Annotated in this window: 48 protein-coding genes and 4 tRNA genes (2 of these 52 cut by a window edge); 15 read left to right on the top strand and 37 right to left on the bottom strand. The window is 69.5% G+C overall.

Annotation, left to right across the window (positions count from 1 at the left end; genetic code table 11):
- From ndk to ENE75_RS04725, 4 genes are all read right to left on the bottom strand, one after another.
- Positions 1-151, bottom strand: partial view of a nucleoside-diphosphate kinase gene (gene ndk, locus ENE75_RS04740; RefSeq protein ID WP_128196092.1) — the start only. 275 nt of this gene lie to the left of the window's left edge; only the first 151 of its 426 coding nucleotides appear in the window; the start codon lies at positions 149-151; its stop codon lies off the left edge, out of view.
- 116 nt (positions 152-267) lie between these two features.
- The gene (locus tag ENE75_RS04735) at positions 268-2,250 is read right to left on the bottom strand and encodes a pseudouridine synthase (protein WP_128196090.1); all 1,983 of its coding nucleotides are present in this window, start codon (positions 2,248-2,250) and stop codon (positions 268-270) included.
- Positions 2,247-3,035, bottom strand: a complete 789-nt coding sequence (gene scpB, locus ENE75_RS04730) for an SMC-Scp complex subunit ScpB (RefSeq protein ID WP_128196088.1) — start codon at positions 3,033-3,035, stop codon at positions 2,247-2,249. The genes ENE75_RS04735 and scpB overlap by 4 nt, the downstream gene beginning before the upstream one ends.
- 181 nt (positions 3,036-3,216) lie before the next feature.
- Entirely contained in the window at positions 3,217-4,209 is a 993-nt protein-coding gene (locus ENE75_RS04725; protein WP_128196086.1) for an RluA family pseudouridine synthase, read from the bottom strand.
- Positions 4,210-4,252: 43 nt separating this feature from the next.
- Between ENE75_RS04725 and ENE75_RS04720 the strand changes: the two genes are divergently transcribed.
- The gene (locus tag ENE75_RS04720) at positions 4,253-5,059 is read left to right on the top strand and encodes an outer membrane protein assembly factor BamD (RefSeq protein ID WP_128196084.1); all 807 of its coding nucleotides are present in this window, start codon (positions 4,253-4,255) and stop codon (positions 5,057-5,059) included.
- A gap of 36 nt (positions 5,060-5,095) precedes the next feature.
- Here ENE75_RS04720 and yoaA read toward each other — a convergent pair whose 3' ends face one another.
- Positions 5,096-7,081 carry a DNA repair helicase YoaA gene (gene yoaA, locus ENE75_RS04715; protein WP_128196082.1) on the bottom strand — a complete coding sequence of 662 codons (1,986 nt, stop codon included), beginning with the start codon at positions 7,079-7,081 and terminating at the stop codon, positions 5,096-5,098.
- A 2-nt stretch (positions 7,082-7,083) separates the two neighbouring features.
- Complete coding sequence (locus ENE75_RS04710) at positions 7,084-7,287, bottom strand: YdcH family protein (RefSeq protein ID WP_128196080.1); 204 nt, start codon at positions 7,285-7,287, stop codon at positions 7,084-7,086.
- A 39-nt stretch (positions 7,288-7,326) separates the two neighbouring features.
- Here ENE75_RS04710 and ENE75_RS04705 point away from each other — a divergent pair, with 39 nt between their 5' ends.
- Positions 7,327-8,091, top strand: a complete 765-nt coding sequence (locus ENE75_RS04705; protein WP_128196078.1) for a PP2C family protein-serine/threonine phosphatase — start codon at positions 7,327-7,329, stop codon at positions 8,089-8,091.
- On the opposite strand, the gene zapE is transcribed toward ENE75_RS04705, so the two are convergent.
- From zapE to ENE75_RS04680, 5 genes are read right to left on the bottom strand one after another with little or no spacing between them, the layout of a single operon-like run.
- Positions 8,092-9,189: a cell division protein ZapE gene (gene zapE, locus ENE75_RS04700; RefSeq protein ID WP_128196076.1), complete on the bottom strand. Its 1,098-nt coding sequence runs from the start codon at positions 9,187-9,189 to the stop codon at positions 8,092-8,094.
- A 13-nt stretch (positions 9,190-9,202) separates the two neighbouring features.
- Positions 9,203-10,621 carry a dihydrolipoyl dehydrogenase gene (lpdA, locus tag ENE75_RS04695; protein WP_128196074.1) on the bottom strand — a complete coding sequence of 473 codons (1,419 nt, stop codon included), beginning with the start codon at positions 10,619-10,621 and terminating at the stop codon, positions 9,203-9,205.
- A gap of 13 nt (positions 10,622-10,634) precedes the next feature.
- On the bottom strand, positions 10,635-10,946 hold the full coding sequence (locus tag ENE75_RS04690; protein ID WP_128196071.1) for a PspC domain-containing protein: 312 nt from the start codon (positions 10,944-10,946) through the stop codon (positions 10,635-10,637).
- Between the two features lie 25 nt (positions 10,947-10,971).
- Complete coding sequence (odhB, locus tag ENE75_RS04685) at positions 10,972-12,237, bottom strand: 2-oxoglutarate dehydrogenase complex dihydrolipoyllysine-residue succinyltransferase (RefSeq protein WP_128196069.1); 1,266 nt, start codon at positions 12,235-12,237, stop codon at positions 10,972-10,974.
- A 28-nt stretch (positions 12,238-12,265) separates the two neighbouring features.
- Complete coding sequence (locus tag ENE75_RS04680; protein ID WP_128196067.1) at positions 12,266-15,124, bottom strand: 2-oxoglutarate dehydrogenase E1 component; 2,859 nt, start codon at positions 15,122-15,124, stop codon at positions 12,266-12,268.
- A gap of 294 nt (positions 15,125-15,418) precedes the next feature.
- Here ENE75_RS04680 and ENE75_RS04675 point away from each other — a divergent pair, with 294 nt between their 5' ends.
- Both ENE75_RS04675 and ENE75_RS04670 read left to right on the top strand, forming a co-directional pair.
- A complete protein-coding gene (locus ENE75_RS04675) occupies positions 15,419-15,706 on the top strand; it encodes a hypothetical protein (protein WP_375138463.1) in 288 nt (95 codons plus the stop codon).
- A gap of 118 nt (positions 15,707-15,824) precedes the next feature.
- A complete protein-coding gene (locus tag ENE75_RS04670; protein WP_128196063.1) occupies positions 15,825-17,405 on the top strand; it encodes an ABC transporter substrate-binding protein in 1,581 nt (526 codons plus the stop codon).
- A gap of 74 nt (positions 17,406-17,479) precedes the next feature.
- Here the strand turns inward: ENE75_RS04670 and ENE75_RS04665 are convergent, their stop codons facing one another.
- The 16 genes from ENE75_RS04665 to ENE75_RS04590 all read right to left on the bottom strand — a co-directional run bounded on the left by ENE75_RS04665 (position 17,480) and on the right by ENE75_RS04590 (position 35,417).
- Positions 17,480-18,733 carry a metal-dependent hydrolase family protein gene (locus ENE75_RS04665; RefSeq protein ID WP_128196061.1) on the bottom strand — a complete coding sequence of 418 codons (1,254 nt, stop codon included), beginning with the start codon at positions 18,731-18,733 and terminating at the stop codon, positions 17,480-17,482.
- 14 nt (positions 18,734-18,747) lie between these two features.
- On the bottom strand, positions 18,748-19,707 hold the full coding sequence (locus ENE75_RS04660) for an NAD(P)H-dependent flavin oxidoreductase (RefSeq protein WP_199232212.1): 960 nt from the start codon (positions 19,705-19,707) through the stop codon (positions 18,748-18,750).
- On the bottom strand, positions 19,707-21,482 hold the full coding sequence (locus ENE75_RS04655) for an acyl-CoA dehydrogenase (protein WP_128196057.1): 1,776 nt from the start codon (positions 21,480-21,482) through the stop codon (positions 19,707-19,709). Before ENE75_RS04655 ends, ENE75_RS04660 begins: the two co-directional genes overlap by 1 nt.
- 69 nt (positions 21,483-21,551) lie before the next feature.
- Positions 21,552-22,484, bottom strand: coding sequence for an electron transfer flavoprotein subunit alpha/FixB family protein (locus ENE75_RS04650; protein WP_128196055.1), 933 nt, complete (start codon positions 22,482-22,484; stop codon positions 21,552-21,554).
- Positions 22,484-23,233, bottom strand: a complete 750-nt coding sequence (locus ENE75_RS04645) for an electron transfer flavoprotein subunit beta/FixA family protein (protein WP_128196053.1) — start codon at positions 23,231-23,233, stop codon at positions 22,484-22,486. Before ENE75_RS04645 ends, ENE75_RS04650 begins: the two co-directional genes overlap by 1 nt.
- A gap of 76 nt (positions 23,234-23,309) precedes the next feature.
- Positions 23,310-24,614 carry an MFS transporter gene (locus ENE75_RS04640; RefSeq protein ID WP_128196051.1) on the bottom strand — a complete coding sequence of 435 codons (1,305 nt, stop codon included), beginning with the start codon at positions 24,612-24,614 and terminating at the stop codon, positions 23,310-23,312.
- A gap of 32 nt (positions 24,615-24,646) precedes the next feature.
- Positions 24,647-24,737 (bottom strand) — tRNA-Leu (locus tag ENE75_RS04635).
- Positions 24,738-24,836: 99 nt separating this feature from the next.
- A tRNA-Cys gene (locus tag ENE75_RS04630) sits at positions 24,837-24,910 on the bottom strand.
- Between the two features lie 80 nt (positions 24,911-24,990).
- Positions 24,991-25,066 (bottom strand) — tRNA-Gly (locus tag ENE75_RS04625).
- Between the two features lie 39 nt (positions 25,067-25,105).
- Complete coding sequence (gene lon / locus ENE75_RS04620) at positions 25,106-27,532, bottom strand: endopeptidase La (RefSeq protein ID WP_128196049.1); 2,427 nt, start codon at positions 27,530-27,532, stop codon at positions 25,106-25,108.
- Positions 27,533-27,627: 95 nt separating this feature from the next.
- A complete protein-coding gene (gene clpX, locus ENE75_RS04615) occupies positions 27,628-28,893 on the bottom strand; it encodes an ATP-dependent Clp protease ATP-binding subunit ClpX (RefSeq protein WP_128196047.1) in 1,266 nt (421 codons plus the stop codon).
- 159 nt (positions 28,894-29,052) lie between these two features.
- Positions 29,053-29,661, bottom strand: coding sequence for an ATP-dependent Clp endopeptidase proteolytic subunit ClpP (gene clpP, locus ENE75_RS04610; protein ID WP_128196045.1), 609 nt, complete (start codon positions 29,659-29,661; stop codon positions 29,053-29,055).
- A 14-nt stretch (positions 29,662-29,675) separates the two neighbouring features.
- On the bottom strand, positions 29,676-30,986 hold the full coding sequence (gene tig, locus ENE75_RS04605) for a trigger factor (protein ID WP_128196043.1): 1,311 nt from the start codon (positions 30,984-30,986) through the stop codon (positions 29,676-29,678).
- A 50-nt stretch (positions 30,987-31,036) separates the two neighbouring features.
- Positions 31,037-31,123, bottom strand: a tRNA-Leu gene (locus tag ENE75_RS04600).
- A 26-nt stretch (positions 31,124-31,149) separates the two neighbouring features.
- A complete protein-coding gene (locus tag ENE75_RS04595) occupies positions 31,150-34,308 on the bottom strand; it encodes an efflux RND transporter permease subunit (protein ID WP_128196040.1) in 3,159 nt (1,052 codons plus the stop codon).
- Positions 34,305-35,417 (bottom strand): efflux RND transporter periplasmic adaptor subunit, encoded by a 1,113-nt coding sequence (locus ENE75_RS04590; protein WP_128196038.1) that lies wholly within the window; start codon positions 35,415-35,417, stop codon positions 34,305-34,307. The genes ENE75_RS04595 and ENE75_RS04590 overlap by 4 nt, the downstream gene beginning before the upstream one ends.
- 131 nt (positions 35,418-35,548) lie before the next feature.
- Between ENE75_RS04590 and hpnC the strand changes: the two genes are divergently transcribed.
- The 4 genes from hpnC (at position 35,549) to ENE75_RS04570 (ending at position 39,369) form a co-directional block, all read left to right on the top strand.
- Positions 35,549-36,388, top strand: a complete 840-nt coding sequence (hpnC, locus tag ENE75_RS04585; RefSeq protein WP_128196036.1) for a squalene synthase HpnC — start codon at positions 35,549-35,551, stop codon at positions 36,386-36,388.
- Positions 36,385-37,245, top strand: coding sequence for a presqualene diphosphate synthase HpnD (gene hpnD, locus ENE75_RS04580; protein WP_128196034.1), 861 nt, complete (start codon positions 36,385-36,387; stop codon positions 37,243-37,245). The genes hpnC and hpnD overlap by 4 nt, the downstream gene beginning before the upstream one ends.
- Entirely contained in the window at positions 37,242-38,537 is a 1,296-nt protein-coding gene (gene hpnE, locus ENE75_RS04575) for a hydroxysqualene dehydroxylase HpnE (RefSeq protein WP_128196032.1), read from the top strand. The genes hpnD and hpnE overlap by 4 nt, the downstream gene beginning before the upstream one ends.
- Before the next feature lie 64 nt (positions 38,538-38,601).
- Positions 38,602-39,369: an IclR family transcriptional regulator gene (locus tag ENE75_RS04570; RefSeq protein ID WP_233258916.1), complete on the top strand. Its 768-nt coding sequence runs from the start codon at positions 38,602-38,604 to the stop codon at positions 39,367-39,369.
- Between the two features lie 117 nt (positions 39,370-39,486).
- On the opposite strand, the gene pbpG is transcribed toward ENE75_RS04570, so the two are convergent.
- The 7 genes from pbpG to ENE75_RS04535 all read right to left on the bottom strand — a co-directional run bounded on the left by pbpG (position 39,487) and on the right by ENE75_RS04535 (position 48,480).
- Positions 39,487-40,509, bottom strand: coding sequence for a D-alanyl-D-alanine endopeptidase (gene pbpG, locus ENE75_RS04565; RefSeq protein ID WP_128196028.1), 1,023 nt, complete (start codon positions 40,507-40,509; stop codon positions 39,487-39,489).
- A gap of 153 nt (positions 40,510-40,662) precedes the next feature.
- Positions 40,663-42,216: a 2-isopropylmalate synthase gene (locus ENE75_RS04560; protein ID WP_128196026.1), complete on the bottom strand. Its 1,554-nt coding sequence runs from the start codon at positions 42,214-42,216 to the stop codon at positions 40,663-40,665.
- A gap of 20 nt (positions 42,217-42,236) precedes the next feature.
- On the bottom strand, positions 42,237-43,925 hold the full coding sequence (gene leuA / locus ENE75_RS04555) for a 2-isopropylmalate synthase (protein WP_128196837.1): 1,689 nt from the start codon (positions 43,923-43,925) through the stop codon (positions 42,237-42,239).
- 192 nt (positions 43,926-44,117) lie between these two features.
- Positions 44,118-44,945: a CDP-diacylglycerol--serine O-phosphatidyltransferase gene (gene pssA, locus ENE75_RS04550; protein WP_128196024.1), complete on the bottom strand. Its 828-nt coding sequence runs from the start codon at positions 44,943-44,945 to the stop codon at positions 44,118-44,120.
- A 35-nt stretch (positions 44,946-44,980) separates the two neighbouring features.
- Positions 44,981-45,997, bottom strand: a complete 1,017-nt coding sequence (gene ilvC, locus ENE75_RS04545) for a ketol-acid reductoisomerase (RefSeq protein ID WP_128196022.1) — start codon at positions 45,995-45,997, stop codon at positions 44,981-44,983.
- Positions 45,998-46,041: 44 nt separating this feature from the next.
- Complete coding sequence (gene ilvN, locus ENE75_RS04540) at positions 46,042-46,533, bottom strand: acetolactate synthase small subunit (RefSeq protein ID WP_128196020.1); 492 nt, start codon at positions 46,531-46,533, stop codon at positions 46,042-46,044.
- A gap of 168 nt (positions 46,534-46,701) precedes the next feature.
- On the bottom strand, positions 46,702-48,480 hold the full coding sequence (locus ENE75_RS04535) for an acetolactate synthase 3 catalytic subunit (protein ID WP_128196018.1): 1,779 nt from the start codon (positions 48,478-48,480) through the stop codon (positions 46,702-46,704).
- A gap of 228 nt (positions 48,481-48,708) precedes the next feature.
- Between ENE75_RS04535 and ENE75_RS04530 the strand changes: the two genes are divergently transcribed.
- Genes ENE75_RS04530 through ENE75_RS04510 form a run of 5 tightly spaced genes read left to right on the top strand, consistent with a single transcriptional unit; the run spans position 48,709 to position 51,515 of the window.
- On the top strand, positions 48,709-49,269 hold the full coding sequence (locus ENE75_RS04530; RefSeq protein ID WP_128196016.1) for an RNA polymerase sigma factor: 561 nt from the start codon (positions 48,709-48,711) through the stop codon (positions 49,267-49,269).
- On the top strand, positions 49,266-49,700 hold the full coding sequence (locus ENE75_RS04525) for a DUF3619 family protein (RefSeq protein WP_233258915.1): 435 nt from the start codon (positions 49,266-49,268) through the stop codon (positions 49,698-49,700). The genes ENE75_RS04530 and ENE75_RS04525 overlap by 4 nt, the downstream gene beginning before the upstream one ends.
- The gene (locus ENE75_RS04520; RefSeq protein ID WP_128196014.1) at positions 49,697-50,428 is read left to right on the top strand and encodes a DUF3106 domain-containing protein; all 732 of its coding nucleotides are present in this window, start codon (positions 49,697-49,699) and stop codon (positions 50,426-50,428) included. The genes ENE75_RS04525 and ENE75_RS04520 overlap by 4 nt, the downstream gene beginning before the upstream one ends.
- Positions 50,425-50,943, top strand: a complete 519-nt coding sequence (locus ENE75_RS04515; RefSeq protein ID WP_233258914.1) for an RDD family protein — start codon at positions 50,425-50,427, stop codon at positions 50,941-50,943. The genes ENE75_RS04520 and ENE75_RS04515 overlap by 4 nt, the downstream gene beginning before the upstream one ends.
- Complete coding sequence (locus tag ENE75_RS04510) at positions 50,940-51,515, top strand: LOG family protein (RefSeq protein ID WP_128196012.1); 576 nt, start codon at positions 50,940-50,942, stop codon at positions 51,513-51,515. The genes ENE75_RS04515 and ENE75_RS04510 overlap by 4 nt, the downstream gene beginning before the upstream one ends.
- 42 nt (positions 51,516-51,557) lie before the next feature.
- Here ENE75_RS04510 and ENE75_RS04505 read toward each other — a convergent pair whose 3' ends face one another.
- Together ENE75_RS04505 and ENE75_RS04500 are read right to left on the bottom strand one after the other, a co-directional pair.
- On the bottom strand, positions 51,558-51,896 hold the full coding sequence (locus tag ENE75_RS04505; protein ID WP_128196010.1) for a P-II family nitrogen regulator: 339 nt from the start codon (positions 51,894-51,896) through the stop codon (positions 51,558-51,560).
- 33 nt (positions 51,897-51,929) lie between these two features.
- Positions 51,930-53,597, bottom strand: a complete 1,668-nt coding sequence (locus ENE75_RS04500) for an NAD+ synthase (protein WP_128196008.1) — start codon at positions 53,595-53,597, stop codon at positions 51,930-51,932.
- A 76-nt stretch (positions 53,598-53,673) separates the two neighbouring features.
- Between ENE75_RS04500 and ENE75_RS04495 the strand changes: the two genes are divergently transcribed.
- Complete coding sequence (locus tag ENE75_RS04495) at positions 53,674-54,789, top strand: GNAT family N-acetyltransferase (protein ID WP_128196830.1); 1,116 nt, start codon at positions 53,674-53,676, stop codon at positions 54,787-54,789.
- A gap of 25 nt (positions 54,790-54,814) precedes the next feature.
- On the opposite strand, the gene ppa is transcribed toward ENE75_RS04495, so the two are convergent.
- Positions 54,815-55,354, bottom strand: coding sequence for an inorganic diphosphatase (ppa, locus tag ENE75_RS04490; protein ID WP_128196006.1), 540 nt, complete (start codon positions 55,352-55,354; stop codon positions 54,815-54,817).
- 213 nt (positions 55,355-55,567) lie between these two features.
- Between ppa and ENE75_RS04485 the strand changes: the two genes are divergently transcribed.
- Positions 55,568-56,496: the beginning of a sodium-translocating pyrophosphatase gene (locus tag ENE75_RS04485; RefSeq protein WP_128196004.1), read on the top strand. Its footprint extends 1,117 nt past the window's final position; the window shows 929 of its 2,046 coding nt (coding positions 1-929); the start codon lies at positions 55,568-55,570; the stop codon falls past the right edge of the window.

Genomic DNA, 56,496 nt, shown 5'->3' with positions numbered 1-56,496 from the left:
AGAAGGCCTCGGCCTCGCCGCGCGAGAGGTGGGCCATCTTCGCGGCCACGACCTTCAGCCCCGCGCCCTCGAAGCGCGCATAGATCTGCCCGATCACGTTCTTCGCCACGGCATCGGGCTTGATGATCGACAGGGTACGTTCGACGGCCATGAAAAGCTCTCCTGAAATCAAGGACTTGGCAAAACAGCGGATTGTAGCGTGGCGGCCCCTTCCGGACGGCGCACCGGGTGGCCTCGCGGGCGGCGGTCAGGGGGCGTGGGCCGCGGTCAGCGACGGCCTCGTCCACCACCGCCACGGCCACCCCCACCGCCACCGCCACCGCGACGACCACCACCGCCGCCCGACATCTTCTTGTGGAAGGCATCGGCACCGATGTAACCCACCGAGGTCTGCATCGGATCGGGCTGGCCGTCGGCCGGCTTGGGCCCACGGTTCTTGCGGCCGCCCAGCGGCTGCGACTTCTGCACGAAGCGCTTGTCGTAGGTCTGCTGCAGCGGGTTGGGGATCGGACCGTCGTCGGACAGTTCGCGCCGCGGCTTGTTGCGCTGCAGCTGGGTCTTGTCGTAGGTCTGCTGCAGCGGGTTGGGGATCGGGCCATCGAAGTCGTCGAGGTCGTCGTAGTCGTCACCCCGCTCGCGCGGCGCGGCACGGCGCTCCTCGGCCTGCGGGCGCTGCGGCGGACGGCCTTCGTCACGGCCATCGCGGCCCTCGCCTCGGCCCTCGCCTCGGCCCTTGTTGCGGCGGTTGCGGCGGCCGCGTCGATCGTCGTCGCCATCACGGGCATCGCGCGGCACCACCGGCGCGGCGGTGAGCCGGCGCAGCGACTTCACGTCCACCTCCGGCAGATCCACCCACACGCCGCGCTTGAGGCCGCGTGGCAGCACCACCGAGCCGTAGCGGATGCGGATCAGGCGGCTCACCGCGTGGCCCACGGCCTCGAACAACCGGCGCACCTCGCGGTTGCGGCCTTCGGTGATGACGACGCGGTACCAGTGGTTGACCCCCTCGCCACCGCCGTCCTCGATGCTCTTGAAGGCGGCGCGCTGGCCGTCGATCTCGACACCCTCAAGCAGCTGCTGGCGCTGCTCTTCCGTGAGCACGCCCAGCGACCGCACCGCGTACTCGCGCTCGACGCCGAAACGCGGGTGCATCAGCTGGTTGGCCAGGTCACCGGAGTTGGTGAACAGCAGCAGGCCCTCGGTGTTGATGTCCAGGCGACCCACCGACTGCCACTTGCCCTGTTGCAGCCGCGGCAGGCGGCGGAACACGGTGGGGCGCTGCTGCGGGTCGTCGTGCGACACCACCTCGCCCGCAGGCTTGTGGTAGGCCAGCACGCGCGCACGCGGCGGCTGGATGCGCACCTTGACCGGCCGGCCATCGAGCTGGATGCGGTCGCCGAAGGAGATACGCTGCCCGGTGTGGGCCACCTCGCCGTTCACCGTGACGCGGCCGTCGGCGATCATCTGCTCCAGGTCGCGCCGCGAACCGACGCCGGCCTGGGCCAGCACCTTGTGCAGCTTGGGCGCGTCGGCCTCGGGCGCGAGCACGCGCTTGTGTGGTCCGGGCGCGCCGGATTCGGCTTCCGGTCCACCGGCGGGCGCAACGGAGCCGACATCGTCGCCCGCGGATGCGGCACTGCCGTCGTCGTCCGGGGCACCTTCGGACGCATTTTCGCCACCGCCAGCATCGGCTTCGTCGGCGGCCGACAGCGGGGCTTCACCGATCTCGTCGTAGGCCCCGGACATGACTTCCGCAAACCACTCGCCCACGCGTTCCGGCGACGCCGTGGCCGGCGACTCCGGCGTCGCGGACGCCCCGTCGCCCATGCCTTCGCCCGCTTCGCCCTCACGCTCGCCCCGGCGTCGGCCGCGTCGGCGGTTGCGCCGGCGGCCCTCACGTCCTTCGCCACCCGTTTCGTTGCTCGCGTCCCCCGGTTCGCCCGGTTCGCCACCTGCGCCGTCTTCGCCACCCACCGCACCGGCGGGTGTCGGCGCAGCATCCGGCATTGCGTCCGCCGAGGCAGGACGCACCGGCTTGGCCACCGGCCCTGGCTCAGTCGCCGCCGCGGGCACCACGGCTTCTTCGGCCGCGGCTGCTGGCGCGGCCGCCCCGGTCTTCCCGGCCTCGCCCGCGGGGGCGGTCTCGGCCTTCTTGCGTCGCGGCGCCCGCCGCTTTGGCGTCGGCGCGTCGTCGGCGCCGGTGGACGGCGCGATCTCGGGTTCAGGCAGGTCGGCGTCGCTGGGGTTCATCGTGGGGTCTCTGGAGCGTCTTGTGGGGAACGGGAAAGGGCGGTGTCGTCGGATGGCGGCTCGATCGCACCTTCACCGGGCGCGACGGGTGCGTCGACCAGCGATGGTTCGCGGTTCGCGACACCAGTGGCCACCTCGGGATCGACAGGGGCTTCGGACCCGGGCACGGGCTCGTCCGCCTCGCCGTCGAGCGGCAGTTCAGCCTGGTCGACGGCCGGGGCGTCGTTGGCCACGTCGCCGGACGCGAGCAGTCCCGCGAGGGCCTGCTCGCCACCGGGCGCTTCCAGGGGCGGCAATTGCGACAGGCTCTGCAACCCGAGGTCGTCGAGGAACTGCCGCGTGGTCGCGTAGAGCGCGGGGCGGCCAGGCGCCTCGCGGTAGCCGATGGCCTCGATCCAGCCGCGGTCTTCCAGCTGCTTGACGATCTGGCTGCTCACGGTGACGCCGCGGATGTCCTCGATGTCGCCACGCGTGACCGGCTGGCGGTAGGCCACGATGGCCAGCGTCTCCATGGCGGCGCGTGAATAGCGGGGCGGCTTTTCGGGGTGCAGCCGGTCGAGGAAGATGCGCATCTCCGGTCGGCTCTGAAACCGCCAGCCGGAAGCCAGCGCCACGAGCTCGACCCCGCGACCCGCCCAGTCGCTCGCCAGCTCGTCGAGCAGCGAGCGCAGGGTGTCGGCGCCGAGCTGGTCGTCGAACAGCTGACGCAGTTCGCGCAGGGGCAACGGCGCAGGCGCGCAGATGAGCGCAGTCTCGAGGACGCGTTTCGCATCCGATGTGTTCATGCCAGTCCAGGTCCAGGGGCAGGCCCGCGTGGCGGGCGAATGGCGCCGGTGCCAGGCGGATGGGTGGGGGTCGCCTCGACCTAGTCGCCACCCGTGGGGTGCGGCGGGTACCGCGCGCCGGCGTCTGGCCTGGCCGCGCGGGCCGGCGGACGCTGCCAGCCGGATCACCGCATCTTCAGGATCAGGATTCTAACGGCATGCGGCCCGCCACGGCCAGCCAGCCCGCTTCGAAGTCCAGCGGCGGTTCGCACGACACCGACACCTCGGTGGCGTCCACCGGATGCGGCAGCACCAGTCGCCAGGCGTGCAAGGCCTGCCGCTGCAGGCCCAGCGCCGGTCGACCGCCGTACAGCGCGTCGGCCACCAACGGGTGCCCCCGGTGCGCAAGATGGACGCGGATCTGGTGCGTGCGCCCCGTGTGCAGCGCGCAGCGCACTGCACTGATCCCGTCGCGCACGGCCACGCGGTGCACGTCGGTGCGGGCTGACTTGCCGCCGGCCACCACCGCCATGCGCAGGCGCGACGCCGGATCGCGGGCGATCGGCGCGTCCACGCTGAAGTGTGCGTCGGCCAGGGCGCCATGCGCCAGTGCCAGGTAACGCCGCTGCACGCGGCGCTCGGCGATCGCACGCGACAGCGCCGTCACCGCCTCCAGGGTCTTGCCCACCACCATCACGCCCGAGGTGTCCTTGTCCAGCCGATGCACGATGCCGGCGCGCGGCAGCCTGGCCGCACCGGGGTGGCGCGCCAGCAGGCCGTTGAGCAGGGTGCCCGACCAGTGGCCGGCCGCTGGATGCACGACCAGGCCGGCAGGCTTGTCCAGCACCAGCAGATGGTCGTCCTCCCACAGCGCCCGGATCGCCATCGCCTGCGGGTGGAAGGCCCGGCTTTCCTCGGTCGGCACGAGCTGCACCGACAGCGCCTGGCCCACCCGGAGCTTGCGTGAGGCCACACTGGCCACCCGGCCGTCCACCATCACGTGCCCGCGCTCGACCAGGGTCTGCAGCCAGGTGCGGGAGAACTCCGGCACGCGGGCTGCCAGCACCTTGTCCAGGCGTTGGCCATGTTCCCCGGGCTCGACCGGCGCGGCGCGCGTCTCGAAGACCTCGCCGGGCTCGTCGTCGGCACCCGGGCTGGTCACGGGGCCTGCTGCAGGGGGCGACCTATACTCCATGACTGCATTGTCCGCGAGCGCCAGCCGGCGCCCTGCCCTGCCCATGAGTCTCCGGTTTCCCCTGCGCGCCCGTGCCCTCGGCACCGTGCTGGCCTGTGCCCTGTTCGTTGCCGGCTGCGGCAATGCGCCCAAGCGGCCGGAGGACCAGACCGCCGAGGATGCCTACGCCGAGGCCCGCGCCGACCTCGAGAACGGCGCCTACGACGCCGCCATCCGCAACCTGGCACGGGTGGAAGCGCTGGGGGGAGGCACGCTGATCTCGCAGCAGGCGCTGCTCGACAAGGCCTACGCGCAGTGGCGTGCCGGCGAGCGCGAGGAAGCGGTGGCCACGCTGGACCGCTTCATCAAGTTCCACCCATCCAGCCCGGCCTATGACTACGCGTTGTACCTGCGCGGGCTGGTCAACTTCAACGACGACCTCGGGCTGCTGGGCAAGGTCTCGCGCCAGGACCTGTCGGAGCGCGACCAGCAGGCCTCCCGCGACTCGTACCAGTCCTTCAAGCTGCTGACCGAGCAGTTCCCGGACTCGAAGTACACCCCGGATGCCCGCATCCGCATGGCCTACATCGTCAATGCGCTGGCCAGCCACGAGGTGCACGTGGCGCGCTACTACTACCGGCGTGGCGCCTTCCTGGCCGCCGCCAACCGCGCCCAGCGGGCCGTCAGCGACTACCAGAACGCGCCCGCGGCCGAGGAGGCGCTTTACATCCTGGCACGCAGCTACGACCGGCTGGGCCTGGACGAACTGCGCGACGGTGCCGACCGGGTGCTGAAGCTGAACTTCCCCGACAGCCGCTTCCTGCGCGACGGCCTGCTGGCGCCCGACCGCGCCTGGTGGCAGTTCTGGTAGCCACTCCCGGCCCGAGCCTGACCCTGCAACCGACTTTCAGCCAGTGCGCTCGATGCCGCTGCGCTGGGACAGCGCCGCCAACCAGTCCCGCGCCTGTGCCTCGTCATCGATGACGCCCATCGGCGGCAGTGCCGCCAGAAGCCGGGCGCCATAGCGGGCACCACGCAACCGCGGGTCGCACAGCACCAGCAGGCCGTGGTCGGCCTCGGTGCGGATCAGTCGCCCGGCGCCCTGCTTCAGGGCCACCGCCGCCTCGGCCACGAAGTAGGCATCGAACGGATCCTGGCCCTCGGCCTTCAGCTGGCGCACCCGGGCCTCGACCAGCGGATCGTTCGGCGGCGGGAACGGCAGCTTGTCGATCAGCACGCACTGCAGCGCGTCGCCGGGCATGTCGATGCCTTCCCAGAAGCTGTGCGAGCCCACCAGCAGCCGGCCGTGACCATCGCCGAAGCGCTGCAGCAGCGAGCGCCGGGGTTCGCTGCCCTGCACCAGCACCTCCACCGCGCCACCGTGGCGCTCCAGCCAGGCCCGGGCGGCGTCGGCGATCAGCGGCAGCACGCGCAGCGTGGTGGTCAGCACGAAGCAGCGGCCCTGCAGCCGGTGGGCGATGCGCGCCGCCAGCGTGCCCACGGCGGCCGGATGGCCGGCGTCGGCGGGCTGCGGCATGCGCTGCGGCACCCACAGCCGGGCCTGCGCCGGGTAGTCGAACGGGCTGCCCACGCGCAGGTGGGCCGCGTCCTCCAGCCCGGTGCTGCGCGTGAACCACGCGAAGTCGTCACCGTCGCCCAGCGTGGCCGAGGTGAAGACCCAGGCCTTCGGCGCCTTCTGCCGTTGCTCGGTCAGCATGGCGCGGATGTCCAGCGGCGACTCCACCAGCCGCGCCTGGTGCGTGCTCAGGTCCACCCAGCGCACGTGGCCCATGGGCAGGTCCGCGTTGAACCGGGCCGTCAGGCCGGCCAGCTCGCGGCATCGCTGGGCCAGGCGGTCGAAGTCGGCCGCAGCGCCCTCCACCGCATCGGCCGCCGCAGCCGCGGCCTCGGCGGCCTGCGCCACCGCCGCCAGGGGTTCGTGCAGCGCGTCCTCGCTGGCACATTCGTCGAAGCGCAGCTTGAGCGTGCCACGGATGTCATTGCGCCCGCCGGCGCAGGCGAGGCGCAGGTCGCGTGCGGCCTTGTCCAGCGTGCCGCTCAGGCCCTGCCAGTCCTGCAGGCCGCGGGCGTGCTGCAGGCCGGCGGCCAGCAGGTCGCGCGCGACGTCGATCACCTGGCCGGTGCCCAGGTTGTGGCCCAGGAACTGCACACCGGCCTCGACGAGCTGGTGAGCCTCGTCGAACACCGCCACGTCCACCGTCGGCAGCAGTTCGGCCACGCCACTGTCGCGCAGGGCGAGGTCGGCGAAGAACAGGTGGTGGTTGACGACGACCAGGTCGGCCGCCATGGCCTCGCGGCGCGCGGCCACCACGTGGCAGCGGGCAAAGTCGGGACAGTCGCTGCCCAGGCAGTTGTCGCGTGTGGAGCTGACCAGCGGGATCACCGGCGATCGCTCGTCCAGGCCCTCGACCTCCGCCAGGTCGCCGGTGCGCGTGGCCGTGGCCCAGGCTTCCACCCGGGCCAGCTGGCGCACGGCCCAGCGGTCGGGCAGTTGCGCGGTCAGCCGCGCCTGGGCCAGCCGGTGGAGGCACAGGTAGCTCGAGCGACCCTTGAGCAGCGCCAGCGTCACCGGCACGCCCAATGCGTCGCGCAGCCGCGGCAGGTCGCGCAGGAAAAGCTGATCCTGCAGGCTCTTCGTGGCGGTACTGACCAGCGCACGCGCGCCCGACAGCAGCAAGGGCACCAGGTAGGCGAAGGTCTTGCCGACACCGGTGCCGGCCTCGGCGACGAGGGAACTGCGTGCCTCGACGGCCTGGCCCACGGCATCGGCCAGCCGGTTCTGTGCCTCGCGCGGCCGGAACCCGGGCTCGCGCCGCGCCAGCGCGCCACCGGCCGCGAAGGTCTCGGCCACCTGCTGCCTGAGCCCGCTCATGCTCAGGCCGGCTCGGGCGGGTCGAGCTGGTCTTCCAGCCTGGCGATCTCGTCGCGCAGCGCCAGCCGGCGCTTCTTCAGCCGTCGCAGGGCCAGGTCGTCGATGGCGGGATCGGCGGCGCCATGGTCGATCAGGCTGTCGAGGTCAGCGTGCTCGATGCGCAGTTCGATCAGCCGACGTTGCGGCGAATGCAGGTTCTGTTCCATGGCCGGCGCATGCGTGCACCGAGTTTATAGTCGCGCACGATGACCGTGCCCCCGTTCCGACTCACCGCCGCCACCGGCATCCACCGCGGCGACCGCGCCTACCAGCAGGACCAGGTGGAGATCCTGATGCACAGCCGCGTGGCTGGCTGCGCGCTGGCGGTGCTGGCCGACGGCATGGGCGGCAAGAGCGGTGGCCGCAAGGCGGCCGACCAGGTGCTGCTGACAGCGCGCCAGCTGTTCGACCGCTTCGTCCCGGGCAAGGACGAAGCGCCCGAGTTGCTCAAGGCGCTGGTGGACGAGTCGCACCTGATGATCAAGCTGACGGCGATCACGGCCGAGGAGGAACCGCACAGCACGGTGGCCGCCTTCCTCGTCACGCCCGACCTGCACTGCGACGTCGTGCACGCCGGGGATTCCCGCGTGTACCACTTCCGTGGCGCCGAAATGGCCGGCCGCACCAGCGACCATTCCTTCGTGCAGAAGCTGGTCGACGAAGGCAAGATCACAGAAGAGCAGGCCAACACGCACCCGCAGTCCAACCTGCTCACCGGCTGCCTGGGCACGCACCAGGAGCCGCCGCACACGCCCTGGCGCCTGGGCGCGCTGCAGCCCGGCGACGCACTGGTGGCCTGCAGCGATGGTCTGTGGCACTATTTCACGCCCAAGGAGATGGGCGCGATCGTCAACACCCTGCCGCCGCGCGAGGCCTGCGAGATGCTGGTGACCAAGGCGCGGCAGCGGGCGCGTGGCGGCGGCGACAACCTGTCGCTGGCGCTGGTGCGCATCGACGCACTGCGGGCCTGATCAGGTCAGGCGCGTGTCCACCTCGCGCCGGTCCAGGCCGAGGTATTCCGCCGACTGCATCTCCTGCAGCCGCGACACGGTGCGCGGGAACTCGTGGGCCAGTGGGCCTTCGGTGTAGAGCTGCTCGGCCGGCACCGCGGCCGACAGGATGAGCTTCACGCGCCGGTCGTAGAGCACGTCCACCAGCCACGTGAAGCGCCGTGCCTCGCTGGCCAGCCGCGGTGGCATCTGCGGCACGCCCGACAGCAGCACGGTGTGGAAGCGCGACGCGATCTCGAGGTAGTCGTTCTGCGACCGCGGCCCGCCGCACAGGGTAGCGAAGTCGAACCACACGACCCCACCGGCGCGCCGGAGCGAGCGCAGCTGGCGGTGCTCGATGTGCAGCACCGGGTCCTCGTCGCGCGCCTCGGCCAGTTCCGCGAACGCCTGCGCCATCGCGGCGTCGGCCTCTTCGCCCAGCGGGCAGTGGTAGAGCTGCACCTGCTCCAGCGTGCGCTGCCGGTAGTCGGTGCCGGCATCGACGTTGATGACCTCCAGGTGCTGCTTCAGCAATGCAATGGCCGGCAGGATGCGGTCGCGGTGCAGCCCGTTGGGGTAGAGGCCGTCGGGCTCGAAGTTCGACGTGGTGACGATGCTGACCCGGTGCGCGAACATCGACTCGAGCAGCCGGTACAGGATCATCGCGTCGGTCACGTCGGCGACGTGGAACTCGTCGAAGCAGATCAGCCGGAAGCGCCGCGCGATGCGCTCGCCCAGCACCTTCAGCGGGTCGGCCGTGCCCTTGAGCTCCTGCAGCTCACGGTGCACCTCGCGCATGAACTCGTGGAAGTGCAGCCGCGTCTTGCGCTGCAACGGCACGGCCTGGAAGAAGCAGTCCATCAGGAAGCTCTTGCCGCGGCCGACGCCGCCCCACATGTAGACGCCGCGCGGGATCGGCGGGCGCACCAGCAGTTTGGTCAGCGCGTTGCGCCGGCGCGCCTTGTAGTCGGCCCACTCGCGCTCGCAGCGCTCCAGCGCCGTGATGGCGCGCAGCTGCGCCTCGTCGGCGCGGTAGCCGCGCTCGGCAAGGGTCTGCTCGTAGAGCTGGCGGACGCCCAAGGGGGCCGCCGAGTCAGAAGTTCAGCGTGCGCTTGTCGACGGCGAGCGCGGCTTCCTTCGTCGACTCCGACAGCGACGGATGCGCGTGGCAGATGCGCGCGATGTCCTCGGCGCTGGCGCGGAAGGCCATGGCCACGCAGGCCTCGGCGATCAGCTCGCTGGCCATCGGGCCGACGATGTGCACGCCCAGGATCTCGTCAGTCTTGGCATCGGCCAGGAACTTGACCATGCCGGTGGTGTCGCCCAGCGCCCGCGCACGGCCATTGGCCAGGAACGGGAAGGTGCCGGCCTTGTAGGCGCGGCCGGCGGCCTTGAGCTGCTGCTCGGTCTGACCGACCCAGGCGATCTCCGGGCTGGTGTAGATGACCCAGGGGATCAGGTTGAAGTCCACGTGGCCATGCTGGCCGGCGATGCGCTCGGCCACCGCCACGCCTTCCTCCTCGGCCTTGTGCGCCAGCATCGGGCCCCGCACCACGTCGCCCACGGCCCAGATGCCCGGCACGCTGCTGCGGCAGTCGGCATCGACGAGGATGGCACCGCGCTCGTCGAGCTTCAGGCCCACGGCCTCGGGGTTCAGGCCCGCGGTGTTGGGCACGCGGCCGATGGAGACGATGAGCTTGTCGACCTCCAGCGTCTGCGCCTCGCCCTTGGCGTTGGTCCACGCCACGCTGACGCCCTTCCTGGACGTCTTGATCTCGCCGACCTTGACGCCAAGCTCGATCTTCAGGCCCTGCTTGACGAAGGCCTTCTGCGCCTCGCGCGCGATCTGCTCGTCCACCGCGCCCAGGAAGGTGGGCAGGCCCTCGAGCACCGTGACCTCGGCGCCCAGGCGGCGCCACACCGAGCCCATCTCCAGGCCGATGACGCCGGCGCCGATCAGGCCCAGCTTCTTCGGCACAGCGCCGATGCGCAGGGCACCGTCGTTGCTGAGCACCTTGTCCTCGTCGAACGGCACGCCGGGCAGCGCTCGCGCGCTGGAGCCGGTGGCCACCACCACCTGCTTGCCGGTGAGCACCTGCTCGCCCACCTGCACCTGCCAAGCGTCGGCCGTGCCGCCGACGAAGCTGCCGGTGCCGTGGAAGAAGGTGACCTTGTTCTTCTTGAAGAGGTAGAGGATGCCGTCGTTGTTCTGCTTCACGACGTCGTCCTTGCGGCCGATCATCTTGGCCACGTCCAGGCTCAGGCCCTTGACGCCGATGCCGTGGTCGCCAAAGTGCTTGGCCGCGTGTTCGTAGTGCTCACTGGACTGCAGCAGGGCCTTGCTCGGAATGCAGCCCACGTTGGTGCAGGTGCCGCCGGGGGCCGGGCCGCCGGTGGCGTTCTTCCACTCGTCGATGCAGGCCGTCTTCAGGCCGAGCTGGGCGGCGCGGATGGCGGCGATGTAGCCGCCGGGGCCGGCACCGATCACGATGACGTCGAATTGCTGGGACATGTCGGGGTCTTCTTCAGTTCGTGGCGCCTTCGTCGGGGACGAAGATCCACAGCAGGATGTAAAGCAGGATGCCGGTGCCGCCGAACAGGGCCAGCCCGGTCACCAGCAGCCGCCAGATCCAGGTGTCCACGCCGGTGAGCACGGCAACGCCGCCGCAGACGCCGCCGAGCCAGCGGTCGCTGCGGCTGCGCCGCAGCTTGTTGAACGCCGGCACCGGCGGGTCGCCCTGCAGCACACGGGCCTTGGCGCGTTCGAACTCGCTGTCGTTGAGCGTGCCCGCGGCGCGCAGCGCCTGCAGGCGTTCGAGGTCGTCGGCAATGCCCATGGCCTGCTCCTTCGGGTGGTGCGGGTCAGATGTCGAACAGCAGTCGCGCCGGGTCTTCCAGCGCTTCCTTCATCGTCACCAGGCCCAGCACGGCCTCGCGGCCGTCGATGATGCGGTGGTCGTAGCTCATCGCCAGGTAGTTGATCGGGCGCACGACGACCTGCCCGTCCTCCACCACGGCACGGTCCTTGGTGGCGTGCACGCCCAGGATCGCACTCTGCGGCGGGTTGATGATGGGCGTGCTGAGCATCGAGCCGAAGACGCCGCCGTTGCTGATCGAGAAGGTGCCGCCCGACAGTTCGTCGAGCGACAGCTTGCCGTCCTTGGCCTTCTGGCCGAACTCGGCGATCTTCTTCTCGATGTCGGCGAAGCTCATCTGGTCGGCGTCGCGCAGGATGGGCACGACCAGGCCGCGCGGCGAACCCACCGCGATGCCGATGTCGAAGTAGCCGTGGTAAACGATGTCGGTGCCGTCGACACTGGCGTTGAGCACCGGGTACTTCTTCAGCGCTGCGACCGCGGCCTTGACGAAGAAGCTCATGAAGCCGAGCTTGACCCCATGCTCCTTCTCGAACTTCTCCTGGAACTTCTTGCGCATGGCCATCACCGGCGCCATGTTGACCTCGTTGAACGTGGTCAGGATGGCATTGCTGGACTGCGACTGCAGCAGGCGCTCGGCCACGCGGGCGCGCAGGCGCGACATCGGCACGCGCTGCTCCGGGCGGTCCCCGAGCTTCATGCTCAGCGGTGCAGCCACCTGCGGAAGCGCCGGCGTGCTGACCGGTGCGGCCACCTGCGGCGCGGCCTTGGGCGCACTGCTGCCTGCGGCCACGGCCCCGAGCACATCACCCTTGGTGATGCGGCCATCCTTGCCCGTGCCAGTGACGGCCCCGGGCGCCACCTTGTGGTCGGCCATCAGCTTGGCCGCGGCGGGCATGGCGACGCCGGCCTTCGAGCCGCCGGCCGCAGTTGCGGCCGCCACGGGTGCCGTGGCAGGCGCGGCTGCAGACGCTTCTGCGGCCGGCGCCGGTGCGGCGGCACCAGCCGTGGCCTCGGTGTCGATCTGCGCGATCGGCTGGTCGCTGACGACGCTGCCGCCGTCCTCCACCAGCAACTGGCTCAGCACGCCAGCGGCCGGCGCGGGGACTTCCAGCACGACCTTGTCGGTCTCGATCTCGATCAGGATCTCGTCCATCGCCACGGCTTCGCCGGGCTTCTTCTTCCACTGCAGCAGGGTCGCTTCGGCGACCGATTCGGAAAGCTGCGGAACCTTGACTTCTACGATGGCCATCGTTGTTCTTTCGTCGTCGTGTTCGGGGTCACTTGGTCAGCACGTAGCCCTTGAGCTTGCCAAAGGCCTGCTCGATGAGCGCCTTCTGCTGCTCCTGGTGCAGGTGGGCGTAGCCGACCGCGGGTGATGCCGACGCGGCGCGGCCGGCGTAGCCCAGCCGCTGACCCTCGAGCATGTTCTCGTGGATCTGGTGCTGGATGAAGAACCAGGCGCCCTGGTTCTGGGGCTCGTCCTGACACCACACGACATCGGTGGCGTTCGGGTACTTCTTCATTTCCGCCGCAAAGCTCTTGTGCGGGAACGGGTAGAGCTGGGCGATGCGCATGATGGCGACGTCGTCCACGCCCTTCTCGGCCCGCTTGCGTGCGAGGTCGTAGTACACCTTGCCCGAGCACAGGATCACGCGCTTGACCTTGGACGGCACGATGGACGTGTCGACCTCGGGGTTCACGGTCCTGAACTCGCCCTTGGTGAACTCGCTCAGCGGCGAGGTGGCGTCCTTGGCGCGCAGCAGGCTCTTGGGCGTGAGGATGATCAGCGGCTTGCGGAACTGGCGCACCATTTGCCGGCGCAGCAGGTGGAAGATCTGCGCCGCCGACGTCGGCTGGCAGATCTGCATGTTGTTGTCCGCGGCCAGCTGCATGAAGCGCTCCAGGCGCGCCGAGCTGTGCTCCGGGCCCTGGCCTTCGTAGCCGTGCGGCAGCATCAGCGTCAGGCCGTTGGCGCGGCCCCACTTGACCTCGCCGCTGGCGATGAACTGGTCGATCACGACCTGCGCGCCGTTGACGAAGTCGCCGAACTGGGCCTCCCAGATCGTCAGCGTGTTCGGCTCGGCGCTGGCGTAGCCGTACTCGAAACCGAGCACCGCCTCTTCCGACAGCAGCGAGTCGATCACCGTGAAGCGCGCCTGGCCCTCGGCCACATGCTCCAGCGGCACGTAGGTGCCGGTGTCCCAGCGCTCGCGGTTCTGGTCGTGCAGCACGGCGTGGCGGTGGGTGAAGGTGCCGCGGCCGCAGTCCTCGCCGGACAGCCGCACGGCGTAGCCGCTGGCCACCAGCGACGCATAGGCCAGCGTCTCGCCCATGCCCCAGTCGACGTTGATCTCGCCCCGACCCATGGCAGCGCGGTCGGCCAGCACCTTCTCGACCAGCGGGTGCACCTTGAAGTTGTCCGGCACCGTGGTCACGCGCTCGGACAGGCGCTTGATCTCGGCCAGCGGCAGCGCGGTGTCGGCCGCGTCGGTCCACTTCTTGCCGAGGAAGGGCGCCCAGTCGACGGCGAACTTGCTCTTGAAGTTGGTCAGCACCGGGTCCACCGTGTGCCGGCCTTCGTCCATCGCGGCGCGGAAGGCCTTGACCATCTGGTCGGGGCCTTCGGCCGGCAGAACGCCCTGGGCCACCAGCTTATCGCCGTACAGCTTGCGCGTGCCCGGGTGGGCCGCGATCTTCTTGTACATCAGCGGCTGCGTCAGGCTGGGCGTGTCCTGCTCGTTGTGGCCCAGCTTGCGGAAGCAGACGATGTCGACGACCACGTCCTTCTTGAACTGGTGGCGGTAGTCCATGGCCAGCTGCGTGCACAGCACCACGGCCTCGGCATCGTCGCCGTTCACGTGCAGCACCGGGGCGTCGATCATCTTGACCACGTCGGTGCAGTACAGCGACGAGCGCGCGTCGCGCGGGTCGCTGGTGGTGAAGCCGATCTGGTTGTTGATGACGATGTGCACCGTGCCGCCGGTGTAGTAGCCGCGCGTCTGCGACAGCGCCAGCGTCTCCTGCACCACGCCCTGACCGGCGATGGCCGCGTCGCCGTGCACCAGCACCGGCAGCACCTGGGCGCCGGTGGCGTCGCCGCGGCGCTCCATGCGCGCCTTCACCGAACCCTCGACCACCGGGTTGACGATCTCCAGGTGGCTGGGGTTGAAGGCCAGGCTCAGGTGCACCGGGCCGCCGGGGGTGGTGACGTCGCTCGAGAAGCCCTGGTGGTACTTCACGTCACCGGCGGGCAACTGCTCAGGCGCGGTGTGGTCGAACTCGGCGAACAGGTCCTTGGGCATCTTGCCCAGGGTGTTGACGAGCACGTTCAGGCGGCCGCGGTGGGCCATGCCGATGACGATCTCCTGCACACCCTGGCTGCCGGCGCGCTGGATCAGTTCGTCCATCGACGCGATGAAGCTCTCGCCGCCTTCCAGCGAGAAGCGCTTCTGGCCGACGTACTTGGTGTGCAGGTAGCGTTCCAGGCCTTCGGCAGCAGTCAGGCGGTCGAGGATGTGCTTCTTCTGGTCGGCGGTGAACGTGGCCTTGCCACGCACGCTCTCCAGCCGCTCCTGCCACCAGCGCTTTTCCACCGGCTGCGTGATGTGCATGATCTCCGCGCCGATCGTGCCGCAGTAGGTCTCGCGCAGCGACTTCAGGATCTCGCGGAGCGTCATGTGCTCCGCCTTGCTGAAGTAGGTGTTGGTGGCGCTGAACGTGGTGTCCATGTCGGACTCGTTCAGGTCGTAGAACGCCGGCTCCAGCTCGGGGATCTTCGGGCGCTCCAGGCGCTTGAGCGGGTCCAGGTCGGCCCAGCGCGCTCCCAGCGACCGGTACGCGGCGATCAGGCTCTGCACCATCAGCTGCTTGCGCGCGATGACGAGCTCGTCGCCGCTGACGCGGTTGACGAAGGCGTTGGCCTTGGCGCGCTGCGCGAAGGACTGGATCACCGGCAGGTGGGCGACGTCGCGCGCCTCGGTGCCATCGACGGCCGGCACATGCTGCAGGTTGTCGAAGTAGGCCCGCCAGTTGTCAGGGACGCTGCCGGGGTTGTCGAGGTAGGCCTCGTACAACTCCTCCACGTACGGGGCGTTGCCGCCGAACAGGTACGAGTTCGCCCTGTATTGCTCCATCATGTCTCGCTCACCTTTCGCTCCGGGTCTGCCGGGGCTCCGATGGGTTGATCAACCTTCCGCGGCCCCGGCTGCACCGGTTGGCGGATTGCGACCCGCCTTGCCGCAGGTTGCGGGCAAGGGGACGAGGAAGGACCTCTTCTGTCAGGCCCGGACTGTACACCCGTGCCTGCGCGCCGCCCCGAATTGGAGCGCGCGAACCCTTCACATTCGCTGACGGTGCACGCCGCGGCCGGGCAAACTGTCGGCTCGATGCGACAGATGCCGTCCCCTTCCCGAGACCATCCGCCCCGGCGCGTGATTCGTCTGCGCGCGGACGCGCCGGCCAAACCTGTCGAAGGCGCGACCTGCAACGGCTGCGGTGTGTGCTGCGCCTGGGCGCCCTGCCCGGCCGGCATCTGGGTGTCAGGCCGCCGGCAGGGCCGCTGTCGCGCCCTGGCCTGGGACGGCGCACGCTACCGCTGCGGCCTGCTGGCCCAGCCCCGCCGCTTCGTCCGCTGGCTGCCGGCAGCCTGGACACGCCGGGCGGCCGCCCGCTGGATCGCCGCCGGCCAGGGCTGTGACGCGGCATTGTCGACCAGTTGAGCGTCGCAAGGCCGTCGGCAACGCCGGTACACCGCTTGCTTCCCGGGTAGATACGGACCGCGACCACCGGGTTGCGGACCTACGATTCGGTTTTCCCGTTCACCCTGGAGCACTTTCGATGAAGCTGAACGCCCTGCTCGCTGCGGCCGCACTCGCCACCTCGGCACTGGCCGTGAGTGTGCCGGCCACGGCGGCCACCCTGCGCTGGGCCGCGCAGAACGACATCCTGACGCTGGACCCGCATTCGCAGAACCACGCGACGACCAACGCCATCCTGATGCACGCCTACGAGGGCCTGACCCGTTACGGCGTGAACCGCGAGATCGAACCGGCGCTGGCCACCAAGTGGACCATCATGAGCCCCACGCAGGTGCGCTTCGAACTGCGCAAGGGCGTGAAATTCCACGACGGTTCGCCCTTCACCGCCGATGACGTGCTGTTCTCCTTCGACCGCATCCGCCAGCCGCAGGGCACGATGCAGATCTACGTCACCGGCATCTCCGAGATCAAGAAGATCGACAGCCACACGATCGACGTGATCCTGTCGGCGCCGCAGCCCATCCTGCTGCGCAACATCATCGACTTCCGCATCATGAGCAAGGCATGGGCGGAAAAGAACAACACCACGAAGACGCAGGACTACAAGGCCAAGGAAGAGAACTTCGCCTCGCGCAACGTCAACGGCACTGGCCCGTACAGGATCCTGGGCTGGCAGCCGGAGCAGCGCATCCTGATGTCGCGCAACGACGCCTGGTGGGACAAGACCACCGGCAACGTCGACCAGGTCGTCTACACGCCGATCGCCAACCAGGCCACGCGCGTGGCGGCGCTGCTGTCGGGCGAGATCGACATGCTCACCGACCTGCCGACGCAGGACGTGGATCGCCTGCGCCGCTCGCCGGGCCTGAAGGTGCTGGACGGCCCCGAGGTGCGCACCATCTACCTGGCGCCCGACATCGGCAGCCCGGAACTGAAGTTCAGCAACGTCAAGGGCAAGAACCCGTTCGCCGACAAGCGCGTGCGCCAGGCGCTGAGCATGGCCATCGACCGCGAGGCCATCAAGCGCAACATCATGCGCGGCCTGTCGATCCCTGCTGGAGTGATGGTGGCGCCGGGCGTCAACGGCAACTCGCCGGAGGTGGACAAGCCGGTGAAGGTGGATCTGGCCAAGGCCAAGGCGCTGATGACCGAAGCCGGCTACGGCAACGGCTTCACGGTGCAGATGAACTGCCCGAACAACCGCTACGTCAACGACCAGCAGATCTGCCAGGCGGTGTCGGCCATGTGGGCAAAGCTGGGCGTGAAGGTGGACCTCGTGGCCGAGAACATGGCCACCTTCATCCAGAAGGTGCAGAAATTCGACACCTCGCTGTACCTGCTGGGCTGGGGCGTGGCCACCTATGACGCGCAGTACACGCTGCAGTCGCTGGTGCGCACCCGCACCTCGGGCGCCGACGGCAACTTCAACTTCTCGAAGATCAACGACCCCGAGGTGGACAAGCTGGTCGACGCGATGAAGACCGAGGTCGACACTGCCAAGCGCAACGCGATGATCAAGGATGCCCTGGTCCGCACGCGCGACGAGGTGCTGCTGATCCCGCTGCACCACCAGATGCGCCCCTGGGCGATGAAGACCAACGTGACGACCATCCACCGCTCGGACGACCGGCCGGAGGCGCGGTTCACGTCGGTGAAGTGATCGGCCTCGGCTGACGTGCGAAGGGGCCCTGCGGGGCCCCTTTCTCATCGTGGGTCATCGTGGCGGCCGAGGCTTCAGGCGGCCAGCCGGTCCGTGATCACCCGCCCGCCCTGCATCAGCAGCCGGATGCCGGTTTCAGGCGTGGCCAGCATGTCCAGGCCCGTCGCCGGGTCGCCGTCGACGATCAGCAGGTCGGCCAGCGCGCCCGGCGCCAGCACGCCGATGTGGCGTTCCTGCCCCATCAGGCGCGCCGCCGTGAACGTGGCGCTCTGCAGCAGCGCCAGCGGCGCAACGGCCGGCGCCCGCAGCGTGAACTCGCTGTTCTGGCGGGCATGCATGTGGCCCAGCAGGTCGGTGCCGAAGACCACCGGCACACCTTCGGCATACGCGATGCGCACCGCCTCCAGGCCGCGGTCGGCCACGTACTTCAGCTTCTCCAGCATCGCCGGCGACCAGCCCAGGCGCTCGCCCTCGTCGGCCAGCGCGGCGTAGGTGGCCAGCGTGGGCACGAAGTAGGTGCCGTGCGTCTTCATCACGCGTGCGGTGGCTTCGTCGATCAGGTTGCCATGCTCGATGCTGCGCACGCCGGCCTGCACCGCGCGCGTCACCGCCCGGGGCGAATAGGCATGGGCCAGCGCGTAGCGGTTGGCCGCCTCGGCCTCCTCCACCGCCGCGCGCAGTTCCTCCATGCTGAACTGCGTGCCGTCGATCGGGTCGTTGGGGCTGGAAACGCCACCACCGGCCATGATCTTGATCTGGTCCACGCCCTGGCGCACCTGCTCGCGCACCGCGCGCCGCACCTCACCCACGCCGTCGGCGATGGCGCCGGCGATGCCCAGGCCGGCGCAGGCGCAGAACATCGGCTGACGCACCCCCTGCGGCCGCATGTCGGCGTGGCCACCGGTCTGCGAGATGGGCTGGCCGGCGATGAACAGGCGCGGCCCTTCGAACAGGCCACGCGCCACCGCCTCGCGCAGGCCGCGGTCGGCCCCGGCGGCGTCGCGCACGGTGGTGAAGCCGCGACGCAGCATGGCCGACATCAACTGGCCGCTCTCCGCCGCTACCAGCGAGGCCGGCGCCAGCGCCGAGGCCGCCAGGTCGTGCGAGGTGGCCACCACGTGCACGTGGGCGTCGATCAGGCCCGGCAGCACCGCGCGGCCGCCGGCATCGATGCTGCGCGCGACGTCGTCGACCTGCAGCGGCTCGGCCGTGACGTGGACGATGCGGTCGTCCTCGATGACGACGCTGCAGTCGTCGCGGAAGACGGCGGCGGCACTGTCGAACACCCGCGCGTGGCGGATGACCTGGCGGACGGCGGGGCGGCCCATCGTGCGTCTGCCGCTCAGCCGCCGCAGACGCGCGCGCGCGCCTCGCGGTATTCACGCGCCAGCCGCTCGCACATCTCCCGCGCCGGCACCACGGCCTTCACGGCGCCGATGCCTTGCCCGCAGCCCCAGATGTCCTTCCAGGCCTTCTTGGCGCTGTCGCCGCCGCCGAAGTTCATCTTGCTCGGGTCGCTCTCCGGCAGGTTGTCCGGGTCCATGCCGGCGTTGCGGATCGACGGCTTGAGGTAGTTGCCGTGCACGCCGGTGAAGAGGCTGGAGTAGACGATCTCGTCGCTGTTGCTGTCGACGATGCACTGCTTGTAGGCCTCGCTGGCGCGCGCCTCGTCGGTGGCGATGAAGGCGCTGCCGATATAGGCGAAGTCCGCGCCCATGGCCTGCGCCGCCAGCACCGCGCCGCCGGTGGCGATGGAGCCCGACAGCGCCAGCGGGCCGTCGAACCACTCGCGGATCTCCTGGATCAGCGCGAACGGGCTCTTCACGCCCGCGTGGCCGCCGGCGCCGGCGGCCACGGCGATCAGGCCGTCGGCGCCCTTTTCGATGGCCTTGCGCGCGAAGGCGTTGTTGATGATGTCGTGCAGCACCACGCCGCCCCAGGCGTGCACCGCGTCGTTGATGTCGGTGCGCGCGCCCAGGCTGGTGATGACGATGGGCACCTTGTACTTCGCGCAGACCACCATGTCGTGCTCGAGCCGGTCGTTGGTCTTGTGCACGATCTGGTTGATGGCGAACGGCGCGGCCGGGCGGTCCGGGTTCGCCTTGTTCCAGGCCGCGAGGCCTTCGGTGATCTCGGCCAGCCACTCGTCGAGCTGCTCCGCCGGGCGCGCGTTGAGCGCCGGCATCGAGCCGACGACGCCGGCCGTGCACTGCGCGATCACGAGCTTGGGGTTGCTGACGATGAACAGCGGCGAGCCGATGATGGGCAGCGGCAGGTTCTGCAGGACGGGGGGCAAGGGCATCAGAAGGCCTCCAGGGGCATGGACATCACCGCATCGGCACCGGCGACGACGCTGTCGCGCTGGCCGGGCACACGGCTGAGGATGTGGTCGGCGTAGAAGCGCGCGGTGGCGATCTTGGCGCGCATGAATTCGGCGTCCTCGCCGGCGGCGAGCTTGTCCTCGGCCACCATCAGCGCTCGCGCCATCTGCCAGCCGGCCATCAGGTTGCCGGCCAGCATCAGGTAGGGCACCGAACCGGCGTAGACGCCGCCCGGGTTGGCCTTGCCTTCGGCGGCCATCCAGTTCACGACGTCGACGAAGGCCTCTCGCGCCGCGCGCAGGCGCAGCAGCATGCCGCGGGCGGCCACGCTGTCGCGCTTCGCGAGTTCCGCCTCGGTGGCCTCGATCTGGCCGGCGATGGCCCTGGCGGCAGCTCCGCCATCGCGCACCGTCTTGCGGCCCACCAGGTCGTTGGCCTGGATGGCCGTCGTGCCTTCGTAGATGGTCAGGATCTTGGCGTCGCGGTACATCTGCGCCACGCCGGTTTCCTCGATGAAACCCATGCCACCGTGCACCTGCACGGCCAGGCTGCCGACCTCCAGGCTCATCTCGGTGGAGAAGCCCTTCACCAGCGGCACCATGAACTCGTAGAAGGTCTGGTTCTGCGCACGCGTGGCGGCGTCCGGATGCGCGTGCGCCGCGTCGTAGGCGGCCGCGGCCACGCCGGCCATCGCGCGGCAGCCCTCGGTCAGCGCGCGCATCGTCATCAGCATGCGCTTGACGTCCGGGTGGTGGATGATGCCGCCGCCCGCAGGCGTGGAGCCGTCCACCGCCTTGCCCTGCACACGGTCGCGCGCGTAACCCACGGCCTTCTGGTAGGCCCGCTCGGCCAGCGCCACGCCCTGCATGCCCACGGCATAGCGCGCCGCGTTCATCATCACGAACATGTAGGCCAGGCCCTGGTTCTCCTGGCCCACCAGGTAGCCCACGGCGCCACCGTGGTCACCGTACTGCAGCACGGCCGTGGGGCTGGCCTTGATGCCCAGCTTGTGCTCCAGGCTCACGCAGTGCACGTCGTTGCTGCTGCCGTCAGGCATCACCTTGGGCACGATGAACAGGCTGATGCCCTTCACGCCCTCGGGCGCGCCGGTGACGCGCGCAAGCACCAAGTGGACGATGTTGTCCGCCATGTCGTGCTCGCCGTAGGTGATGAAGATCTTGGTGCCGAAGATGCGGTAGGTGCCGTCGGGCTGCGGCTCGGCCCGGGTGCGCACCGCGGCCAGGTCGCTGCCGGCCTGCGGCTCGGTGAGGTTCATGGTGCCAGTCCACTCGCCGGACACCATCTTCGGGATGTAGGCCTGCTGCTGCTCCGGCGAGCCGGCGGTCAGCAGCGCCTCGATGGCGCCGTCGGTCAGCAGCGGGCAGAGCGCGAAGCTGAGGTTGGCGCTGTTGAGCATCTCGGTGCAGGCAAAACCGATGGTCTTGGGCAGGCCCTGGCCGCCGAAGTCCGCCGGGTGCTGCAGGCCCTGCCAGCCGCCTTCGGCAAAGGCCTTGAAGGCGTCCTTGAAGCCGGGCGTGGTGGTGACCACGCCGTCCTTCAGCGCGGAGGGCTGCTGGTCACCGGTCCAGTTCAGCGGCGCGACCACACCTTCGTTGAACTTCGCGGCCTCTTCCAGCACCGCCTGCGCAGTGTCGGCGCCGGCCTCCTCGAAGCCAGGCAGCTGCGCCACGGCATCGATGCCGGCGAGTTCCTGGATCACGAACATCATGTCCCGCACGGGGGCGCGGTAGGTCATGGGTCTTTCTCCTTCACATGGCACGAGGGCGCCAGGTCTCCCGTGGCGCCCTCGGTGCGGATGGCTCGGTCAGAGCTTCTCGATCAGTTCCGGCACGGCCTGGAACAGGTCGGCCTCGAGGCCGTAGTCGGCCACGCTGAAGATGGGCGCCTCGGGGTCCTTGTTGATCGCGACGATCACCTTCGAGTCCTTCATGCCGGCCAGGTGCTGGATGGCACCGCTGATGCCGCAGGCCACGTAGAGCTGCGGCGCGACGATCTTGCCGGTCTGGCCCACCTGCCAGTCGTTGGGCGCGTAGCCGGCGTCCACCGCGGCGCGGCTGGCGCCGAGCGCGGCACCGAGCTTGTCGGCCAGCGGTGTGAGCACCTCGTTGAACTTCTCGCTGCTGCCCATCGCGCGGCCGCCGCTGACGATGATCTTGGCGGCGGTGAGCTCCGGCCGGTCGAGCTTGGCGATCTCGCTGCCGACGAAGGCGCTGCTGCCGGCGTCGGCCGCCGCGGCCAGGCTCTCGACCGCGGCGCTGCCGCCGCTGGCGGCGGCCGGGTCGAAGGCCGTGGTGCGCACGGTGATCACCTTGATGGCGTCGGCGCTCTTGACCGTGGCGATGGCGTTGCCGGCGTAGATCGGGCGCTCGAAGGTGTCGGCGTCGATGACCTTGGTGGCGTCGCTGACCTGGGCCACGTCCAGCAGCGCGGCCACGCGCGGGGCCACGTTCTTGCCGCCGGCAGTGGCCGGGAACAGGATGTGGCTGTAGTTCTTCGCGATGGCCAGCACCTGCGCGGCCATGTTCTCGGCCAGGCCATGGGCCAGGCCTTCGGCGTCGGCATGCAGCACCTTGGCCACGCCGGCGATCTGCGCGGCGGCCTGTGCGGCGGCACCGGCGTCGTGGCCGGCCACCAGCACGTGCACGTCTCCGCCGCAGGCGGCGGCAGCGCTGACGGTGTTCAGGGTCGCGCCCTTGATCGACGCGTTGTCGTGTTCGGCAATGACAAGGGCAGCCATCAGATCACCTTCGCTTCGTTCTTCAGCTTGTCCACCAGGGTGGCCACGTCGGGCACCTTGATGCCGGCGCCGCGCTTGGGCGGCTCGGCCACGCTCAGCGTGGTGATGCGCGGGGTCACGTCCACACCCAGGTCGGCCGGCTTGAGCACGTCCAGCGGCTTCTTCTTGGCCTTCATGATGTTGGGCAGCGTGACGTAGCGCGGCTCGTTGAGGCGCAGGTCGGTCGTCACCACGGCCGGCAGCGTCAGCGCCACCGTCTCCAGGCCGCCGTCGATCTCGCGCGTGACCTGGGCCTTGCCGCCGTCGACCACCACCTTGCTGGCGAAGGTGCCCTGCGGCCAGCCGGCCAGCGCGGCCAGCATCTGGCCGGTCTGGTTGCAGTCGTCGTCGATGGCCTGCTTGCCCAGGATCACCAGTTGCGGCTGCTCCTTGTCGGCCACGGCCTTGAGCAGCTTGGCCACGGCCAGCGGCTGCAGTTCGACGTCGGTCTCCACCAGGATGGCACGGTCGGCGCCGATGGCCATCGCCGTGCGCAGCGTCTCCTGGCACTGCGTGACGCCGCAGGAGACCGCGATCACCTCGGTGACCACGCCCTTCTCCTTCAGCCGCACGGCCTCCTCGACGGCGATCTCGTCGAAGGGGTTCATGCTCATCTTGACGTTCGCGATGTCGACCCCGCTGCCGTCGGACTTCACGCGAACCTTCACGTTGTAGTCGACGACGCGCTTGACCGGTACCAGCACCTTCATTCGCGCAGCTCCTGTGGATGGAAAGACAGATTTGCAGTCGATTCTAGGCTGGGACGGCCAAAATCGAACGACCGTGCTATTTTACATCGTGCAGCGCAGCACGGGCACCCCTTTGGACGTCCACGCGCGTCAGCAGCACGATGCCGGCCAGGAAGAACAGGCCGGTGGACAGGATGGCCAGGCGGTGGTTGCCGGCGGTCAGCAGCGTGACCAGGCCGTAGGTCAGCGGGCCGACGATGGCCGACAGGCGGGTGGCGAAGGTCCACAGCCCGAAGAACTCGGCACGCTGGGTCTCCGGGGCGAACAGCGCCGCCAGCGCACGCCCCGCCGACTGGCTGGAACCCATGCACAGGCCCGCAAAGACGGCCGCGACCCAGAAAAGCGTGGCCGTCTCGGCCAGGAAGGCGAGCACGGTCATCACCACCCAGCCCCACAGCGTGACGGCCAGCGCGGGGCGGTGGCCGATGTGGTCCTGCCAGTAGCCGAACGCAAACGCGCCCACCGCCGAGGCGATGTTGACCAGGAAGACCAGCATCATGGTCTGCGTCTGCTGGAAGCCCAGCACCTGTTCGGCGTACACCGCGGCCAGGGCGATGACCACCGCGATGCCGGCCTGGTAGGCCACGGCACAGGCCATCAGCCAGACGAAGTCGCGATAACGCTGCGCCTCCTGCCACGTGCGCCGCAGCCGTTGCAGCGAGGCCACCAGGCCGCCCGCCTCCAGCGCCTGGGGTTGCGGCACGGCGCGTTCCTTCAGCAGCGCAAAGGTCACCAGCGCCGCCAACAGGTAGACCGCCGCGGTGATCAACATCGTCACCGGCACGAAACGGGTGGCCGGCCAGCCCTGGCCCTGGGCCCAGATCACGAAGCCGAGGCTCAGGCCCAGCGTGAGCATGCCGCCGAAGTAGCCGAAGCTCCAGCCCCAGCCGGAGACCTTGCCCAGGGCATCGCGCCGCGCCAGTTCAGGCAGGAAGGCGGCGATCAGCGCCTCGCCGTAGGCATAGCAGAGGTTGGAGACGATGACCGCGGCCACCGCCAGCCAGAGGTCGCCAGGCCCGGCCAGCGCCAGCAGCGCGGTCGCCACGACGCAGCCGACGGTGGCGAACACCAGCAACCGCTTCTTGGCCGCGCGCAGGTCGGCATAGGCACCGATCGTGGGCATGGTCAGCATCACGATGGCACTGGACAGCGACAGCGTCAGCGTCCAGGCAAAGGTGGCCCAGTCGGCATTGCCGGCCACCACGCCGACGAAGTAGGCGTTGAACACCGCCGTCAGCACCACGGTCGTGTAGCCGGAGTTGGCGAAGTCGTACATCGCCCAGCCGAAGACCTCGCGCTTGGCGACACCGGGGTTCAGGGACTCGCGCGCGGACAGGGCCATGGGTCGGATTCCAGGAAGGCGGTCGGGTGGACTGGTGCCCGGAACCGGGATCGAACCGGTACGCCCCGGTCAGGGGGCGGCGGAGTTTAAGTCCGCTGCGTCTGCCAATTTCGCCATCCGGGCCCGGTGCTGGCCGGCGGATTATGGGCGGCCGGCCGAGGTCGCCCGCCGCGGCAAGCCAGAAAGCACGAAGCCCCGGCAATGCCGGGGCTTCGTCGTGTCTGGAGGCGCGACCCGGAGTCGAACCGGGCTAGACGGATTTGCAATCCGTTGCATAACCGCTTTGCTATCGCGCCGTGCGGTTGCTGCTACAACTGCGCCACATTGTGGCAAGAAAAAAGGAAGCCCGTGGCTTCCTTCTTTCCGTCGAGCAACTTGGAGCGGGAAACGAGGCTCGAACTCGCGACCTCAACCTTGGCAAGGTTGCGCTCTACCAACTGAGCTATTCCCGCGTCGTCAGCCTCACACTATAACAGGGTTTTCAGGGCTCTTCAATGGGGCAGAGCATCCGACCCCGCTGAAGGGGCAACCGCCGGTGCGGCGGCCGCCTCGGGCTTGGCCACGGCCTCCTCGTCGGGCAGCGGCTTGGGCTCGCTCTCCAGCGCGATCTTCAGCACCTGGTCGATCCAGCGCACCGGCACGATCTCGAGGTTGTCACGGGCCGCGGCCGGGATGTCCTGCAGGTCCTTGACGTTCTCCTCCGGGATCAGCACGGTCTTCACGCCACCGCGGTGAGCGGCCAGCAGCTTCTCCTTGAGACCGCCGATGGCCGTGACCTCGCCACGCAGCGTGATCTCGCCGGTCATCGCCACCGTCGCCTTCACCGGGATGCCAGTGAGCGCGGAGACGAAGGCCGTGGTCATCGCCGCGCCGGCGCTCGGGCCGTCCTTCGGCGTGGCGCCGTCGGGCACGTGGATATGGATGTCGCGCTTCTCGAACATCTCGTCCTTGATGCCCAGGCGGCGCGCGCGGGCGCGCACGACGGAGCGCGCGGCTTCCACCGACTCCTTCATCACGTCGCCCAGCTGGCCGGTGCGGATGATGTTGCCCTTGCCGGGCATCACCGCCGCCTCGATGGTCAACAGATCGCCACCCACCTCGGTGTACGCCAGGCCCACGACCTGACCGACCTGGTTGGTCTTCTCGGCGCGACCGAAGTCGAACTTGCGCACGCCCAGGAAGTCGTTGAGGTTGTCCTCGGTGACGACCACCCGACCCTCGTAGCTCTTGAGCTGGATGCCCTTGACCACCTTGCGGCAGATCTTGCTGAGCTCGCGCTCGAGCGAGCGCACGCCGGCTTCCCTCGTGTAGTAGCGGATGATCCCGCGGATGGCGGCCTCGGTGACCTCGAGCTCCTCGTCCTTGACGCCGTTGTTCTTCTGCTGCTTGGGCAGCAGGTAGCGCTGGGCGATGTTGAGCTTCTCGTCCTCGGTGTAGCCCGCCAGGCGGATGACTTCCATCCGGTCCAGCAGCGCCGGCGGGATGTTCATGCTGTTGCTGGTGGCCACGAACATCACGTCCGACAGGTCGAAATCGACCTCGACGTAGTGGTCGCCGAAGGTGTGGTTCTGCTCCGGGTCCAGCACCTCGAGCAGCGCGCTGCTCGGGTCGCCGCGGAAATCCATGCCCAGCTTGTCGATCTCGTCGAGCAGGAAAAGCGGGTTGCGGGTGCCGACCTTGCTCAGGCTCTGCAGCACCTTGCCCGGCATCGAACCGATGTAGGTGCGGCGGTGGCCGCGGATCTCGGCCTCGTCGCGCATGCCGCCCAGCGCCATGCGCACGAACTTGCGGCCGGTGGCGCGCGCCACGCTCTGGCCGAGCGAGGTCTTGCCCACGCCCGGGGGGCCGACCAGGCACAGGATGGGCGCCTTGACCTTGTCCACGCGCTGCTGCACCGCCAGGTACTCGAGGATGCGGTCCTTGACCTTCTCGAGGCCGAAGTGGTCCTCGTTGAGCACATCCTCGGCGAGCTTGAGATCGTGCTTGATCTTGGTCTTCTTGGCCCAGGGCAGACCAGTCAGCACGTCGATGTAGTTGCGCACCACCGTGGCCTCGGCGCTCATCGGCGACATCAGCTTGAGCTTCTTGAGCTCGCTCTCGGCCTTCTTGCGCGCCTCGGCCGGCATGCGCGCAGCCTTGATCTTCTTCTCGAGCTCCTCCATGTCGGCGCCTTCTTCGCCGTCACCGAGTTCCTTCTGGATCGCCTTGACCTGCTCGTTGAGGTAGTACTCGCGCTGGCTCTTCTCCATCTGGCGCTTGACGCGCCCACGGATGCGCTTCTCGACCTGCAGGATGTCCACCTCGTGCTCGAGCAGTTCGAGCAGCTTTTCCAGGCGCCGCGCCACCGACGGGATGTCGAGCACCGACTGCTTGGCCTCGAGCTTGAGCGGCAGGTGCGCGGCGATGGTGTCGGCCAGGCGGCCGGCGTCGTCGATGCCGGAGATGCTGGTCAGGATCTCCGGCGGGATCTTCTTGTTGAGCTTGACGTACTGGTCGAACTGCTGCGTCACGGCTCGGCGCAGGGCCTCGACCTCGGGCGACGGCTCGGCTTCCGGCGCCACAGGGACCACGATGCCGATGAAGTGCTCGTCCTGCTCGGTGATGGACTCGGTGGTCGCGCGCTGGATGCCCTCGACCAGCACCTTCACGGTGCCGTCGGGCAGCTTGAGCATCTGCAGGATGGAGCTGACGCAGCCGATCTCGAACATGTCGTCGGCCTTGGGCTCGTCCTTGCCGGCGGACTTTTGCGCCACCAGCATGATCTGTCGGCCGGCTTCCATCGCGGCTTCGAGCGCCTTGATGGACTTCGGGCGCCCGACGAACAGCGGGATCACCATGTGGGGGAACACGACCACGTCGCGCAGCGGCAGCAGCGGCAGGGTGATGGGTTCCGAGGGGAGGATGGGGTGTCCGGACATGGAGTCTTCCTTTCACGGTCCCAGTTGGGGCCCGCGACGGGGTTTGCAAGGCCCACCGACCGCGCCGCGCGGCGGGCAGGACCGGAGCAGGGCGCTCAGGCGCTGGCCTTGGCCTGTTCCCGGTAGACGAGCAGCGGCTTGGCGCCGTCTTCGATGATGTGTTCGTCGATCACCACCTTGGCCACGCCGTCCAGCGCCGGCAGGTCGAACATGGTGTCGATCAGGGCGTGCTCCATGATGGAGCGCAGGCCGCGGGCACCGGTCTTGCGCGCCAGCGCCTTGCGGGCGATGGCCGACAGCGCCGAAGGCCGGATCTCGAGCTCCACGCCGTCCATGCCGAAGAGCTTCTGGTACTGCTTGACCAGCGCGTTCTTCGGTTCGGTGAGGATCTGGATCATCGCGTCCTCGGTCAGTTCCCCGAGGGTGGCGACCACCGGCAGGCGGCCGACGAGTTCGGGGATCAGGCCGAACTTGATCAGGTCTTCGGGCTCGACATCGCGGAAGAGCTCGGAGACCCGCTTCTCGGTCTTGCTGTGCACCGTGGCGCCGAAGCCGATGCCGGACTTTTCCGTGCGGTTCTGGATCACCTTCTCCAGGCCGTCGAACGCGCCGCCACAGATGAACAGGATGTTCGTCGTGTCGATCTGAAGGAAATCCTGGTTCGGGTGCTTGCGCCCGCCCTGTGGCGGCACGCTGGCCATCGTGCCTTCCACCAGCTTCAGCAGCGCCTGCTGCACGCCCTCGCCCGACACGTCGCGGGTGATGCTGGGGTTGTCGGCCTTGCGGCTGATCTTGTCGATCTCGTCGATGTAGACGATGCCGCGCTGCGCGCGCTCGACGTCGTAGTTGCAGTTCTGCAGCAGCTTCTGGATGATGTTCTCGACGTCCTCGCCCACGTAGCCGGCTTCGGTCAGCGTGGTGGCGTCGGCGATCACGAAGGGCACGTTCAGCAGGCGCGCCAGCGTCTGCGCCAGCAGCGTCTTGCCGCTGCCCGTGGGGCCGATGAGCAGGATGTTGCTCTTGGTGAGCTCCACCTCGTCCTTGCCCGCCTGGTGCTTGAGCCGCTTGTAGTGGTTGTAGACGGCCACCGCCAGCGTGCGCTTGGCCGCGTCCTGGCCGATCACGTACTGGTCGAGGCTGCCCTTGATCTCGCTGGGCACCGGCAGGTCGGACTTCGGTGACTTGGGCGCGGCGCTCTCGGCCGGCACCTCGTCACGGATGATGTCGTTGCACAGCTCGATGCACTCGTCGCAGATGAACACGGACGGGCCGGCGATGAGCTTCTTCACCTCGTGCTGGCTCTTGCCGCAGAAGGAGCAGTACAGCACCTTCTCGCCTGTCGCGCCCTTCTTGTCTGCCATGGATGTGCGTGTCCGCCTTTTGGGGGCCCGTGGCCGGGCCTGGGTGATCTGCTTGCATCATAGACCATCGCGCCGTCGCGTTCCGGGCGGGATTGGCCATGGAAAAGGGGCCGATTCGGCCCCTTTCGCTGGTGATGCCGGCAGCGGCCGGCCACGTGGTCAGGCGCGCTTGTCGAGCACCTGGTCCACGAGACCGTAATCCAGCGCTTCGGCCGGTGACATGTAACGGTCGCGCTCCATGTCGGCGGCGATGCGCTCGATCGGCTGGCCGGTGCGCTCGGCGTAGATTTTGTTGAGCTGCTCGCGCGTCTTCAGGATCTCGCGCGCGTGGATCTCGATGTCCGTGGCCTGGCCCTGGGCGCCGCCGGAGGGCTGGTGGATCATGATCTTGCTGTTGGGCAACGCGATGCGCTTGCCCTTGGCGCCGGCCATCAGCAGGAAGCTGCCCATGCTGGCGGCCATGCCCATGCACAGCGTGGAGACATCGGGCTTGATCCAGTTCATCGTGTCGTAGATCGCCAGCCCGGCGCTGACGCTGCCGCCGGGGCTGTTGATGTACAGGAAGATGTCCTTGTCCGGGTTCTCGCTCTCCAGGAAGAGCATCTGCGCGCAGACGAGGTTGGCGCTCTGGTCGTTCACCGGGCCGACCATGAACACGATGCGCTCGCGCAGCAGCCGGCTGTAGATGTCGTAGGCGCGCTCGCCGCGCCCCGACTGCTCGATGACGATGGGCACCATGCCCAGTGCGGTGGTTTCCAGCGCGCTCATACGTTCACACCTTCTCAGTTCGAACCCATCAGTTCGTCGAACGGTAGCACCTTGTCGGTCACCAACGCCCGCCCGAGGACGAACTCTGCCACGTTGTTCTCGATCACGACGGCCTCGACCTCGGCCATGCGCTGGCGATCGCCCAGGTACCAGCGCATCACCTCGGCCGGCTTCTCGTAGCTCTGGCTCATCTCCTCGATGTGCGCCTGCAGCTGCTCCGGCTTGGCCTGCAGGTTGTTGGCGCGCACCAGCTCGGCCACGACCAGGCCCAGGCGCACGCGGCGCTCGGCCTGGGGCTTGAAGATCTCCTCAGGGATCGGCGCCTTCTCGGCATCCTTCACGCCGCGCTGCTTCAGGTCGGCGCGGGCGTTCTCGACCAGGCGCTCCATCTCGCCGGCGACCAGGGCATTGGGCAGGTCGAGCTCGGCAGCGCCGGACAGGGCCTCCATCACCGCGGCCTTGTTGCGGGCCGCGACGCGGAACTTGACCTCGCGCGCCAGGTTCTTCTTCACGTCGGCGCGCAGGGCCTCCACCGTGCCTTCGGCGATGCCCAGCGACTTGGCGAAGTCGGCGTCCACCGTGGGCAGGTGCTGCGCCTCGACCTTTTTCATCGTCACCAGGAAGTCGGCCTCCTTGCCGGCCACGTCCTGGCCCTGGTAGTCGTCGGGAAACTTCAGCGGGAAGGTCTTGCTCTGGCCGACCTGCATGCCGCGCACGCCCTGGTCGAACTGCTCGAGCATCTGGCCTTCGCCGATGATGAACTGGAAGCCCTCGGCCTTGCCGCCGGCGAAGGGCTCGCCGTCGATCTTGCCTTCGAAGTCGATGGTGACGCGGTCGGTCTCCTGCGCGCCTTCGGCCGCCGGACGCTGGGCGAAGGTGCGGCGCTGCTTGCGCAGGATCTCCACTGTGCGGTCGATGGCCTCCTCGGTCACCTCGGTGCTGACGCGCTCGACCTCGACGGCCGTCAGGTCGCCGATCTTGACCTCCGGGTAGACCTCGAAGGTGGCGTCGAAGGCCAGCTGGCCCTCGGGCGCCTCGTCCTTCTGCGCGATGCGCGGCGCACCGGCTACGCGCAGGTCGGCCTCGCGGGCGGCGTCGGCGAAGGCGCGGCCGACCTTGTCGTTGACCACCTCGTACTGCACGGAATAGCCGTAGCGCTGGGCCACCACCGACATCGGCACCTTGCCGGGGCGGAAGCCGTCGGCCTTGACGGTGCGCGCCAGCTTCTTCAGGCGCGATTCGACCTCGCCGTTGATGTCGTTGGCCGCGAGCGTGAGCGTGATGCGACGTTCCAGTTTTTCGAGGGTTTCGACGGTGACGGCCATGAGGGGTTCTCTCGACAGGGTTGCGGCTGTGGGTTCGGGGTGCGGGACTCTGGTGCGCGGGGCCGGACTCGAACCGGCACGCCCGTGAAGGCGTCAGGACCTAAACCTGGTGCGTCTACCAATTTCGCCACCCGCGCGGGTGGAATCGGGCAAACCGCCGATTTTAGCCTGCCGCCGGCACCCCCCGGCCACCCCCGTCATCCCCAGGTCCGCCGCCGTCCCGCCGAACCCGGAACCAGGCCGCGTACATGGCCGGCAGCGCCAGCAGCGTCAGCGCCGTGGCCACGATCAGCCCGCCCATGATGGCCACCGCCATCGGCCCCCAGAACACGCTGCGGCTCAGCGGGATCATCGCCAGCACCGCCGCCGCCGCCGTCAGCACGATGGGGCGGAAGCGCCGCACCGCCGCCTCGACGATGGCGTCCCAGGTGGGCACGCCGCGCTCCCGGTCCTGCTCGATCTGGTCGATCAGGATCACCGAGTTGCGCATGATCATGCCGGACAGCGCGATCACGCCCAGCAGCGCGACGAAGCCGAACGGCCGGTTCAGCGCCAGCAGCGCCGCCGCTACGCCGGCAATGCCCAGCGGCCCGGTCAGGAACACCAGCATCGCCCGGCTGAAGCTCTGCAGCTGCAGCATCAGCAGCGTGAAGATGATGAACAGCATCAGCGGCACCCCGGCGGCGATGCTGCCCTGGCCCTTGCTGCTCTCCGCCGCAGCGCCCGCCAGCTCGATGGCGTAGCCCGGCGGCATGCGTTCCTCCAGCGCCTTCATGGCTGGCAGCAGCGCCGTGCTCACGGTCGGGCCCTGCACGCCCTCGACCACATCGCCCTGCACGGTGACGGCGAAGCGCCGCCCTTCGCGCCACAGCACGCCGGGCTCCCAGCCGAAGCTCACCTTGGCCACCTGGGTCATCGGCACGGCACGGCCGCTGGCCGTGGGCAGGTAGCCCTGCTCCAGCGCGTGCAGCGAGTCGCGCTCTTCCAGCGGCTGGCGCAGCACGATGTCCACCAGCTTGTCGCCCTCGCGGTACTGACCGATGGTGGTGCCCGACAGGATGGTGCGCGACGCCTGGGCCAGCCCCTGGCTGGTGACGCCCAGCGCACGCGCCTTGTCCTGGTCCACCTCCAGGCGCAGCACCTTGACCGACTCGTTCCAGTTGTCGTTGACGCCGCGCATGTCGGGGTGCGCGCGCAACAGGGCCTTGGCTTCGTCGGCCCAGGCGCGCACCGTGGCCACGTCCGGCCCGGTGACGCGGAACTGCACCGGGTAGGCCACCGGTGGCCCGTTGGGCAGCAGCTTGACGCGGGCACGCACCTCCGGGAACTCCTGCGCCAGCAGCGTCGGCAGGCGTTTGCGCAGCGCCTCGCGCTCGGCCAGCGTGGCCGGCAGCAGGATGAACTGGCTGACGTTGCTCTGCGGGAAGATGTTGTCCAGCGGCAGGTAGAAGCGCGGCACGCCGCCGCCGATCCAGGCCGTCACGGACTGCATGCCCGGCTCGGCCATCAGCCGCGCCTCGAAGCGGCGCGCCACCTCGGCCGTCTGCTGCACGGTGGAGCCTTCGGGCAGCCACAGGTCGACCAGGATCTCCGGCCGGCTGGAATCGGGGAAGAACTGCTGCTGCACCTTGCCCATGCCGGCAATGCCGGCGGCGAAGGTCAGTACCGTCAGGCCGATGGTGATCCAGCGGTGCTGCACGCACCAGTTCACGGTGCGCCGGAAGCGGCTGTAGAACGGGGTGTCGAAGAGTTCGTGGGCCTCGCCCTCGATCTTCGGCTTGGTGCGCAGCAGCCGGTAGCCCAGGTAGGGCACGAAGTAGACCGACACCACCCAGGAGATCACCAGCGCAGCCGCCGTGACAGCAAAGATCGCGAACGTGTACTCGCCCACCGACGAGTTGGCCAGCCCGATGGGCAGGAAGCCCGCGGCCGTGATCAGCGTGCCGGTCAGCATTGGCATCGCGGTGAGGTCGAAGGCGGCGGTGGCGGCGGTGAGCCGGTCGTGGCCCTCCTCCAGCTTGCGCACCATCATCTCGACCACGATGATGGCGTCGTCCACCAGCAGACCCAAGGCCACGATCAGGCTGCCCAGCGAGATCTTGTGCAGTCCGACGCCCCAGTAGTACATCGTGACGAAGGTGATGGCCAGCACCAGCGGTATGGAGATGGCCACCACCAGACCGGGCCACGGGTCCAGCCGCAGCGGCCGCTGGTGCAGGCCCAGGCTCACGAAGCTGACCGCCAGCACGATGACGATGGCCTCGATCAGCACCTTGACGAACTCGCCCACCGAGCGCGACACGGCCTTGGGCTGGTCCTGCACGCGCTCGAGCGTGATGCCCGCCGGCAGGTCCGCACGGATGGCCTCGGCCGCCTGATCCAGCGCCTGGCCGAGCGCGATGATGTCGCCGCCAGCGCGCATCGAGACGCCCAGCGCGATCACGTCCTTGCCCTGGTGGCGCACCATCACCGCCGGCGGGTCGCTGTAGCCGCGCGTGATGTCGGCCAGGTCGCCCAGCCGCAGCGTGCTGGCCTGCCCGGTGGCCGGGTTCACGGCGCGGATCGGCATCCGGCGCAGTTCGTCCACCGAATCGAAGCGGCCACCGACGCGGATCTGGAAGTTCTCCAGCCCGGCATTCAGGGTGCCGGCGCCTTCCACCGCGTTCTGCGCGCCGATCTGCGCCAGCACCTGGTTGAAGTCCAGCCCCAGCTGCGCCAGGCGCTTCTGCGACACCTCGACGAAGACCTTCTCCGGCTGCACGCCGAAGGCCACCACCTTGGCCACGTCGGGCACCTGCAGCAGCCGGTGGCGCACCTCGTCGGAGAACTCGCGCAGTTCCTCGGGTGTGAAGCCGTCGGCCGAGAGGGCGAAGATCGAGCCGTAGACGTCGCCGAAGTCGTCGTTGAACACCGGGCCGATCACGCCCTGCGGCAGCGTGTTGCGCATGTCGCCGATGCGCTTGCGCACCTGGTACCAGATCTGCGGCACCTGGGCCGGCGGCGACGCGTCGTCGAGCTGCAACAAGGTCAGCGACTCGCCGCTCTTGGTGTAGCTGCGGATGACGTCGGCATACGGCACCTCCTGCAGCGTCTTCTCGATGCGGTCGGTCACCTGCTCGGCCATCTGCTGCGGGCTGGCGCCTGGCCAGAAGGCCTGCACCACCATGATGCGGAAGGTGAAGGGCGGGTCTTCGTCCTGCCCCAGCTGGAAGTAGGCCGTGGCGCCCAGCACCATCAGCACGATCAGCAGGTAGCGCGTGAGCGCCGGGTGGGCGATGGCCCAGCGCGAGACGTTGAAGCCGAAGCGGCCAGGCGCGGTCATTTCGCCGCCGCCTGCACGAAGCGCGTGACTTTCTGGCCGTCCGTGAGCACGTGCACGCCGGCGGTCACGACCTCCGCGCCCGGTGCCAGGCCGCCGCCCACAAGCGCCAGGTTGCCGTCGGCACCGGCCACCTGGATCTCGCGCGCGGCCACCGTCATCGCCTGCGGGTCGAGCTGCCAGACGACGGTGCGGCCCCCCAGTTCGCGCACCGCGCTCAGCGGCAGGCGGATCAGGCCGTCGCGCGGCGGTAGCGGCAGGGCCACGGTGGCCGTCTGGCCCAGGTCGGCCGGCGCGGCGCCGAGGTCGGCCTTGACGAGGAAGGTGCGCGTCGCCGGGTCGGCTGCGGCGGCCACTTCGCGCACCGTGGCGGGCCAGTCGGTGTCACGCCCCCAGCCGCGCACGCGCAGCGCGCCGGTGCGGCCCTGCAGGCGGCGCACGCCGTCGACCTCGTCCTCCGGCACCGAGAACACCGCATCACGCGGCCCGGCGTGGGCCAGGCGCAGCACGCCCTGACCCGCGGCCAGCACGGTGCCGGGTTCGGCGTCGGTGGCCGTGACCACGCCGGCCGCCGGCGCCAGCAGCGTGCCGTAGCCGGCCTGGTTGCCCTGCACCGCGGCCTGGGCACGCGCCTGGGCCAGTTGCGCCTCGGCGGCCTGGGCCGTGGTCTCGCGGCGCTGCAGCTCGGCGGCGCTGATGAAGCCCTGGGCCTGCAGGTCGCGGAAGCGCCGCAGGTCGGCCGCCGCCTGGGTGGCGTTGACCTCGGCCGCCGCCACCGCCGCCTGGGCGGCGGACTGGGCCAGGCGCAGGTCCTGGGGGTCGATCTGGGCCAGCGGCTGGCCGGCCTTCACGGTCTGGCCCACATCGACCATGCGCCGCACCAGGCGCCCAGGCACCTGGAACGCCAGGCGCGACTCGGTGCGTGCGCGCACCTCGGCCGCAAAGTCCCGTTCGCCGCCCACGGTGTCGGCCTGCACGACCATCGTGCGCACGGCACGCACCGGGTCTGGCGCCGGTTCGGGGCGCGAACAGGCCGCCAGCAGCACCGACGAGAGCACCAGGGTGGCGAAGGCGGCGGCCTTCGGCGAAGAGGGACTGCGAAAGACAAACATGCCGGACGCCACCGTTAATGACTGACTGGTCAGTAATATATTGATCGAGCGCAAGGCTGTCAAACGCCCGGGCGGCCGTCCCGCGGCGCCAGCAAGACCTGCGCCCGCTGATCGCCGATGGACATCGGTGCATGGACAATGCCGACCCCGTGAACGGTGTCGAGCATTACGAGAACTTCCCGGTGGCGTCGGTGCTGTGCCCGCCGGCGCTGCGGCCCCCGATCGTGGCGATCTACCACTTCGCCCGCACGGCCGACGACATTGCCGACGAGGGCGATGCAGCGGCCGACGACCGACTCTTGGCCCTTTCGGATTACCGCAGCGCACTGCAACGGCTGTATGACGACGACGCCGTCAGCGCCCGCTGGCCCGACGTGTTCGGGCCGCTGCGCCACGCCGTGCATCGCCACGCGCTGCCGCAGGCCCTGCTGGCCGACCTGCTGGACGCCTTTGCGCAGGACGTGCGCAACCCACCCTACCCGGACCGCGACGCGCTGCTGGACTACTGCCGCCGCTCCGCCAACCCGGTGGGCCGCCTGCTGCTGCACCTCTACGGCGTGCAGGAGACCGCCGCCCTGCGCCAGTCGGACGCGATCTGCAGCGCGCTGCAGCTCATCAACTTCTGGCAGGACCTGAGCGTGGACCTGCCGCGCGGGCGCTGCTACGTGCCCGAAAGCGACCGCGTGGCGCACGGCATCGCGCGGCTCGAACCCGGCCGCGACACGGCGCAGACCCGGGCCCTGGTGCGCGACCTGTGCAGCTGGGCCGAGGGCCTGATGCGCGAGGGCGCCCCGCTGGTGCACCGCCTGCCCGGCCGCGCCGGCTGGGAACTGCGCCTCGTGGTGCAGGGCGGCCTGCGGATTCTGGAGACAATCGCGGCCATGGACCATGCCACGCTGAGCCGCCGCCCTGCGCTGGGCAAGCGCGACGTGCCCCGCCTGCTGTGGCGCGCGCTGTGGATGCGCGCATGACGGCCGTGCTCTCGCCGCAGCAGTACGTGCAGGACAAGGCCGCGGCCAGCGGCTCGTCGTTCTACTACGCCTTCCGCTTCCTGCCACCGCCGCGCCGGGCGGCGATCACCGCCTTCTACGCCTTCTGCCGCGAGGTGGACGACGTGGTCGACGAGATGCGCGACCCCGGCGTGGCGATGCACAAGCTGCAGTGGTGGCGCGGCGAGGTGACCAGCGCCTTCCAGGGCCGGCCCACGCACCCGGTGATGCAGGCGCTGATGCCACTGGCGCCAGCGCACGACATCCGCGCCGACCACCTGCAGGCGGTGATCGACGGCTGCGAGATCGACCTGCAGCAGAACCGCTTCCTCGACTTCGCCGGCCTGCAGCACTACTGCCACCTGGTGGCCGGCGTGGTCGGCGAGGTCGCCGCCGGCATCTTCGGCCGCACACAGGTGCAGACGGTGCAGTACGCGCACCGCCTGGGCCTGGCGATGCAGCTGACCAACATCATCCGCGACGTCGGCGACGACGCCCGCCGCGGCCGCATCTACCTGCCGGTGGACGAACTGCAGCGCTTCGACGTCAAGGCGCAGGAGATCCTCGCGCGCCAGGCGCCCTGGGGCTACAGCGAGCGCTTCACCGCGCTGATGCGCTTCCAGGCCGAGCGCGCGCACCGCCTCTACGACGAGGCCCTGGCCCTGCTGCCCGAGGCCGACCGCCGCGCGCAGAAGCCGGGGCTGATGATGGCCAACATCTACCGCACGCTGCTGCGCGAGATCGAGGGACAGGGCTTCCAGGTGCTGCACCAGCGCACCTCGCTGACGCCGCTGCGCAAGCTGTGGATCGCCACGCGCACGCACTGGCGCGGGCGGTGAACACGGCCGCCGCGCGCCACGTCATCGTCGTCGGCGCCGGCTGGGCTGGGTTGGCCGCGGCGGTGCGGCTGGTGCAGCGCGGTCACCGCGTGACGGTGCTGGAAATGGCGCCCCAGCCTGGCGGCCGGGCGCGCAGCCTGGCACGCGGCGACGACGTGCTCGACAACGGCCAACACATCCTGATCGGCGCCTACACCGAGACGCTGGCGCTGATGAAGACCGTCGGCGCTGACCCTTCTCAGGTGCTGCGGCGCCTGCCGCTGACCTTGCGCCAGCCCGGTCGACACGGCCTGCAGTTGCCGGACGGGCCCGCCGTGCCGGCCTTCGTGCGAGGCGTGCTGGCCTGCCGCGACTGGACCTGGGGCGAACGACTGGCGCTGCTTCGCGCGGCATCGGCCTGGGCGCTGCGACGCTTTCGGTGTCCGCCGACGACCACGGTGTCCCAGCTGTGTGCCGGCCTGCCGCCACGCCTGCGCGCCGACCTGATCGAGCCCCTGTGCGTGGCGGCACTGAACACGCCGGCCGAGGACGCCAGCGCCCAGGTGCTGCTGCGGGTGCTGCGCGACGCGCTGTTCAGCGGGCCAGGCGCGGCCGACCTGCTGCTGCCGCGTGTTCCGCTGGATCAGCTGCTGCCGCGTCCGGCGGTCACCTGGCTGCAGGCGCACGCTGCGGTGCTGCAGTTCACCCACCGGGTCACAACCGTGGCGCGCCGAGGCGCAGGCTGGACGATCGACGGCGAACCCGCCGATGCCGTGGTCCTGGCCGCCTCGGCGCCGGAGTCTGCCCGCCTCGTGGCGGATCTCGCGCCGGACTGGGCCGCCCTGGCGAGCGCATTCGCCTACGAACCCATCGTCACCGTCTACGCCGACGCCCCCGGCGCGCGGCTGGACGCCCCGATGCTGGCGCTGCCGGCCGACGACACCCGGCACCCGGCACAGTTCGTGTTCGACCTCAGCGCCCTGGGCGGGCCATCGGGCCGGCTGGCCTTCGTGATCAGCGGTGCGGCGAACTGGGTGGCGGCTGGCCGGGACGCCATCGCCGCGGCCACGCAGGCCCAGGCCCGCAGCGCCTGGCCGGGCCAGGCCTGGGCCGACAGCCTGACGGCACGCCAGGTGTTGATCGAGAAGCGCGCCACCTTCCGCTGCACGCCGGGCCTGGCACGGCCCGCGGCCAGGCTCGCGACCGGCCTGTGGGCGGCCGGCGACTTCATCGAGGGGCCCTACCCTGCCACGCTGGAAGGGGCCGTGCGCAGCGGCCTGCAGGCTGCCGACGGCGTCATCGCCGACGCCTGAACGGCAATGCCGCTATGCTGATCGTGCTTTCGCGATGCAAAATAGCCGTGGAGCGCCGATCACCATGCCCGATACCGCCGACCACACGCCCACGATCCAGGTGCTGGAGCGCGCCTTCGCGCTGCTGGACACCCTGTCGGCCCAGGCCGAGCCCATGTCGCTGAAGCAGATCAGCGAGCAGACAGGCCTGCACCCGTCCACCGCGCACCGCATCCTCAACGACCTGACCATCGGCCGCTACGTCGACCGCCCGCAGGCAGGCACCTACCGCCTGGGCATGCGCCTGCTGGAACTGGGCAACCTGGTCAAGGCGCGGTTGGACGTGCGCGAGGCGGCCATCGGCCCGATGCGCGACCTGCACAAGCTCACCCACCAGCCGGTGAACCTGTCGATGCGCCAGGGCGACGAGATCGTCTACGTGGAGCGCGCCTACAGCGAACGCTCCGGCATGCAGGTGGTGCGCGCCATCGGTGGCCGCGCGCCGCTGCACCTCACCTCCGTGGGCAAGCTGTTCCTGGCCCATGACGACCCGCAGCGCGTGCGTGCCTACGCCACGCGCACCGGTCTGGCCGGGCACACGCGCACCAGCATCACCGACCTGTCGCGACTCGAGCGCGAGCTGGCGCAGGTGCGTGCCCGCGGCAGCGCGCGCGACGACGAGGAACTCGAACCCGGCGTGCGCTGCATGGCCGCCGGCATCTACGACGACCAGGGCAAGCTGGTGGCGGGCCTGTCGATCTCGGCGCCGGCCGACCGGCTGGAGGAAGCCTGGCTCGAGCGTGTCAAGACCACAGCGGCCACGATCTCGGCCGCGTTGGGCTACCGCGGCTGAGGCCGGACGCGCAGCCGTCCTAGCGGGCGGTTGCTCGCCTGCCGAAGCAGCCTGGCATGATTGCCGGGCCGTGGGAGGGGCCGGGGCCTCGCCGGAGCTCGTCAGCGAGGCGCCGAGTCAGCGCGCCGTGGCGTGCGGCCCGCTGCCGGCCAGTGGACCACTGGCGAGCCAGCTGCGCAGGCGCTCGGCATCGGCGGTACGCGTGTAGCTGCCGGCGGCGTCGAGCAGCACCATGATCAGCTTGCGCCCGGCCATCTCGGCCTGCATCACCACGCACCGCCCGGCCTCGCGGATGTACCCGGTCTTCTGCAGCGCGATGGACCACTCGGGGTCGCGCACCAGGGCGTTGGAATTGCGGTACTGCAGTTGCCGCCGGCCGACGTCCACCGCCGCCTCCCGCGTGGTGGACAGTTCGCTGATCAGCGGGACCTCGCTGGCCGCGCGCACCAGCATCGCCAGGTCCTGTGCGCTGGAACGGTTGCCGCTGGACAGGCCCGTCGGGTCCACGTAGTGCGTGGCGTGCATGCCCAGCAGGCTGGCCTTGGCGTTCATGGCCGAGACGAAGGCATCCAGGCCGCCGGGATAGTGGCGCCCCAGGGCATGCGCGGCCCGGTTCTCCGACGACATCAGCGCCAGGTGAAGCATTTCACCCCGCTTGAGCCGCGTGCCCACGGCCAGGCGCGAACTGCTGCCCTTCAGGGTGTCGACATCGTCACCGGTGATCGCGAGCTCTTCGTCCAGCGATTGCCCGCCCTGCAGCACCACCATGGCCGTCATCAGCTTGGTGATGGACGCGATGGGCAGCACGGCGTCGGGGTTCTTGCTGAACAGAACCTCGTCGGTGTCCTGGTCGACGACCAGGGCAACGCTGGACTGCAGGTTCAGGGGGTCGGCCGTGTCACGCAGGCCGGCCAGCTGGCCCACCGAAGGCGCCGGTGGCGCCCGACGCACGACCTTGCGCGAGGTGTTGCGCTTGCCGCTCTTGGCCTGCCGTGCGGGCTTGGCCTTGGAGGACTTCTTGGCGGACTTCGGTGCCGATGCCGACGACTTGCTGCTGGCGGCCTGGGCGGCCGGCGGTTGCCCGAGCCCGAGCGCCACGGCACATGCCCACACCCCCAGCCACAGATTCCAACGCCGCATCGTTCCCTCCAGCACCTGGCAAACAGTGTACGGGAGAAACATTTGCAAGATCAAGAACTTGCGGGATGTTTCTCAAGTGGAGGCTACGACTTGCGCGATGCTGCCGGTTCGGCAGGCGAGAGACAGTCCGCAGGGACTGTCTCTCGTCCGGGCTCACCCCTGTGCCGCGACGCGGTCGGTCTGGCTGTGCAGCTTGTTCAACGCCGACAGATAGGCCTTGGCCGAGGCGATCACGATGTCCGGGTCCGCGCCCACGCCGTTGACGACCCGGCCGCCCAGTTGCAGCCGCACCGTCACCTCGCCCTGCGATTCTGTGGACCCGCTGGTGATGGCATTGACCGAATAGAGCATGAGTTCGGCGCCAGACTTCACCTGGGACTCGATGGCCTTCAGGCTGGCGTCCACAGGTCCGTTGCCATAGCTCTCGGCGCGCAGCTCCTGCGAGCCGGCCGCGAAGGCCACGCGGGCATGCGGCCGTTCGCCCGTCTCGGAGTGCTGCGACAGCGCCAGCAGCCGGTAGTGCTCCTGCTCGGCGGTGACGCTCTCGTCGCCGACGAGCGCGATGATGTCCTCGTCGAAGATCTCGGCCTTGCGGTCGGCCAGGTCCTTGAAGCGCGCGAAGGCGGCGTTGATCTCGCCCTCGCTCTCCATCTCGATGCCCAGTTCCTGCAGGCGCTGCTTGAAGGCATTGCGGCCGCTGAGCTTGCCGAGCACGATCTTGTTGGCACTCCAGCCCACGTCCTCGGCACGCATGATCTCGTAGGTGTCGCGCGCCTTGAGCACGCCGTCCTGGTGGATGCCGCTGGCGTGCGCGAAGGCATTCGCGCCCACCACGGCCTTGTTGGGCTGCACGACGAAGCCGGTGGTCTGGCTGACCATGCGGCTCGCGGGCACGATCTGCGCGGTGTCGATCCCCACGTCCAGGCCGAAGTAGTCGCGGCGGGTCTTCACCGCCATCACCACCTCTTCCAGGCTGCAGTTGCCGGCGCGTTCGCCCAGGCCGTTGATGGTGCACTCCACCTGACGCGCGCCACCGATGGTCACGCCGGCCAGCGAGTTGGCCACCGCCATGCCCAGGTCGTTGTGGCAGTGCACCGACCACACCGCCTTGTCGCTGTTGGGCACGCGCTGGCGCAGGTCGCGGATGAAGGCGCCGAAGAGCTCCGGCACCGCGTAGCCCACGGTGTCGGGGATGTTGATGGTGCGCGCGCCCTCGGCGATCACGGCCTCCAGCACGCGGGCCAGGAACGCAGGGTCGCTGCGGTAGCCATCCTCGGGCGAGAACTCCACGTCGTCGCACAGGTTGCGCGCGAAGCGCACCGCCAGCTTCGCCTGCTCGAAGACCTGGTCGCGCGTCATCCGCAGCTTCTTGGCCATGTGCAGTTCGCTGGTGGCGATGAAGGTGTGGATGCGCGCGCCACCCGACCCGGACAGCGCGCCCTTCAGCGCCTCGGCCGCGCGGCTGATGTCGCGGTCGTTGGCGCGCGCCAGCGAGCAGACGGTGGACTCCCGGATGTGGTCGGCGATCGCCTTCACGGCATCGAAATCGCCGTTGCTCGACGCGGCGAAGCCGGCCTCGATGACGTCCACGCGCAGGCGCTCGAGCTGGCGCGCGATGCGCAGCTTCTCGTCCTTGGTCATCGACGCGCCGGGGCTCTGTTCGCCGTCGCGCAGCGTGGTGTCGAAGATGATCAGCTTGTCGGTCATCGTGTGCTCCTCTGGGATGTTCATGCCATCGCGGCGGCCTGCGGCAGGGCCACGCCGGCGATGCGAAGGCCGGACCATACCGCCTTCATCGACGCGGCGACGATGCCGTCGGCCAGACCCACGCCGAACAGGGTCCGGCTGTCGCCGACGCGCAACTCCAGGTAGGCCACGGCGCGCGCCGCAGCGCCTTCGCCGATGGCGTGCTCGTGGTAGTCCAGCACGCGGATCGCCACGCCGGTGGCGGACGCCACGCCGGCGACGAAGGCATCGACCGGACCGTTGCCGCGGCCCTCGATGGTCAGCCGCCGGCCGTCGATCTCGACCTCGGCCTGCACCTGCATCGTGCCGTCGTCGGCTTCCTGCATCTGCTGGTGGCGGATGCGCGGCGCCTGTGCCTCGTCGAGCCGGTAGTGGCCGGCGAAGATGCGCCACAGGTCGGGCGCCGTCATCTCGCGGCCCTCGGTGTCCATCACCGCCTGCACCACCTGGCTGAACTCGATCTGCAGCCGGCGCGGCAGTTCCAGCCCGTACTCGACCTCCAGCAGGTAGCTGATGCCGCCCTTGCCGGACTGGCTGTTGACGCGGATCACCGCGTCGTAGCTGCGACCCAGATCCTGCGGGTCGATGGGCAGGTAGGGCATGTCCCAGAACTCGCCCTCGCGGCGCGCGGCGAAGGCCTTCTTGATCGCGTCCTGGTGCGAGCCGGAGAACGAGGTGTAGACGAGGTCGCCCACATACGGATGGCGCGGATGCACCGGAAGCTGGTTGCAGTGCTCCACGCAGCGGCGTACGTCGTCGATGTCGGAGAAGTCCAGCCCCGGGTGCACGCCCTGCGTGTACAGGTTCAGCGCGATGTTGACGAGGTCGACGTTGCCGGTGCGCTCGCCGTTGCCGAACAGGCAACCCTCGATGCGGTCGGCACCAGCCATCAGCGCGAACTCGCCGGCGGCGGTGCCGGTACCACGGTCGTTGTGCGGGTGGACGGACAGCACGATGCTGTCACGTCGCTCGAGGTGGCGGTGCATCCACTCCACCATGTCGGCGAAGACGTTGGGCGTGCTGTGCTCCACCGTGGACGGCAGGTTGACGATGCACTTGCGCGCCGGCGTCGGCGCCCACACGGCGGTGACGGCATCCACCACGCGCTTGCTGAACGCGAGTTCGGTGCCGGAGAACATCTCCGGCGAGTACTGGAAGGTCCAGTCGGTCCCGGGCTGGCGCGCCGCGTGCTCGGCCACCAGCTGCGCCTGCCGCGAGGCCAGGTCCACGATGCCGTCCTCGTCCAGCCCCAGCACCACGCGGCGCATCACCGGCGCGGTGGCGTTGTAGAGGTGCACGATGGCCCGCGGCACGCCCTGCAGCGCCTCGAAGGTGCGCGCGATCAGGTGGTCGCGCGCCTGCGTGAGCACCTGGATCGTCACGTCGTCGGGGATCAGCCGCTCCTCGATCAGCTGGCGCACGAATTCGAAGTCGGCCTGCGACGCCGACGGGAAGCCGACCTCGATCTCCTTGAAGCCGATCTTCACCAGCATCTCGAACATCCGCCGCTTGCGTGCCGGGTCCATCGGCTCGATCAGCGCCTGGTTGCCGTCGCGCAGGTCGACACTGCACCACAGCGGCGCGGCGGTCAGCACCGCGTCGGGCCAGCGGCGGTCGCGCAGGCCCACCGGCGCGAAGGCGCGGTACTTGGAGGCAGGGTTCGGGAGCATGGGCATGGCGTGGTTCCTCGGGGGTTCCCGACGCAGCCCGGAGTGGCTTCCGGCAAAACAAAAGGCCCGCTGCGTCGTGCTGGCGGGCCGTTCGTTTCGGAAAGGAAGACGAAGTCGATCAGCGCGCCTTGGGCACGCCTAGTAGCAGGGTCTGCTGGATCGACATGAATCGGATCATAGCAGCACGCCGCCTCAGCGGTGCAAGCCGGCCTCGTCCGGCTCGTCGGTGGACGTGGCGATCACGCTGGTGGGCAGGCCCTTGGACTTGCGCCATGCGTAGACGCCGTAGCCGGACAGGCCATAGATGCAGAACAGCGTGAACAGCGCCTTCGGTGGGTCCTGGCTGACGATGACGATCGCGATGGCGATGGCCACCATCACCACGAAAGGCACACTGCGCTTCATCGCGCTCAGGTCCTTGAAGCTGTAGAACGGCGCGTTGGTCACCATCGTGATGCCGGCGTAGAGCGTCACCGCGAACGCCGTCCACACCAGCCAGCGTTCGCCGGCCAGGTTGCGGAAGCCCGCGTCGTCCATGACCCAGATGAAGCCCACCACCATCGCGGCGGCCGCCGGGCTGGGCAGCCCCTGGAAGAAGCGTCGGTCGACGACGCCGATGTTGGTGTTGAAGCGTGCCAGCCGCAGCGCAGCGCCCGCGATGTAGACGAAGGCCGGGATCCAGCCCAGGCGGCCGAGGTCCTTCAGCGCCCACTGGTACATGATCAGCGCCGGCGCGGCGCCGAAGCTGACCATGTCCGACAGGCTGTCCATCTGCTCGCCGAACGCGCTCTGCGAGTTCGTCATGCGCGCGATGCGGCCGTCCAGGCTGTCCAGCACCGCGGCGACGAAGATGGCGATGCAGGCCGCCTCGAAGCGGCCGTTCATCGCCATCACCACGCCGTAGAAGCCGGAGAACAGCGCCGCCAGCGTCACCGCATTGGGCAGGAAGTAGATGCCCTTGCGGCGCGGGCGCGGCGGGGTCTCCGCCGCGCTGCCCGAGTCTTCGAACTCCGTCGTCATAGGGGCGCGAGGATAGCGCCTCCAGGCGCCGCCGCTCAGTTGCGGCTCTTGTCGACCAGCTTGTTGGCCTTGATCCACGGCATCATCGCGCGCAGCTTCTCGCCCACGACCTCGATGCTGTGCTCCGAGGTGATGCGGCGGCGGCTGATCAGCGTCGGCGCGCCGGCGCGGTTCTCGAGGATGAAGCTCTTGGCGTATTCACCGGTCTGGATGTCGGTCAGCACGCGCTTCATCTCGGCCTTGGTCTGCTCGGTGACGATGCGCGGGCCGGTGACGTACTCGCCGTACTCCGCGTTGTTGCTGATCGAGTAGTTCATGTTGGCGATGCCGCCTTCGTAGATCAGATCCACGATCAGCTTGAGCTCGTGCAGGCACTCGAAGTAGGCCATCTCCGGCGCGTAACCGGCTTCCACCAGGGTCTCGTAGCCGGCCTTGATGAGCTCGACGGTGCCGCCGCACAGCACGGCCTGCTCGCCGAACAGGTCGGTCTCGGTCTCCTCGCGGAAGTTGGTCTCGATGATGCCGGCCTTGCCGCCGCCGTTGGCCGCCGCGTAGCTCAGCGCCAGGTCGCGCGCCTTGCCGCTCTTGTCGGCGTGCACGGCGATCAGGTGCGGCACGCCGCCGCCGCGGGCGTAGGTGTCGCGCACGGTGTGGCCCGGGGCCTTCGGCGCCACCATCCAGACGTCCAGGTCGGCGCGCGGGATGACCTGGCCGTAGTGCACGTTGAAGCCGTGCGCGAAGGCCAGCGAGGCACCTTCGCGGATGTTCGGCTCGACGTCGTGGGCGTAGACCTGCGCGATCTGTTCGTCGGGCAGCAGGATCATCACCACGTCGGCGGTCTTCACCGCTTCGGCGACCTCGGCCACCTTCAGGCCGGCCTTCTCGACCTTGGCCCATGACGCGCCGCCGCGGCGCAGGCCGACGGTGACCTTGCAGCCGCTATCGTTGAGGTTCTGCGCGTGGGCGTGGCCCTGCGAGCCGTAGCCGATGATGGTGACGTTCTTGCCCTTGATGAGGGACAGGTCGGCGTCCTTGTCGTAGTAGACCTTCATGGTGCTCTCCGTGTGAATGCGGTTGTCGTGTACAGGAATGGGGTTCAGACGCGCAGGATGCGCTCGCCGCGGCCGATGCCGCTGGTGCCGGTGCGCACCGTCTCCAGGATCGCGGCGCGGTCCACCGCGCCGATGAACGCGTCGAGCTTGGCGGCGTCGCCGGTCAGCTCGATCGTGTAGCTCTTCTCCGTGACGTCGATGATGCGGCCGCGGAAGATGTCGGCCATGCGCTTCATCTCGTCGCGCTCCTTGCCCACGGCGCGCAGCTTGATGAGCATCAGCTCGCGCTCGGTGAAGTGGCCTTCGGTCAGGTCGACGACCTTGACCACCTCGATCAGCCGGTTCAGGTGCTTGGTGATCTGCTCGATCACCTCGTCCGAACCGGTGGTGACGATGGTCATGCGCGACAGCGACGGGTCTTCCGTCGGCGCCACGGTGAGGCTCTCGATGTTGTAGCCGCGGGCCGAGAACAGCGCGACGACACGCGACAGGGCGCCGGCCTCGTTTTCGATCAACACGGCGATGATGTGCTTCATGGAAACTCCTCGTGGAGCGCGCTCTTCAGGACGCCGGCGGTGACCGGCGGCCCTTGGCCACGTCCTTCAGGGTGGAAAGCGAGATGGTGGTCCGGGGTTGATCCTGCCCTCCCCTGCGCTGCGCACGGGCCGGCGGTAACCGGCTCGCCCCAGCACGGGTTCAGGCGATCACAGGTCCTCGGCGCCGAGCAGCATCTCCGTGATGCCCTTGCCCGCCTGGACCATGGGCCAGACGTTCTCGGTGGGGTCGGTGCGCACGTCCAGGAAGACGGTGCGGTCCTTCAGGCGGATGGCCTCCTTCAGCGCCGGCTCGACGTCCGACGGCTTCTCGACCAGCAGGCCCACGTGGCCATAGGCCTCGGCGAGCTTGACGAAGTCGGGCAGCGCATCCATGTAGCTGTGCGAATAGCGGCCCTGGTAGTCCAGTTCCTGCCACTGGCGCACCATGCCCAGGTAGCGGTTGTTGAGGCTGATGATCTTCACCGGCGTCTTGTACTGCGCGCAGGTGGACAGCTCCTGGATGCACATCTGGATGCTGCCTTCGCCGGTGATGCAGAAGACGTCGCTGTCGGGCTTGGCCAGCTTGATGCCCATGGCATACGGCAGGCCCACGCCCATGGTGCCCAGGCCGCCGGAGTTGATCCAGCGCCGCGGCTCCTCGAAGCCGTAGAACTGGGCAGCCCACATCTGGTGTTGGCCGACGTCCGACGTGATGTAGGCGTCGGTGCCGCGCGTGAGCTCGTGCAGCAGGCGCACCACACGCTGCGGCTTGATGACCTCGCTGCTGTCCTTGAAGGCCAGGCAGTCGCGCTTGCGCCAGTCGTTGATCTGACGCCACCAGGCCGACAGATGCGCCGCGTCCGGCTTGCTCTGGGCTTCCCGGATCTGTGCGATCAGCTCCTGCAGCACGTCCTTGACGTCGCCGACGATGGGCACGTCCACCTTCACGCGCTTGGAGATGCTCGACGGATCGATGTCGACGTGGATGATCTTGCGCTCCACCGACGCGAAGTGCTTCGGGTTGCCGATCACGCGGTCGTCGAAGCGCGCGCCCACGGCCAGCAGCACGTCGCAGTGCTGCATGGTCATGTTGGCCTCGTAGGTGCCGTGCATGCCCAGCATGCCCAGGAACTTCGGGTCGCTGCTGGGGATCGCGCCCAGGCCCATCAGCGTGTTGGTGCACGGGAAGCCCAGCAGATCGGCCAGCTCACGCAGTTCGGCCGTGGCCTCGCCCAGGATGACGCCGCCGCCGGTGTAGATGTACGGGCGCTGCGCGTGCATCAACAGCTGCACGGCCTTGCGGATCTGGCCGCCGTGGCCCTTGCGCACCGGGTTGTACGAGCGCATTTCCACGCGCTCGGGGTAGTGGAAGGGCGCCGTCTTCAGCGACACGTCCTTCGGGATGTCCACGACCACCGGGCCGGGGCGGCCGGTGCGGGCGATATGGAAGGCCTTCTTGATCGTCAGCGCCAGGTCGCGCACGTCCTTGACCAGGAAATTGTGCTTGACGATGGGCCGCGTGATGCCCACGGTGTCGCATTCCTGGAAGGCGTCCAGGCCGATGGCCGGCGTCGGCACCTGCCCGGTGATGATCACCATCGGGATGGAATCCATGTAGGCCGTGGCGATGCCGGTGATGGCATTGGTCACGCCCGGGCCGGAAGTGACCAGGGCCACGCCGACTTCACCCGTCGCGCGGGCATAGCCGTCGGCCGCGTGCACGGCGGCCTGCTCGTGGCGCACGAGCACGTGCTGGATGGTGTCCTGCTTGTACAGCGCGTCGTAGATGTACAGGACGGCGCCGCCCGGGTAGCCCCAGAGGTACTGGACCCCTTCGGCCTGCAGGCACTTGACGAGGATGTCCGACCCGTTGGGATCGGTGGCGGGGGAGGAGGGGGAAGGTTGTGCCGATGCGGCACGCTTGACTTCCGCGGCAGACATGTCCATTTCGAACCTCTGTGAATTTCTCTGACGAAAAACCATCGGTGCCGCTCCTCGCGCCCTCGTGAGGCGGATTCGCGGCCTGCGCGGTCAAAAGCCGGCGCCGGGTCGGCCACCGGATCGAGACCCAGATACTGCGTTGTGCGAAGCAGCATTATGGCATTGCCGCTTCGGGGCCGATGCAATAATGCAACGCGTCGCCCAGCAAGGTGCCCGTCGCGGTGCCCCGCCCCGTTGGCCACCGAACAAGAACTGTCCGACTTCCTGCAGAGCGTCGAGAAGCGCGCCTTCAAGCGAACGGCCTACGCCGTGCGCGACGACCACGCGGCGCTGGACATCGTGCAGGACGCGATGATCCGCCTGGCCGAGAAGTACGGCGACCGCCCTGCGGCCGAACTGCCGCTGATCTTCCAGCGCATCCTGTCCAACGCCACGCTGGACTGGTTCCGCCGCCAGAAGGTGCGCAACGCCGCCATCGTCAACCTGGGCGATTTCGAGGGTCCGGACGGCGACTTTGACCTGCTCGAGGCCCTGGTGTCGATGGACGGGACGCTGGGCGCCGAAAGCGCTGCCGACAGCGTTTCGCGCCAGCAGGTGATGGCCGTGATCGAAGCCGCGATCGCCGATCTTCCCGGCCGTCAACGCGAGGCCTTCCTGTTACGTTATTGGGAAGAATTTGACGTGGCTGAAACGGCCGCCGCCATGGGGTGCTCGGAGGGCAGCGTGAAGACGCACTGCTCCCGGGCCGTGCATGCGTTGGCCAAGGCCTTGCGCGACAAGGGCATTGCACCGTGAACATTCACCGTACCCCCATCGACCCCGCGGTCCAGGGCCAGCTCGAAGCCCGCCTGGGCAGCCGCTTGGCCGCCGCGCTGAACCCGGCGCTGGACGCGCTGCCTGCCGACGTGGAGAGCCGCCTGCGCTTCGCCCGCGAGCAGGCGCTGGCACGCCGCGCCGCCGCGCCGGCAGCCGGCAACGTGTCGCTCGGCGCCGGCGGCGCTGCCGTCCTGGGCCGCCTGGGCACCTCTGGGTGGTGGCCGAGGCTGGGCTGGCTGCTTCCGATGGCCGCCGTGGCCGTCGGCGTGCTGCTGGTGCAGCTGCGCCACGAGCGCGACGCTGCCGCGGTGGCGGCGCAGATCGACAGCGCACTGCTGGCCGACGAACTCCCGCCGGCAGCCTACGCCGACCCAGGCTTCGCCGCGTTCTTGAAGCTGCAGCAGCCATGACCGGCCGCGCGGCTGCCCGCCGGACCTGGCACGGCGCCGTCCTCGCGGCGGTGCTGGGCCTCGCGACATCGGCGGTGGTGGCGCAGGACTGGCAGGACCTCAGCCCCACCCAGCGTCGCGCGCTGACCCCGCTGCAGGCCGGGTGGTCGTCGCTGCCGGGCACCGAACGCACGATGTGGCTGGAACTGGCCGACCGCTGGCGCGGCATGTCGCCCGAAGAACAGCAGCGCGCCCAGCAGCGCATGCGCGACTGGTCGGCGATGTCGCCGGAGGCCCGAGGCCAGGCCCGGTTGCAGTTCCAGGAGGCCGGACGCTGGTCGGCCGAGGCCCGTCGCGAACGCTGGGAGGCCTACCAGAGCCTGGACCCGCAGGCGCGCCGCGTGCTGGCCGAACGCTGGAAGCTCGAAGCCGCCGCCCGCGACCGGAACGCCGCCGCGCCCGCCGACCAGAAGCGCAACGTGCTCGAACCGGTGCGACCGGCGCCGCAGCCGCCCCGCGCCGCCACGCCCACGGCGGCGGCTGCGCGTGCCGGCGCCACGACCCGGCCGCTCGCCCGTTCGGGCGACGAGGCGCCGATGCACCAGCAGCCCGGCGTGCCCAAGATCGCCGCCACGCCGTCCTTCGTCGACCCGGCAACGCTGCAACCGCGCCGCGGCCCGCAGGCGGCCTCGGTCGCGCCGCGGCCGGCATCGGCACCCAAGGCGGCCAGCGGCAAGGCCCAGCGGTGAGTGGCGCGCCCGAGGCTCCCGGCGTCTGGCGCCGGCTGGCCTGCATGCTCTATGAAGGGCTGCTGCTTTTCGGCGTGGTCATGATCACCGGCTACCTGTACTCCAGCCTCACGCAGCAGCGCCACGCGCTGGTCGGCACGGCCGGCCTGCAGGCGTTCATGTTCGTGGTCATCGGCATCTACTTCACCTGGTTCTGGGCCCAGGGCCGGCAGACGCTGGCGATGAAGACCTGGCAGCTGCGCGTGATGACCCGCGACGGCCAGCCGCTGAGCCAGGCGCGCGCCTTCGCCCGCTACGTGGCGAGCTGGCTGTGGTTCCTGCCCGGCCTGGCCGCCGCCGGGCTGTCCGGCCGGCACGATGGCGGCGCCATCGCGCTGGCCCTGGCGCTCAACGTGGCCGTCTACGCGCTGATCGCCCGCCTGACGCCGACCCGCCAGACCCTGCACGACCTGTTGTGCGGCACGCGGCTGGAACGCTGGCGCTCGTCCGCGCCGGGGCAGAATCCGGCAACATGAACCTCTGCGTCTACTGCGGCTCGCGCGCCGGCGTGCTGCCCGCCTATGCCGACGCCGCGCGCGCCCTCGGCACGCTGCTCGGGCAGGGTGGCCACGGCCTTGTCTACGGTGGCGGCAACGTCGGCCTGATGGGCATCGTGGCCGATGCCGCGCTGGCCGCGGGTGCGCCGGTGGTGGGTGTCATCCCGCAGGCCCTGGTGCAGCGCGAGGTGGGCCACACGGCGCTCAGCGAACAGCACGTGGTGCCGGACATGCACGTGCGCAAGCGCATGATGGCCGAGCGTGCCGACGCCTTCGTCGCCCTGCCCGGCGGCATCGGCACGCTGGAGGAACTCTACGAGGTCTGGACCTGGCGCCAGCTGGGCTACCACGACAAACCCATCGGCCTGCTCAACGTGGCGGGCTTCTACGATCAGCTGCTGGCCTTCATGGGCCACTGCGTGGCGCAGGGCTTCCTGGACGAGGCGCAGCGCAACGCCGTGCTGGTGGACACCGACCCGGCGCGGCTGCTGCAGCGCCTGGCCGACGCGGCCGTGCGGGCCACGGCACCGGACGACTACAGCCGCATCTGAGGCCGGCGGCGGTCTCCGCCGACCGCGCTCGCGGCGTTCCGCTCAGATGGCCGACTCGTCGGTCTCGCCGGTGCGGATGCGGATGACCTGATCGACCGGGGTCACGAAGATCTTGCCGTCGCCGATCTTGCCGGTCTTGGCGGCGCGGACCACAGCGTCGATGCAGCGCTCGAGGTCACCGTCCTTGACGACCACCTCGACCTTCACCTTGGGCAGGAAGTCGACCACGTATTCGGCACCGCGGTAGAGCTCGGTGTGGCCCTTCTGACGGCCGAAACCCTTGACCTCGGTGACGGTCAGGCCCGACACGCCGAGTTCGCCCAGCGCCTCGCGGACCTCCTCGAGCTTGAAGGGTTTGATGATGGCGGTGATCTGTTTCATCGCGGTCTCCCGGTTACGTCGAATCGAACCGATTTAAGCACGGAACCTCGACGTGATGGGGTAGCGCCAGTCGCGCCCGAAGGCCCGGTGGGTGATGCGGATGCCCACCGGTGCCTGACGCCGCTTGTACTCGTTGACGCGAATCAGCCGGGCCACGCGCTCCACGGTGGAGCGCTCGAAGCCGGCCGCCACGATCTCGTCGACGCCCTGGTCCTCTTCCATGTAGCGCGCCAGGATGGCGTCGAGCACCTCGTAGGGCGGCAGGCTGTCCTGGTCGGTCTGGTCGGGCCGCAGTTCGGCCGACGGTGGCCGGGTGATGATGCGCCGCGGGATCACCTCCGCGCCCTGCGCGTTGCGCCACTCGGCCAGGCGGTAGACCAGGGTCTTGGCCACGTCCTTGATGACCGCGAAGCCGCCGGCCATGTCGCCGTAGAGGGTGCAGTAGCCGGTGGCCATCTCACTCTTGTTGCCGGTGGTCAGCACGATGGCACCAGTCTTGTTGGACAGCGCCATCAGCAGCGTGCCGCGGATGCGCGCCTGCAGGTTCTCCTCGGTGGTGTCCTCGGGCAGGCCGGCGAACTGGTCGGCCAGCCCGGCGCGGAAGGCGTCGAACATCGGCGCGATGGCGATCTCGTCGTAGCGCACGCCCAGGCGTTCGGCCATGTCCCGCGCGTCGATCCAGGAGATGTCGGCCGTGTAGGGCGAAGGCATCATCACCGCGCGCACCTTGTCGGCGCCCAGCGCGTCGACGGCGACGGCGAGCACCAGGGCCGAGTCGATGCCGCCCGACAGCCCGATGATGGCGCCCGGGAAGCCGTTCTTGCCCAGGTAGTCGCGTACGCCGGTCACCAGCGCCGACCAGACCTGTGACTCCGGCGACGGCAGCGGCGCCAACGGGCCGGCCACGCCGCCGGTCGCATCCACGTCGCAGACCAGCAGCGCCGGCTCGAAGCTGGCCGCCCGCGCCCGCACCACGCCTGTGGCATCGACGGCGAAGGAGGCGCCGTCGAAGACCACTTCGTCCTGCCCACCCACGAGGTGGCTGTAGAGCAGCGGCAAGCCGACGGTCCGCGCGCGCTCGGCCATGCGGGCCTCGCGGTCCACCGCCTTCTCCAGGTGGAACGGCGAGGCGTTGAGCACGCAGAGCACCTGGGCGCCGGCGTCGCGGGCGAGGGCAGCCGGCTCGTCGAACCAGGCGTCCTCGCAGATCATCAGGCCCACGCGCAGGCCGTCGATGTCGACCACCACCGGGCCCTGTCCGGCCTCGCGGCCGGACACAAAGTACCGGCGCTCGTCGAAGACCTGGTAGTTGGGCAGTTCGCGCTTGCAGTAGGTGGCCTGCACCTTTCCCCTGGCCAGCACCGAGGCCGCGTTGAAGCGGCGCTGCACGGCATGCGAGCGCGACCTAACATCGCCGTCTCCCCAGAGCACCGGATGGCCCACCACCACATGCAGCCCGTCGCAGTCGGCCAGGTCGGCCGCCAGGTCATCCAGCGCCTTTGCGCTGGCGGCCATGAACGAGGGCCGCAGCAGCAGGTCCTCGGGCGGATAGCCGCAGAGCATCAGCTCCGGGGCCACCACCAGGCGGGCGCCCTGGGCGTGTGCCTCACGCGCGGCGGCGGCCACCAGGCGGCCGTTGCCGGCGAGATCACCGACGGTCGCATTCAGCTGGGCCAGGGCGATCTTGAGGACTGTTTGCACCGGCGGCACCAACGACGCGGGGGTTGAAATCACTGCCGAGGATTATGTCATCCGGGTCCACGATGACCCGCGGGTGATCCCCGCTGAACGCTGGGATGCGCTGCTCGAGCGGCAGGCGTCGCCGACGCCGTTCATGCGCCATGCCTACCTAGCTGCGCTGCATGAATCCGGCAGCGCCGTGGCCGAGACCGGCTGGACGCCGCGCTTCGTCGACATGCAGCGCGGCGGCGAGACCGTGGGCGCCTGCGCGCTCTACCTGAAGCACCATTCGTACGGCGAGTACGTGTTCGACTGGGCCTGGGCCGACGCCTACCGGCGCCATGGGCTGGCCTACTACCCCAAGCTCCTGGCGGCGGTGCCGTTCACGCCGGTGCCGGGCAGCCGCCTGCTGGCTGCCGACGACGCCGCACGTACCGCCCTTGCTCACGGCTTGGTGCAGTTGGCGAAGGAATCGGGCGTGTCGTCACTGCACCTTCTCTATCCGGACGAGGCCGACCGCGCCGCGCTGGCCGCGGCCGGCTGGCTGATGCGCGAGGGCGTGCAGTTCCACTGGATGCAGGACGCCGCCGACCCGGCGCCGGACTTCGACACGCTGCTGGCGCGCCTGCAGCGCGAGAAGCGCAAGAAGATCCAGCAGGAGCGGCGGCGTGTGGCCGAGGCCGATGTGGTGTTCGAGGTCCACGAAGGTGCGGCCATCGACGAGGCGTTGTGGGACTTCTTCCACCGTTGCTACGCGCAGACCTACGCCGAGCACCATTCGTCGCCCTACCTCACGCGCGACTTCTTCGCCCGCATGGCGGCGACGATGCCGCAGCACTGGGTGATGTTCGTCGCCACACGTGAGGGCCGGCGCATCGCCGCCTCGCTGGTGGCCGTGGATTCGGAGCGCGGCGGCGCGTGGGGCCGCTACTGGGGCGCGCTGGAGCACGTGCCCTGTCTGCACTTCGAGGCCTGCTACTACCAGCCGCTGGCCTGGTGCCTGGCCCACGGGTACCAGCGCTTCGAGGGTGGCGCCCAGGGCGAACACAAGATGGCGCGCGGGCTGATGCCGGTGCGCACGCATTCGGCGCACTGGCTGGCGCACCCACGCTTTGCCGACGCGGTGGCCGATTTCCTGGATCAGGAGCGCGCGGGCGTGGCCGACTACGTGGGCGAACTGCAGACGCGTTCGCCGTTCAAGGCCGGCGCCTGAGGGCCGGCCGGCCGGGCGCGGCCGGTCAGGCCTTGTGCGTGGCCTGCCAGTTGGCCATGCCGGTGCGCACTTCCTGGCGCGCCGATTCCGGGCCTTCCCAGCCGATGACCTTGACCCACTTGCCGGGCTCCAGGTCCTTGTAGTGCTCGAAGAAGTGCTGGATGGTCTTCAGCCGCATCGGGTTGAGGTCCTCCGGCTTCTGCCACTGCGAGTAGATCGACAGGATCTTGTCCACCGGCACGGCCAGCAACTTGTTGTCACCGCCGGCCTCGTCGTCCATCTTCAGCACGCCGATGGGCCGGCACGTGACCACCACGCCCGGAATCAACGGCACCGGCGTGATCACCAGCACGTCCACCGGGTCGCCGTCGTCGGCCAGCGTCTGCGGGATGTAGCCGTAGTTGCACGGGTAGTGCATCGACGTGGCCATGAAACGGTCCACGAACAGCGCGCCGGACTCCTCGTCGACCTCGTACTTGATGGGGTCGGCGTTCATCGGGATCTCGATGATCACGTTGAACTGATCTGGCGCAGTTGCGCCCGGGGTCACGTTGTGCAGACTCATGGCCGTTCTTTCGTTCGAGCGTTCGTTCGGTGTACCGACGGGAATGCGGGATTCTACTGAGCGCACTGTCGCCGGCCTGACGCCCGCACAGGGGAGGCGCAGGAAAACCCCCTGCCGGGGCGCTGGAGTCGTCCCGTAGCATGCCCCGCGACCCTCCCGGAGGAGGGGTACCCGTTCCAGACATTCATCCGAGCAGAGGAAGGAGAGGTCTTCATGTCCATCGAGATGGCGCTCTACATAGCGCTGGGATGCGGCGTTGCCGCGGTAATCTACGGCTTTGTCCAGCGAGGCTGGATCCTGGCCCAGGACGCCGGCAACGCGCGCATGCAGGAAATCGCCGGGGCGGTGCAGCAGGGTGCTGCGGCCTACCTGGCGCGGCAGTACAAGACGATCGCCATCGTGGGCGTGATCCTGGCGGTGCTGATCGCCGTGTTCCTGGGCATGTCGACGGCCATCGGATTCGTCGTTGGTGCGGTGCTGTCCGGCGCCTGCGGCTTCATCGGCATGAACGTCTCGGTGCGCGCCAACGTGCGCACGGCGCAGGCCGCCACCAAGGGCATCGGCCCGGCGCTGGACATCGCCTTCAAGGGCGGCGCCATCACCGGCATGCTGGTGGTGGGCCTGGGCCTGCTGGGCGTGGGTGGCTTTTTCATGGCCATCGGCGGTCTGGCCACGCCTGATGCGGCCACGCTCAAGCCGCTGCTGGGCCTGGCCTTCGGGTCCAGCCTGATCTCCATCTTCGCGCGACTGGGCGGCGGCATCTTCACCAAGGGCGCCGACGTCGGCGCCGACCTGGTGGGCAAGGTCGAGGCCGGCATCCCCGAGGACGACCCGCGCAACCCGGCCGTGATCGCCGACAACGTGGGCGACAACGTCGGCGACTGCGCCGGCATGGCCGCCGACCTGTTCGAGACCTACGCGGTGACGCTGATCGCCACCATGGCGCTGGGTGCGCTGATGGTCAAGGCCGGCGGCGCGGCGGTGATCTACCCGCTGCTGCTGGGCGGCGTGTCCATCATCGCGTCCATCATCGGCTGCGCCTTCGTCAAGGCCAGCCCGGGGATGAAGAACGTGATGCCGGCGCTGTATAAGGGCCTGGCCATCGCCGGCGTTCTATCGCTGATCGCCTTCTACCCGGTGAC

It is taken from the genome of Rubrivivax albus (assembly GCF_004016515.1).
GTDB lineage: Bacteria > Pseudomonadota > Gammaproteobacteria > Burkholderiales > Burkholderiaceae_C > Rubrivivax > Rubrivivax albus.
The sequence above is the reverse complement of the archived record's forward strand: the minus strand, read 5'-3'. Positions and strand labels throughout refer to the sequence as shown.

Bases quoted from the DNA above. Each gene is read 5' to 3' on its own strand.
- ilvC (WP_128196022.1), bottom strand. From the start codon at position 45,997: ATGAAGGTCTACTACGACAAGGACGCCGACCTGTCCCTCATCAAGGGC.
- ENE75_RS04510 (WP_128196012.1), top strand. From the start codon at position 50,940: ATGAACCTCTGCGTCTACTGCGGCTCGCGCGCCGGCGTGCTGCCCGCC.
- ENE75_RS04590 (WP_128196038.1), bottom strand. From the start codon at position 35,417: ATGTTTGTCTTTCGCAGTCCCTCTTCGCCGAAGGCCGCCGCCTTCGCC.
- tig (WP_128196043.1), bottom strand. From the start codon at position 30,986: ATGGCCGTCACCGTCGAAACCCTCGAAAAACTGGAACGTCGCATCACG.
- yoaA (WP_128196082.1), bottom strand. From the start codon at position 7,081: ATGAGCGGGCTCAGGCAGCAGGTGGCCGAGACCTTCGCGGCCGGTGGC.
- ENE75_RS04570 (WP_233258916.1), top strand. From the start codon at position 38,602: ATGCCCGATACCGCCGACCACACGCCCACGATCCAGGTGCTGGAGCGC.
- lpdA (WP_128196074.1), bottom strand. From the start codon at position 10,621: ATGTCCCAGCAATTCGACGTCATCGTGATCGGTGCCGGCCCCGGCGGC.
- leuA (WP_128196837.1), bottom strand. From the start codon at position 43,925: ATGCTCCCGAACCCTGCCTCCAAGTACCGCGCCTTCGCGCCGGTGGGC.
- ENE75_RS04650 (WP_128196055.1), bottom strand. From the start codon at position 22,484: ATGGCTGCCCTTGTCATTGCCGAACACGACAACGCGTCGATCAAGGGC.
- odhB (WP_128196069.1), bottom strand. From the start codon at position 12,237: ATGGCCATCGTAGAAGTCAAGGTTCCGCAGCTTTCCGAATCGGTCGCC.
- hpnD (WP_128196034.1), top strand. From the start codon at position 36,385: ATGACGGCCGTGCTCTCGCCGCAGCAGTACGTGCAGGACAAGGCCGCG.
- scpB (WP_128196088.1), bottom strand. From the start codon at position 3,035: ATGAACACATCGGATGCGAAACGCGTCCTCGAGACTGCGCTCATCTGC.
- clpP (WP_128196045.1), bottom strand. From the start codon at position 29,661: ATGAGCGCGCTGGAAACCACCGCACTGGGCATGGTGCCCATCGTCATC.
- ENE75_RS04505 (WP_128196010.1), bottom strand. From the start codon at position 51,896: ATGAAACAGATCACCGCCATCATCAAACCCTTCAAGCTCGAGGAGGTC.
- ENE75_RS04720 (WP_128196084.1), top strand. From the start codon at position 4,253: ATGAGTCTCCGGTTTCCCCTGCGCGCCCGTGCCCTCGGCACCGTGCTG.
- hpnC (WP_128196036.1), top strand. From the start codon at position 35,549: ATGGACAATGCCGACCCCGTGAACGGTGTCGAGCATTACGAGAACTTC.
- ENE75_RS04705 (WP_128196078.1), top strand. From the start codon at position 7,327: ATGACCGTGCCCCCGTTCCGACTCACCGCCGCCACCGGCATCCACCGC.
- ENE75_RS04520 (WP_128196014.1), top strand. From the start codon at position 49,697: ATGACCGGCCGCGCGGCTGCCCGCCGGACCTGGCACGGCGCCGTCCTC.
- ENE75_RS04690 (WP_128196071.1), bottom strand. From the start codon at position 10,946: ATGGGCATTGCCGACGACCTCGAACGCCTGCAGGCGCTGCGCGCCGCG.
- lon (WP_128196049.1), bottom strand. From the start codon at position 27,532: ATGTCCGGACACCCCATCCTCCCCTCGGAACCCATCACCCTGCCGCTG.
- ENE75_RS04535 (WP_128196018.1), bottom strand. From the start codon at position 48,480: ATGGACATGTCTGCCGCGGAAGTCAAGCGTGCCGCATCGGCACAACCT.
- ENE75_RS04665 (WP_128196061.1), bottom strand. From the start codon at position 18,733: ATGGGCCGCCCCGCCGTCCGCCAGGTCATCCGCCACGCGCGGGTGTTC.
- ilvN (WP_128196020.1), bottom strand. From the start codon at position 46,533: ATGAAGCACATCATCGCCGTGTTGATCGAAAACGAGGCCGGCGCCCTG.
- ENE75_RS04680 (WP_128196067.1), bottom strand. From the start codon at position 15,124: ATGATGGAGCAATACAGGGCGAACTCGTACCTGTTCGGCGGCAACGCC.
- pbpG (WP_128196028.1), bottom strand. From the start codon at position 40,509: ATGCGGCGTTGGAATCTGTGGCTGGGGGTGTGGGCATGTGCCGTGGCG.
- ENE75_RS04560 (WP_128196026.1), bottom strand. From the start codon at position 42,216: ATGACCGACAAGCTGATCATCTTCGACACCACGCTGCGCGACGGCGAA.
- ENE75_RS04710 (WP_128196080.1), bottom strand. From the start codon at position 7,287: ATGGAACAGAACCTGCATTCGCCGCAACGTCGGCTGATCGAACTGCGC.
- ENE75_RS04640 (WP_128196051.1), bottom strand. From the start codon at position 24,614: ATGGCCCTGTCCGCGCGCGAGTCCCTGAACCCCGGTGTCGCCAAGCGC.
- ENE75_RS04725 (WP_128196086.1), bottom strand. From the start codon at position 4,209: ATGGAGTATAGGTCGCCCCCTGCAGCAGGCCCCGTGACCAGCCCGGGT.
- ENE75_RS04735 (WP_128196090.1), bottom strand. From the start codon at position 2,250: ATGAACCCCAGCGACGCCGACCTGCCTGAACCCGAGATCGCGCCGTCC.
- ENE75_RS04655 (WP_128196057.1), bottom strand. From the start codon at position 21,482: ATGACCTACCGCGCCCCCGTGCGGGACATGATGTTCGTGATCCAGGAA.
- ENE75_RS04645 (WP_128196053.1), bottom strand. From the start codon at position 23,233: ATGAAGGTGCTGGTACCGGTCAAGCGCGTCGTCGACTACAACGTGAAG.
- ppa (WP_128196006.1), bottom strand. From the start codon at position 55,354: ATGAGTCTGCACAACGTGACCCCGGGCGCAACTGCGCCAGATCAGTTC.
- ENE75_RS04670 (WP_128196063.1), top strand. From the start codon at position 15,825: ATGAAGCTGAACGCCCTGCTCGCTGCGGCCGCACTCGCCACCTCGGCA.
- ENE75_RS04595 (WP_128196040.1), bottom strand. From the start codon at position 34,308: ATGACCGCGCCTGGCCGCTTCGGCTTCAACGTCTCGCGCTGGGCCATC.
- pssA (WP_128196024.1), bottom strand. From the start codon at position 44,945: ATGACGACGGAGTTCGAAGACTCGGGCAGCGCGGCGGAGACCCCGCCG.
- ENE75_RS04660 (WP_199232212.1), bottom strand. From the start codon at position 19,707: ATGCCCTTGCCCCCCGTCCTGCAGAACCTGCCGCTGCCCATCATCGGC.
- clpX (WP_128196047.1), bottom strand. From the start codon at position 28,893: ATGGCAGACAAGAAGGGCGCGACAGGCGAGAAGGTGCTGTACTGCTCC.